This window comes from Obesumbacterium proteus (assembly GCF_001586165.1).
GTDB classification, from domain to species: domain Bacteria; phylum Pseudomonadota; class Gammaproteobacteria; order Enterobacterales; family Enterobacteriaceae; genus Hafnia; species Hafnia protea.
Genome location: NZ_CP014608.1, coordinates 4,421,332 through 4,479,002 on the forward strand (window position 1 = coordinate 4,421,332; position 57,671 = coordinate 4,479,002).

A 57,671-nucleotide genomic window follows, 5' to 3' on the forward strand; every position below is an offset into this window, starting at 1 on the left:
GGCAGAAATCGCACCGAGTAAAAACAGATCACGCCCAATACCCATCGACGCTGAGTTGTAATCACCCGCAAGAATGCTACCGCCATACAAAGACCAACTATTGGCAATCCCCCATGAGAATTCACCGGTGGCAAAAGTTGGGCCTTGTATATGATGTTCGTAGGTTGACGGACGCCCCATCGCGAACTTATAGCGCACCATTCCGGGGCGGGTCAGATAAGGGATCGTCGCGGTATCAACCTGAAAGGTTTGAACCGTCCCATCCTGCTCCTCAACCTTTACGTCAAGTTTGCCGGTCACCGCGCTACTCAAATCTTGAATACGAAATGGACCTGACGGCACCGTGGTTTCGTACAGCACACGTCCTTGCTGAGTCACCACAACCTTGGCGTTCGTTTTAGCAATCCCAGAAACTTCCGGCGCATAACCACGTAATGCAGGAGGCAGCATTCGATCATCGCTGCTCAAAGACATCCCGGTGTAGCGCCAAGAGTCAAAAATACTGGATGAGAGATAGTTCTCCCCCACCGATAGCGTTGAGCGCAGCGTCGGAAGCGCGCGATACATATAAACGCGGCTCCAATCCATATTGTGCTCGCTGCTCTGCGATGAGCCTGAAGCACGGCTATAGCTGCCCTGATAGTCACCACGTAAACGCCAAGCGCCTGCGTTTGCCCCGACGGTTCCGCTTATGCTGGCATTTTGGCTATTGCTGCCTTCATTAGGGCGACTCATCGACGCATTCAGGCTGTAGTCCAGCAGCAAGCCGGGGATCCCTTCATCCCAACGCGATGACGGAACCCAGTTCGGATCGCTGTACTCAATCCATGCCTGCGGAATAGAAAGCTGCAAACTTGAGTTCGATAAGTCACCGCGAACCGTTGTACCGTCAAGCTGGCTAAAATCCGCACACTCTCCCTGATGCCAGTAGGTCACCTTATTTAATGCGGCGGGTTTCAGTCCCAATTCACTGACTATTTGCGGTGAAACGCAGGCTTCACTGCTGTCTGGCTCGTTATCACGTGGGTAGTAATTAAAGGGATACTCACCCACGTTTTGGTCATTGACTCTCAGCCCTAACTGATACAGACCCGGCAAGATATAGTTGGCTTTTGAGAAACGAGAAAAGTCGATATTCGCCTTATCTGCGGTATCTAGCATATCCGTATTAAATTCCACGGCCTTGCTGGACATACTGGTGCTAGCCAATGCAAACGCCATGGCCAAACTGATTTTATTGATATGGAATGTAGACATTACCGTCTCTATTATTTTCTAGCCCAGATGTACCAAACAAAAACAGTTCTTACAGAAAACCATTCACCTAATGAGCGCATAACATGAAGATAGAAACCGGTTTGAAATTCGTTTTTATGCGCAAACTCCCCCTTACCCGATATGAGGTAATGATGAGGAGAGTAATTATTTTTCTATAAAATCTTTTTTTATAAATATTCCACTTTGAACTTCACAATAACGCTGTAACTCCCAGCGCGTAACTCGTGCTTATTTCGCTGAATCGCCAGCTTATAATTCAAATCCATCGACCCCACATTCAGTGGAATATCCGGTAAGGCTTTCCCCGGCACAATAGTATTACCTGCCCCATCCTTTAGGATCAGACCAATTCCGCTGGCCTCTCCATGAATACTGAGCAAATTAGCTGTATCATCTCTCACCCCATCAAACGTGAGGTGCACACTTTTAAAATCAGGGCGCAAATTATCCTGAGATGTCAGTTCACAGTTTTCCAATTTGATGACAAATGCTTTTTCTGGGCCTTGCCCAGTGCGTGCAAGCTCGCTAACGGGTAGAGAGCCTAAATCAATCACCTGTTCTAATGACCCAGAAGAAATACTGCATGCGGTTGCCACCAAAGTGCCGCCCATTTTGACGCGCCCTTGCTGAACACCCATAGCTCCCGCCGTTGTTACAACTAAAACCATAAGGGCACAGAGCGTACGGACCACCATGCTATCTCTCCTGCTAAGTCACACTTTGAAATAAGGGCGTTGCCATCAACGCCCTCATCCATGACCACAACATAATTTTTAAATAATCTTTCCTATAATCAACAACTAAGAAATCTCAGTGCGCTTACAGTTCCAATTATTCAAGAGCAATTAGTTGTAAGTAATCACGAAGTCAGTCTGGCTGGTGAAGTCACCTGCGGTGATAGAAGAACCTGAAGCACCTGTTGCCTGAACGTATGCTTTAAAGTCGAGTGAGTTTTCGCCTTGGATCAGGGTCTTAACTTCAGTTTCTTTACCCAGTTCGAAATCTTTACCGTTCGCATCAGAGATACCAACACCCACGCCTGACGCGGTGCTGCTGACAATACCCAGCAGGTTGCTTGAACCCGCAGCGCTAGCACCGTTGAAGGTAATAGACGCTTTAGGTGCAGCACCGCCGCTAACGTCGCAACCAGTCAGCTTGATATGGAAATCAGCTGGAGTTGATTTAGCGCCGCCTTTCAAGGCTTTAATTGCAATAGAACCCAGGTCGATAGTCTGATCGCTGTTATTAGGCGCAATTGAACATGCAGCATCAACAATAGAGCCGTTGAATTTAATAACACCGTTGCCACCTACTGTGCCTGCTGCATTAGCCGCCGCAGACGCAATACCCATAGTCATAACCAATGCCACAGCTAATTTATTCATTTTCATTTTTGTTTCCATAATTTAGATAATAAGAGTTCCTTCGCCAGTTAAGGCGAAAATATCCATAATGTATTTATTCCCTGTGAAATTTTATTTTTTGGTTTTCAGATAAATATATTTATCAATTTATCTTATGCAAACAGGAGATTAAGCCATAACACCAGTTTAAAAATTTCACTTCCCAGATAAAATTTGTGTAATCCGTACTCATATCTGGCTCCGGAAATAATAATTCCGACATTGTCATAAAAAAACAAAAATTTACACTAATAGGTTAATACGACAGTTTAACCTGAATAGGATAATTCCTATGATTTATGCGACCTACTTTGTCGCACATTGAAAAGTTGCGATACATAATCTTTTAAAGAAAGGCGATATGAAAAGTTAAATTTTATAAAGTGTAAAAATCCGGTGTTTAAAGCTGAAAGGGGCTGTTTTTGATCAAATGAAAAACAATTATTAAACATAATTGCAACAATGAGAGCTGAAATACATATGTGGCAATAGGATTAATACCAAATAATAAATTTTATTGTTTTTAATAAACGCTCAGAATTCTGTAAATAGTTTTTTCACTTCCCGAAAAATACATTGATTTTCCTGCCAATTAGGCCTATTCGCGCTAATAGCATGATTATTATTTCTTTGAAATATATCTCTTCGGATTTGAAACGTTATAACAAAAACAGCGGTGTAAAATGGAGTGAAATCGGTAAGAAATTGACGAGAGAAAAATGCGGGAGAGCCCCTGTACCCGCGGGATACAGGGGAAAGTGGACGTGGAGAAAAACGTTAAACGGGAAGTACGATATTGCTGTCAGCCAAGCTGCCAATCTCGTTGTAGGCCGCACATGCGGCGTCCACGATGTGCATAGCAACAGCGGCGCCGCTGCCTTCGCCCAAACGCATTTCTAGCTGAAGATAAGGTTCAAGTTTCAATTGCGCTAACGCAATACGTGCGCCTTTTTCTGCAGAAAAGTGAGAAGGGATCAGATAATCATGAACCTGCGGTGCAATCTGGCAAGCAACCAGCGCCGAGGCGTAGGAGAGGAAGCCATCTAGTACCACCGGAAGCCCCGCTGCCGCTGCACCTAACATTAGCCCTGTCATACCCGCTAAATCGAAGCCTCCAACTTTAGCCAAAACGTCAATTCCATCGTCTGCGTTCGGTTGATTACAATCAATGGCACGACGCACCACGCTGACTTTGTGCTGTAGCTGATCGCTAGGGAAATTAGCGCCAATGCCGACGACGCATTCTGGATCGCTATCCGTCATCACGCTGACAATCGCGGCGGCTGGAGTGGTATTCGCAATTCCTAGCTCGCCCACACCAAGCAAGCGCACGCCATTCTCTGCCTGTTGCATCGCCAGCGTTGCTGATTTAACGAGTAGCGTTTCTGCCTGCTCGCGACTCATTGCTGCGGTTTGGGCAATATTTCCACAGCCGCGTCCCATGCGCATATCAACCGCACCTGGGATTGGATCGCAGTCAATACCCGCATCAACAATCATCACATCAGCACCGGCATGTTTTGCTAATACACAAACGCCCGTCACGCCATGCACCATATTCTGCGCTTGAATCGCCGTCACCGCGCGCGGAGAAACCGCCACGCCCTCCTCAAAAACACCATGATCAGCGGCCATCACAATAATTTTCTTCTGCTCTACATTCACCGCGTCTTCGCCGAAAATACCGGCCAGCTGCACGGCTAACTGCTCTAGACGCCCCAAGCTGCCTGTTGGCTTTAACAAACCATCGAGTTTTATCTGGGCTTTACGCATCGCGTCTTGGTTCAGTGGTTTAATCTGAGCAATGATTTGTTCTAATGTTTGCATGGTTGTCTCTGTTGAAATGTAAACGGCCGGAATTTTCAGCCTTTTATTTTTACTTCAATCCCTGAAATGACGAGGTAGACCTGTTGCGCCTGAGCTGCCAGTCGCTGATTCACGCGCCCGGCAATATCTCTAAAACGTCGCGCAAGCAGGTTATCCGGCACAATGCCCATCCCAAGTTCGTTGGTAACGATATAAATGGGCACATCACTCTGGCTGCATGCCAAGATCAGCTCGTCGATTTGTTGCTGTATGCCTTGCTCTAGCGCGGTGAAATCCATCTCTTCCGCGATCACGTTGCCCGCCTGTTCAAACAGCAGATTGGTGATCATCGTCGTGATGCACTCAAGCATAATAGCGTGACAGCCTTCGCCTTTCTCTCTCACCACGGCGCCCAAATCACGGTAGCCTTCGTGCGTTATCCACTGAGACGGACGCGTTTGCCGATGGATCTCAACTCGCTGAGCCATCTCGTCATCGGTTATCACCGAAGTCGCGATATATAGCACTTTATCGCCACGTTGAGCGGCCAGTTTTTCCGCCAGCGAACTTTTCCCACTGCGCGCCCCGCCGGTTATCAAAATCATCATTGGTTCACCTGTTTAGCTACGTGTTCACGCATAAGGCGATACACTGCGTCGATATCAATATTCTGCCGCATCGCTGCGGCCAGCAGATCAAACTGTTGATCCCTAAAAGCCTGATATTGAAACGCTTCCCCCACGAGCGGCGCTAAGCCTTTGCGTTCCCGCAATGCATTTAGCAAACTGCGTGTGAAGTCATCTGAATCGAAAATACCGTGAATGTAAGTACCGGCCACCGAACCATCGGGGCTTATCGCACCTTCGCATTGGTTGATATCTTCGCCGTTACGTTGCTGCAATAGCGTCAATGGTGACGCCTGTTCACCAAGCTCGGTGTGCCCCATGTGAATTTCATAGCCCGCCAAGGCATGTTCTTGGCAAGCAGCAAAAATACCGCTTAACGCAGGCTGAACTTTGCCAATCACGCGGGTGGTCATTTTTTGGTGCGAAAATTTAGTTTCACAATCTAACAATCCCAGCCCTGCCATCTGATCAACGCCAGACTCCACGCCATCAACAATATGCCTTCCCAACATCTGAAAACCACCACAGATGCCCAGCACCGGCGTGCCTTGCTGATGTACGAGCAAGATTTGATGCGTCAGGCCACTGTCATGTAAATAGCTGAGATCGCTTAAGGTGTTTTTACTACCGGGTAAAATCAGTAAATCGGGGGTTCCCAATTCATCACGGTGCGTGACGTAACGCAACCGCACATCCGACTGTGCATTGAGCGCATTAAAATCGGTGAAGTTTGAAATATACGGCGTTTGGATCACCGCGATATCCAATACGTTCTCACTTTTCTGGCGATACTTGCCTTTTTGCAGCACCACTCCGTCTTCATCTTCTAACTGCACGTCGATCCACGGCATCACGCCGATCACCGGTACGTTGGTGAGTTCTTCAATCTGACGCAAACCCGAAGTGAGTAAGCTCACATCGCCGCGAAATTTATTAATAATGACGCCTTTTACCCGCGCCCGTTCATCAGGTTCCAGCAAGGCCAAGGTGCCATAGATGGAGGCGAACACCCCGCCACGGTCGATATCTGCCACCAGAATGACGGGAACATCCACTTTCTCGGCCATCCCCATATTCACAATATCGCGATCGCGCAGATTGATTTCCGCTGGGCTGCCCGCGCCTTCCAGAACCATGATATCCACTTCATCTGCAAGGCTGTGATAGACCTGAGCAATCTGTTCTAGCAGTTGCGGTTTGAATTCGTGATAGGTCACCGCGTCCATCTGATCGGCAACTTTCCCCATCAGCACCACCTGCGCACGACAGTCGCTGGTTGGCTTGAGCAAAACCGGATTCATACGCACATCGGGTTCGATACCCGCCGCTTCGGCTTGAAAAATCTGCGCTCTCCCCATCTCACCACCATCGGCAGTAATCCCTGAATTCAACGCCATATTTTGAGATTTAAACGGTGCCACGCGGTAACCGTCTTGACGGAAAATGCGGCACAGCCCGGCGACCAGAACACTTTTACCTACGTCCGATGCGGTGCCTTGCACCATGATGGATAAACCCATGATCTCTTCCTATTTAACCTGTTCTGGCATGAATTCCGACTTGAAAGCAAACAGCTCATGCTCGGTTTTAAACAACGGCAGCCCCAGTTGCTGATGCATCTTCACCAGCCAGGGTTGGACTAATCCCGCGCTATGTAACATATCGCGCTGCAGGAAAACCTCGCTCTCGCGCCCCTCACTCACCAATTTTCCCTGCGCGAGAACATACAGGTAATCGCAAACTTCATAAATCAAATCAATATCGTGGCTGGAGATCACCACGCGTTTACCCTGAGCCACAATCTTCTGAATAATATGAATCATCTGCTGACGGCCTGAAGGGTCAAGTCCGGCGGTCGGTTCATCCAACAGCAGATAATCCGCATTCATCACCAAAGCGCCTGCAATCGCTACCCGTTTTTTCTGCCCGTGGCTTAAATACTGCACCGGTTTATGGCGAAAGCCGAGCGCATCCACCAGCGTAAGTGCCTGCTGGGTGCGATGACGGATAGTCTCTTCATCAACGCCAAGATTACGCAGGCTGAAAGCAATATCGCTGTCGATATCGGTATAAAAAATTTGCTGGTCTGGCTCTTGGAAAACCATCGCCACCTGCTGACGCAGTGCGCGAAGGCTACGTTTGTCGTAGCTCAGCTTTTCCCCCTGCCACATCACGCAGCCCTGCTGTGGCTGCAATATTCCCAGCAGATTCATAAACAACGTAGATTTCCCACAGCCGTTGGCACCCACTAAACCGGTTACCTGACCGCGATTAAAATCCAGCGAGAGATCGTGCAGCACGGTTTCCCCGTCCTGATACTGAAAACTGAGCTGCTGAGTAACGAGTCCCGAAGTGCTCACAGATGAAAATCTCCGTTGTACAATTTAACTTCTAACGCAATGCTCATCTGCTTATGACGCTCCATCACCCGCGACAGCAACATACCGACCAGCATCGACAGCGAACGATAGCCACTACGCAAAGAGACATAACCAAAACGCAGCGACTGAGCGCGATGAATCGCGGCGGCTTCCTCAATAAAAATGAAGATAAAGCGGTAGGTCAGCAGCACTTGTTCAATCAATACCAGCGGAAGATGGCTGCGCTTGAGCAACCGCACCCACTGGCTAAAAGGCGTGGTCAGTACGAAGAGGTACGTCGCCGATAACGCCGCCAAGCTGCGGCACAGCGTATTCATCCCCGTGATTAATCCATTGCGCTCAACGCCTAAAGCCAAATGGCCGATGTGCACGCTATACAGCAGCGTATCTGCCTGCCATGAGAACGACAGCACCACACCCAGTAACCCAGTGAACAAAAACACCAACGGCACCGCTAGCCAGCGGAGATAGCGCCGTACACCTACACGCAATAGATAGCAAGTGAGTCCGGCACAAAACAGCAGCACGCTCAGTTGGATCCATGGCGAACCCAACAATGCGGTCAGCAATAAAACCAGATACAGCGCAAACTTATGCTCTGGTTTTTTCTGGCTCCAGCGGCTGCTATAAGAGAGCTTATCAATCTCCAGCATGAACGGCGCGACGCCCTCGGTAATAGCCCAAGATATAGAAAATCACCGCGGCACCAAAGGAGCCTTGCAGCGTAAACAACAGGCTTTCTATTTCACCGCTTGCGGGTTCATACAGCGGTTCAAACCACGGTTTATAGCTAGGTGCCATTTGAGCAATCACGCCTTCGGCCTGATCGTCTGAACCACCATACTCACCGCCGTGATTAATAAAGAAAGGCAAAACGGCCAAGGCAATCACCAGAAAAATCAAAATCAGCGTTTTTTTCATTTAAAGGCTCCTCGCACCAATCAGTTGGCGCTTGCATAGTTGGTCATAAATCAGCACGGTTAACAGCCCTTCAGCAATAGCGATAGGCACCTGCGTCAGACAGAAAATGGCCATAAATTTAGTGACCGATGCCATAACCCCGAGTTGAGGATCGGGGAACGCCAATCCCAACTGCACCGACGTTACGAAATAGGTCACCAAATCGGCTAACGCCGCGCACAGGAACACCGCAACATCGCGTCGCATTCCTGCTCGAGTCGCTAATTTCCATACCACGTAGCCCGCCATCGGCCCGATAACCGCCATCGACATGCCATTCGCGCCCAGCGTCGTTAAACCGCCATGCGCCAAGAACAACGCTTGGAACAGCAAAACGATAGCCCCGAGTACAGATACCACCCACGGACCAAACAAAATCACGGCTAAACCCACACCGGTTGGATGCGAACAGCTGCCTGTTACCGAAGGAATTTTTAGCGCCGACAGCACAAAAATGAAGGCCGCACATAACGCCAGCAGAACTTTTTTATCGCTGTCATCACGCACGATGGCTTTAAGACGCGTTGCCCCAATCACTAAACAAGGCAAGAACATCAGCCACCATGCCAAGGCCCAGAAAGGCGGTAAAAAGCCTTCCATGATATGCATAGCAAATGCTTCTTGTGGCGCGAGCGTCAGCAGAACCGCCAGCGCCATGCCGTAAAGCGGGAGTTGTTGGAGGTTTTTCATTTTTCATCCTTAGTTAAAGACCCCACCCCAACCCTCCCCTTCGCAGGGGAGGGAGCCGTACAGAGCTAATAGCAACCTCGGAGTGCTCCTCCCCCTGCGAAGGGGGAGGCTGGGAGGAGGTTAATCACCCATAAGGCAATCAGCTTGCCCGATTCACCAAAATCGTCGAAAAGTACGGCAGTTTGGTGTCTTCGTGGATCTCGTCGAGATGACGGAAACATTGCTCATTCGGCAGCGATGCTTCAGCCATCAAAATGGCATGGTCGAGCAATCCCAAACGACGCAGCATTTCGCGTATTTGAATGACTCGGCCATACACTTTCATCATCACCACGCATTCATGGTTCAGCAGCGCCTGCTCAAGCTCCTCTTCGGGAGCCGTACAGGCCACCACCGCCATAGACTGCTGTTCCATCGCCAAAGGAAACTGGGCGCGGGCGGCAATACAGGCAAACGAGGTAACGCCGGGGATAATCTCGATATCCACGTGTCCGCGCAGGCGTTCCAGCAAAAATACCCATGTGCTGAACAGCATGGCGTCACCCAGCGTAATAAAACCGACCTGAAGCCCTTGCTCTGCGTCCGTTTGCATCTCCTGCGCAACGGCGTCCCATGCGGCGTTTTTTTCTCCTTGATCGGCGCTCATCGGAAAATGGCGCTCTTTGATGTTGAGCGTAGGCGGTAAAAATTCACGCACGATAGACAGCGCAAGGCTATCGCCCCCTTTGCGACCCGCAGGGGCATACAGCACATCCAGTTCACCGAGCTGCCGTGCGGCACGAACGGTAATCAAATCGCTGCTGCCGGGGCCAGTGGCAATCGCCCACACTTTTCCCTTTTTCACGTCGCTCATTAGGCCGCCTCCTCTGCTGGCAGCAAAACATCGTGCAGGTGATCAACAAACATTTGCTGAATCAGCGGATTTTCCCCCAAACCTTGCAGCCACGGCGTAGCTTCAATTCCGGCCTGAGCAAGCTGGGTTTTCCACGAATCCTCGTCATCAGAAGCCATATCGTTAATGGCGTGATCGCCCGCCACCAGCATCAGCGGCATCAAATGCACACGGCGCACGTTTTGCTGCTGCAAACGCGTTACCACATGGTGAATTTCGGGATAGCTCTCTACGGCACCTACCATCGCAGGGATTTGGTGGATCATCAGCATGTGATCGAGGCAGGCATAAGCCGCAAAGGCATGGTGCGTCGCGCCATGGCCCATAAACACCACGCGTTCGTCTTCGGCTAGCGCAGGCATCTGCGATTTCATGGCCGCGATCAACTGTTCAAAATCGTCATGGCTACTCAGTAACGGCACGCCAATCCGCAGCCGTTTAAACATCCCTGCATGGGCGCGTACCTGAGTCACGACCTTTTCGTATTCATCGCCGTTGATGATGTGCAATGACTGAATGACAACGTCCTGATAACCCTGCTCAGCCAAACGTTGCAGTGCCTGATTTGGATTATCGATTTGCATTCCGTCTCGCTTCGCCAGCTTGCGAATAATCATCTCGGACGTGAAGGCGCGAAACGCATCACGGTCGGGACAGGATTCCGCTAATCGACGCTCACAGGCATCAATGGTTTTCGCTCGCGTCTCGTGATAGCTGGTACCAAAACTGATAATTAAAATGGCTTTTTTCATAGGTATTGGCTCTTTTTATTCTGTAACCAGTCGGCTAGATAGGGCTCAAGTTCAGCCAGAGAACTTACTCGAATCTGCCCTTCGGCCAGCGGCTCGGAAGGACGACAAATCACGATGCAGGGAATATTCAGCGCCAAACATGGCACGACTTTTTGCTGATATCCCCTTCTGCGCCAGACTCTTTGGTGATCACCACGTCAGCCCGACAATGCTGATACGTTGCCTGATTCATCTCGGCGCTAAACGGCCCTTTCAACGCCAGTACGTTATCTACGCCCAGTCCTAAATCCTGACACTGCAACAGGACGTCCGGCGTCGGCAATACACGCGCAAGAAGGGTTTTTCCCGCCAGCAAACGCACAAAATCAGCCAGCTGTTTACTGCCGGTGGTCAATAGAATCCGTTCGCCTAAACGATGTGCAACCACGCAGGCCTCTTCCACGCTCGCCACCTTGTGCAGCAAAGGGTGCTCTAAAGCATCAATTTCGCTAGGGCGTAAATAGCGCATCAGCGCAATATTCTGAGTCGCGCAGGCGTGAGCGATATTGGCGCTTAATACGCCAGCGTAAGGATGTGAGGCATCAATAACCTGCGTAATCCGGCGCGCTCGCAGCCATTCGATCATCTGCGCGGCATCCATGCGTCCAACGATAATTTCACCGTTGATATTTCCCGCCAGCTCGCGCCCCGCATCGGTTGCTACGGAAAGGCTGTAGCTCAGCCCCATCTCGTCAAGGCGCAGGCAAATATGGCGCGCATCTGACGTACCGCCAAAAACGTGCAGCGTAGGCGTAATGGCATCAGCCGCATTGCTGCTAGAAATGGAGTTATAAAACATAGCCGCGCGGCGTAATCATCAAGCCGTCCTGACAGTAGGTGGTTTTATTGCCGACAATCACCAGACTGGTCATATCGACATTTTCGAAGTCCATCTCACCGAAGGTGGTTAGCCATTTCTCCTGCTTTTTGCGCCCCGCCGCTTTGACCACGCCCACCGGCGTGCTGGCGGCGGTATAAGTACGCATCAGGTCGAAGGCGCGAGCCAAATGCTCAGCACGGCCACGGCTGCGCGGATTGTAGAAACAGATAACAAAATCGGCTTGCGCAGCTGCAATCACGCGTTGTTCAATGACCGGCCACGGGGTAAGCAGGTCGCTCAGGCTGATATGGCAGAAATCGTGCATCAGCGGCGCACCCAACAACGATGCCGCGGCGGTGCTGGCGGTGACGCCAGCGATCAGCTTGACTTCAACGCCTAGCTTTTGCTTGGTCACCAGTTCAAGGATCAGCCCCGCCATGCCATAAATGCCCGCATCACCGCTGCTGATCAACGCAACTTTTTGCCTTGCACGGCAAGATTTAACGCTTCCTGACAGCGCTCAATCTCTTTACACATGCCCGTTTTGATCACCTCTTTATCGGTGGTCAGGGCTTTTACCAAGTGGGTGTAAGTTTTGTAGCCCACGATAATATCTGCGTCACGAATAGCCTCGATGGCTTCCAGCGTCATCATGGACTGACTGCCCGGACCAATGCCGATTACATATAACATCAGAGAGTTTCCTGAAGGGTTAGAGCCAAAGTAAGGGTGACGCCCTGCTCGCGCAGCGTCTCCCCAATGATTTTTCCACCGCCGTACTCTTCGAGTAACAGACATGCAGCGGGCTGAGATACACAGCCCACGCCGACGGTTTGACGCACAAAATCCGAACACGGGAAACGATGCTCATGCACACGCAGCGCTTCGGGCGTAAACACATAGAAAGGAACACGATAGCAATGCGCCAGCTGTTGTAGCGCGGCTTCATCCTGCTTCAACGTAATGCTACCGATGGCGCGCAGCGCAAGTGGATCGATATGCAGCTCAGCAAATTTCTGCAACAGCAGCGGGTGTAGCGTGGCAAACGGCGTATCTCTCCGACAACCCACGCCCAATACCACGCGCTTAGGCACCAGTTGATAAACTGGGATCGCCGTTGGTGGCAGGTCCGAGTGATAGCTAATGCATACCAACGCAGAAAGATCGGGCAGTGAATGAAGATCGGCTACCGGAATAAACCCGCGTCGATCGTGCTCGGTGAGTTGTAGGTTAATGCGCGGATCAAGCCAAAGCCCCACGCGATCGCCGCTCACCAGCATTTGGTTCACGCTTTTCACCGCATGGCGAAAATTCGCGATCTCCGCATCCAGCTTCTGCGCTAATAGATCCAGCGCAGCAACGCCGTTTACGTCGGTTGAGGTAGTGATCACCGGATCGGCGTTAATCAACTCGGCGATCTGCTGAGTGAGCCAATTCGCACCGCCCATATGTCCTGAAAGTAAACTGATCGCATGCTCGCCGCGCTCATCAAGCACCACCACCGCAGGATCGGTTAGCTTGTCCTGTAACAGCGGCGCGATCACCCGCACCACGATCCCCGTTGCGCCGATCACCACCAGCGCATCAAAGCGTTTAAACGCCTGCGCCATCGTTTCGGCAAAAGATCCGCTAAACGGCGTGAAGCCAGGCTGGAGCAATTTTTCGCTGGTAAAGCATTCGCTGATGGTGGATAGCTGCGGCAGCAAAGGACGCAGGCGTTGTGCCAAGCGCACGCCGCCCGGCGTTAGGCAAAATAACGCCAGCGATTCCACCTTCATCGACTCAGGCCTGACGGTATTCATGGCTGAAGCCCGCGTCATACAGCTTGGAGTAGTGGTATTCATCACCAAGGAATGCGCCCACTAAAATCAGCGCCGTTTTTCGAATGCCCGCGTTACGCACTAGGGGCGCAATGGTTTCCAAGGTGCCGCGCACCGTTTGGTGATCTGGCCAAGTGGCTTTATAGACCACCGCCACCGGCGTGGTTGCCGGATAACCACCGCTCAGCAGGCGCTCAACAACGTCACCAATATCCTGAACCGAAAGGAAAATCGCCATTGAAGTTTGGTGTGCGGCAAAGGATTCTAATGACTCACGCTCAGGCGTTGGCGTGCGTCCAGACATGCGGGTGATCACCAGACTTTGGGAAACCTCTGGCACCGTGTATTCCACGCCCAGCTGTGAAGCGGCACCTAAGAATGAACTCACCCCCGGCACCGAGCTAAAACCAATGCCCAACTTGCCCAGCTCTTCGCCTTGCTCACGGATAGATCCGTATAACGACAGATCGCCGGTTTGGAGGCGCACGACCAGTTTTCCTGCACGAATGCCCTGTTCCATCAGATCAATAATCTGCTGGAGGTTGAGCCCTGCACTATCGTGGCATTCTGCCTGCGGTTTGCAGTAATTCAGCAGATCGTGATTAATCAGCGAACCAGCAAAAATCACTACATCCGCCTGCGATAAAATTCGATGGCCTTTCAGCGTAATAAGCTCAGGATCGCCCGGCCCTGCACCGATAAAATAGACCTGTGCGCGATCGATAGACTCAGCCATGCGTTTGCTCCTTACGGCAGGAAATCAGATAGGTAGGATTATTGGGTTTGAAATAGTGGCCGCTGCCTAGCGCGGTAAGGCGAGAGATCTGAATCAGGCTACTTTCCAATTCAACCACCGCACGGTTTTGCAGTTGATTGAATGCCTGCTGGTAGTTTTCCAGCAGAATGAAATTCATCACCAAACTGCCGCCTTCGTTAAGTAAAGCCAGCGCCCAATCAATGATGTCGGGGAGATTGCCACCGCTACCGCCGATAAATACCGCATCGGCGCGCACGTCTAACGCCAGCGGCGCATCCGCCGCCACAATATCAATATTCTGGCAGTCAAAATGACGGCAGTTTTCTTCAATGAGCGCCAGTGCCGCAGGATTGCGTTCGATGGCGGTGATAGAGAGTTCGGGATAGCGAAGAGCAGCTTCCAAAGAGACGCTTCCCGTGCCTGCGCCGACGTCGATCAGACGTTTGGCAGTTCGCAGATTGAGCCGCTCTAATGCCGCAAGACGCACCTCTTCTTTGGTCATCGGCACTTTATGGCCGCGTAGAAACAGATCATCTTTCATTGAGGATCGCCACCACGTTCATTGCGTAAGCCTGCTGTACCTGCTGAGGAGGCAAAATGTGAATGCGTTCATCGGGATAAGAGAGGTTTTCGCCAATCACCAAAGTTCGCTTTGCCCCACGACGCAGAATTTGCTGGGCGATTTGATATGGCCCCATGTGGTGGTCGGTCACCATCGCCACTTTTTCGTGCTGCAAAACAAAATCAAAATCAGGCTGCTTGCCGTGACAGCTGGTGATGTAGATATCGTTCATATCCACGGCGATGCGCGAGAACAGATACTGTATTGAGCTAATGCCCGACACGATATTGAGTTTTTCCGGCGCAAGATCCTGTATCAAGCGTTTGCCGATGCCGTACAGCATCGGTTCACCCGAAGCGAGAACCACAATGTTGCGGTCAGCGTTATTCTGTAGCCACAACGCCATCTGGGTCAGATCGCTGCCGATGGCCAGTTTTTCACCATGAAATTCGTGATAGGCACTTAAATGACGTGACCAGCCAACCAGAACGTCAGCCTGTGAAATCAATCTTTTTGCCAGCGGCGTGATGTAATCCTGATGCCCCGGCCCCATGCCAACGACGTGAATCATGAAGACTCCTTTTCGCAGAGAATTTCTTGGGAAATTTCGGTACGTAAATCGGCAACAATGTCGTTAACTGGGCGACTACTGCCAAGCACAATATTGTCGAATGAAAACAGCACCGCATCGCATTGCAGCGGCTGCACCGCAAAGCGCAACATTTGATTGATACGCGCACAGATTGCCTGCGCGATATCGTTATAGACGGCCTGCCAGCCTTGTTGCTCTATCAGCTCCATCGCCGCTTCTGTGGTGCTGCATTCGAACACCGCTTGCAGTAATTCACGCGGAGCACCCATCAGTGCGAGCCGCGTGACCAGCGTTTCCATGCGCCCATCGGCAATATGGCTATGGGTATGAAAAATACCGGCAGCCACTTTGATAAGCTTGCCTAGATGCCCCACCAGCACTACGCGGTGAAAGCCAAGCCGCTGAGCTTCTTGCAGCATATAGCCAACAAAATTACTCATGGTGACCACGCGGTCACCGTTTAACTGCATCTGTTCTTGTACAAAGCGTTCGCCGTGATTGCCCGGAACGAGGATCACGCTGGTCATCCCCTGAGCGCGCTTCATCTCAAGCTCTAAGGCCAGCGAACGTTTCCAGCTCTCTTCAGACATGGGGGTCACAATGCCGGTGGTGCCGATAATCGAGATCCCACCTAAAATGCCCAGTCGTCCGTTGTAGGTTTTTTGCGCCCGCTCTTCGCCCTCAGGTGCAAAAATCACAATCTCGGCGCCGCGTTCAGGCCCAATAACTTCACGCACCGCTTCTTCAATCGTGTGTAGCGGCGTGCGGTTGATGGCTGAGCTTCCCACCGGTAAACCAATGCCTTTACGCGTTACTGTGCCAACGCCTTCACCGCCAACAATGCTAATACTGCCGCTGTCGTTGAGCGTCAGCTGAGCAAAAATCAGCATGCCATGCGTGGCATCCACGTCGTCACCGCCATCTTTACGAATAGCAGCGCTGGCCTGTTGACCACAAATCAAAGGCTGTTCAACGTTCAGCCGCAGCGTAACGCCCGAGGGGGTAACAATTGAAACCTGATTGATTACCTGCTGGCGCAGCACCATCAACGCAGCGACTTTCGCCGCCGCGGTGGCACAAGAGCCAGTGGTGTAGCCCTTGCGATAGCTTTTGCCGTTATGCCATAACGTATCCAGCCCGGTATCACTCATTGCGCATCTCGCATGTGGTACAAAATGGCGTTAACAATAGCCGCGGCAATATTGCTGCCGCCCTTGCGTCCTAAGGCTGCAATACCGGGTAAATCGCTTTCTGCCAGCGCCTGTTTAGATTCCGCAGCGCCCACAAAACCAACCGGAACACCGATAACCGCGGCGGGCGTCATCACGCCTTGTTGATGCAGTTCTAATAAGCGAAATAGCGCGGTCGGCGCATTGCCAAACACAAACAGCTTTTCCCCCTGATCCTGTGCAGCAAGATCCACCGCCGCCATCGAACGGGTTATGCCCTGAGACTTGGCAATAGCAACCGCACGCGGATCCGAGATATAGCACTGCCATTGGCATCCTAGCTGTTCGAGCTGGGTTTTATTGATGCCGGAAAGCGCCATGGTGGTGTCGGTGTAAATCGTACAGCCACGGCGCAGAGCCTGTGTAATACGGGATAAAACATCTGGCGAGAAATGCAGGATATCCAGCCATTCAAAGTCAGCGCTGGTATGAATTGCGCGTTTAATGATTTTTTCTTGCAGCTCATCGGCAAAACGGTAGTCAGGGCGCTCGTCGGCGATGATCTGAGAAATGATCTCAAAACTGTGCTGCTCAATGTTCTGGGGATTCTTGTTGTAGTTCATTGTTCATCCTGTGTGGTTGATCCAGCGTGACTTTCGTACCTCTATCTTTAAATGCAATACCCCCTCCCAGCCTCCCCCTTCTCAGGGGGAGGGGCATAACGGCACCCTCATCGACTTCCCTGGGTCTCCTTTACAAAGGCAACTCCGGTCGGCTTGCCGTTATCTCCTTGGCAAAGGAGACTCCGAGCGGCTCCCACCCCTCCCAAGGGGAGGGGTGGGGTCAAATGGGTCAGGTCAAAACACCACGGCCCATCTGGCGAATGCAAAAAGTGCCAACGCCAGCGCGGAAGCCGTCATCATGAGTCGAATACTGAGGCGAATATCTTGAATGCTAATCTCGCGCTCTTGGTCGCCGATCCACGGTTTCTCCACCCATTCACCGAAGTATTTATTCGGCCCACCGAGGCGAACACCGAGCGCGCCAGCCACGGTGGCTTCAGACCACGCGCAGTTGGGGCTTTTATGCAGATAGCGATCGCGCCAGCCAATTTTGAGTGCCTGTTTGCTGTTCAGACACAGCATGCGAGCGGCAACGCTCAGCAGCAGCCAGCTCAAACGCGCTGGAATGAGATTGGCAAGATCGTCCATTCGCGCCGAAACGCAGCCGATAGCGCGGTATTTTTCCGTCCGATAGCCAACCATGGAATCGAGGGTATTTACCGCTTTGTAGGCCACCATCAGCGGCACGCCGCCGATGAAAAGAAAGAAAAGCGGCGCAATCACGCCATCCACGCTGTTTTCCGCCACGGTTTCAACCACCGCTCGGGTAATCTGCGGGCGATCGAGCTCAGACGTATCGCGCCCAACAATGTATGAAAGCTGACGGCGACACTCTTCAAGCGATCCATTTTGCAGAGCGACGTATACCCCCATCGCCGCATCACTCAGGCAGCGTCCCGCCAGCAGCGTGTAAATAATCCATACCTGCGCCAGCCAGTTGAGCCATGGGTTTAGCTGCGACAAAAGCTCAAGCAGTGCATAGGTCGCTCCCCAGCACACGCCGACCACAATCAGCCATAAAAACGCCCCGCCGACGTACAGTGCACCTTCGGTGCGGCAAAGCGTGCGGATACCTTTCTGAACCCAAGTGATAAAATTACCGATCCAGCGCACCGGATGCGGCCACGTTGGCGGATCGCCCAAACGCAGATCCAAGAGATAGGCCACCAGACAAGCAGAGAAACTGATCACAACGCTCGCCCTCTTTTTAACCAGTGGCTCAGCATTTCTGGGTGCTGGTAAAAATGAAGATGGAGATAGCTGGCGAGGGTATTTCCCATTTGATATCCACCCTGCCAACGCTGCTGCGTCACGCCGTCGCGCTGTTTTTCGAACTGGAAAACAGGCGGGAAATCGGTATGAAAATCTGAATAGTGGAACTCATGACCACGGAGGGTTTCCCCTTTTGCTGCCAGTAAGGTGTCCTGCATCGCCGTGGCTTGGCAGTAACCAAAACGCTTTAAACGCCCTTCCATGCGGCTTTCTCCGGGGAAAATACCGGTCATCGCGTGCGTGTTTCCAGACTGATCTTTTAACGTCGTGCCCAAATACATCAGGCCGCCGCACTCGGCATAAATAGCTACGCCGCGCTGATGCGCATCACGCAGCGATTGACGCATGCTGCTGTTTTTCGCCAGCGTTTCTCCGTGTAACTCGGGATAACCGCCGCCGATATAGACCATCTGACATGCAGGCAGCGCCGCATCGCGTAATGGGCTGAAGCGCACGATGTTGATACCGAGCTGTTCAAGCAGCTGTAAATTATCGGGATAGTAAAAGTGGAAAGCTTCGTCATCGGCGAGCGCAAGGGTTAGGCCTCGACCAGACTCTGGCGCTGGTAACGCTGGCGCACAGGCATTCGGCGCGGGTTTTACATCGCTCAACGCCAACAAACGATCGAGATCGATATGCTGTTCAAGGCTATCCGCCAAGGTGTCCCATAACGCATCCATACCCTGTTGTTCATGAGCGGTAATCAAACCGAGATGGCGTTCAGGCAAACTCACGCTGGGTAGAGTTGGCATTCGCCCGAGTACGGGAATTTTGGTGTAGGTTTCAATGGCTTGTTTCAGCAGTTGGTAGTGGGTTTCGCTATTGACGCGATTTACAATGACGCCCGCGATACGCACCGCCGGATCAAAATGACAAAATCCCATCACGGTGGCTGCCGCTGAAGTTGAAACGGCTTTACCGTCGATCACCAAAATAACCGGACAGCCAATCTGCTTGGCCATACCGGCGCTGCTGCAATAGTTGGGGTCAGTACCATAGCCGTCGTATAGCCCCATCACGCCTTCAATCACGGCCACATCGGCGGCTTGAGCATGTTGGTTATAGAGCCAATTTAAGGTGGGCTGGGGCAGCATGAAAGCATCGAGATTACGCGACGCAACGCCAGAAACGGCGCTGTGCCAGCCGGTATCGATATAGTCGGGGCCTACTTTGTAGGGTTGTACTCGTAAACCGCGTCGCGTTAACGCTCGGAGCAGCCCAAGTGTTAGCGTCGTTTTACCGCATCCGCTACCGGTTCCACCAATAAGAAATGCCTTCATTCATCCGCCTGCCAAACAAAAAAGCCCGTCCTTTTGGGCGAGCTTTACGTTGTCATAGCAGATCGATGCACGGCAACAAAAGCGCTGCATGCAGGGAAAGAATGACAACTCACTTCCCACCGAAGGAGCTGAAATAGATATTGATATCCCAATATTGGGTTTTTACAGGCTGGTCTTCTGGCTTAGCGTCATCCTTACCCACACCTTCCCGATATTCATCAGTGGCGTCTTGTGGGCTCGTCGGCATCACAGCAGCGGGGGCTGCGGAGGAATTGTATTTTCACAATACGCACCTCCTTCCTGACGCCCTTACGGCGCGTCAAAAACCTGTATTTATACTTTTCTATAAATGATCTGGGGACTAACTTAAAGCATTCGTCACAGATATACCCATTGTGAGATCAACAAAAGCCTAGAATGGAGTGTGAATGAGTTAACATATCTCAACTTTTTAGGGACCAGCGAGAATACCTATGGCCATCAGCAGTCAGCACGGCGGCAACGTGCTAGAAACCGCGCTTACTTTGGGCGTTTCTCCGCACGATATCATCGATTTCAGCGCTAACATCAATCCACTCGGCATGCCCGAGTCGCTCAAACACGCCATCATTGAGCAAATATCGGTGGCTGAAAAATACCCCGACGTGGAATATCGAAAACTGCACGCGGCGCTGGCTCAGCACCATGCTTGCCCAGAGCCATGGGTGATGGCAGGCAATGGCGAAACCGAGCTGATCTTTGCTTTAATTAATCAACTGAAACCCACTAAAGCGCTGCTATTAACGCCCGGTTTTGCCGAGTATCGCCGTGCGCTAACGCGGATAAACTGCGACATCGTTGATTATGCTTTGCATGAAGACGACGGATTTCAGCCTGATGCCCGTATTCTTGATGCGCTGACGCCCGATCTCGATTGCCTGTTTTTATGCACGCCCAATAATCCCACCGGATTGCTGCCGGATAAAAATCTGCTTTTAGCTATCGCTGACCGCTGCCGCGCGTTGAATATTGCCTTGATTCTCGATGAAGCCTTTTTGGATTTCGTTCCTACCGAAACCGGTTTTATTCCTTTATTAGCACAGTATCCTCAGCTGTATGTGCTGCGTTCATTAACCAAATTTTTCGCTATTCCGGGATTACGGTTGGGCTATTTGGTTAGCGCAAATGCAACGTTAGTGACGCAAATGAAGCAGCAACGAGAGCCCTGGACCATCAATGCGTTTGCCGCGCTGGCAGGCGAAATTATCTTGCAGGATACTCATTACATTGAAGCAACCCATCGCTGGCTGGCACAGGAGCAACCTCGCGTATTTTCCGCGTTAGCAGCATTGCCACAGTTAAAAGTATGGCGTCCTGTCGCTAACTACATCTTTATACGTTGTACCGACAGCCAGCTCGCATTGCAGCAGGCACTATTGAAACACCACATTTTGATCCGACACTGCGCCAACTATCCGGGGTTAAACGCCGATTATTATCGCGTGGCGATTAAAAGCCCGCAGGACAACGATCGTCTGATCGCCGCCCTAACACAGATTCTGCATCATGGCTGAAGCTCGCTGTCCCGCTTCGTGCGGTGAGTTAATTCAAGGCTGGATCCAAGGCGGCGAAAAGCTCGTCTCCTGCCCGGTCAATTGGTTCAGCACAGTGGAAGTGAGCGATGGAACGCCGTTGCCCAGCGAACGCGCGCGCATGCGCTTAGTATTGCGCGCGGTATTGCAGCACTTGTCGCTGCCCTCCTCGCTTGACGCTGGGTTACGCATTGAGTTTGAATCATCGATTCCCGTAGCCAAAGGGATGGCCAGCAGCACGGCAGACATCGCCGCCTGTGCGATAGCGACCGCTCGTCACTTTGGTATGTAGCTGACTGAAAAAGAATTAGCGTCGCTGTGCGTTGGCATTGAGCCGACCGACAGCACGATTTTTCAAGCACCGACGCTGTTCGATCATCAACAGGCACTGACGCAAACGCCGTTGCACGAGCGATGCCCAGAATGGGACATGCTGTTGTTGGAAAGCCCTGATTGTTTGCGTACCGAAGACTACCATCGTCGCCCGCGCCAAGCGCTGTTGCAGGAATATGCGCCGCAGCTGAAACAGGCGCATCAGTTACTGGCTGAAGGAATGCGGGAAAACAACCGCCAGAAAGTTGGCGCAGCCACCACGCTAAGCGCCCAAGCCAGCCAGGCTTTGCTGCCCAAACCGGCGTTTAATGACATTGTAGAAATTGTTGAGCAGCACGATTTATTCGGTTTGAACGTCGCGCACAGCGGCAGCGTGGTGGGTTTATTGCTCGATACGCACCTTCATGACCCAGAAAAAATAATTCACGCGATGCGCGTAAACAATATTCTTGTTTTTTATCCACACGTTAGGCTGCTACGTACTACCTTAGGGGGTGTGCGATGATCGGCATAGCTGCCAAAAGCGTACACATTCACGTACATGACCAGCAACAATTGTCATACATATAAAACTCTAATTTTGTGAGGATGATCTATACTGACTCGGTACTAAACAGTTACTAGACGGCAATTTGTGAATCTATCAAGACCTTTAGGAGATGATAAAGATGAGCACACCAAAACTGGAAAAAAGCAAAGTCGGTGACGCAAAAAAACGTCAGTTCACTCCTCTAGCCACCCCAAGTGATTTGGGCGCTGAGGCCACCAAAGACATTAGCGGTGCAATGAACGCCATCCTTGCTGATATCTATGCGCTTTATTTAAAAACTAAAAACTTCCACTGGCACATGAGCGGTCCGCACTTCCGTGACTATCATCTGCTGTTGGACGAACAAGGCGCAGAGCTATTCGCAATGACCGATGAAATTGCTGAACGTGTGCGTAAAGTCGGTGGCATGACCCTGCACTCTATCGGTCAAATCTCTAAAATGCAGCGCATTAAAGATAACAACGCCGAGTACGTTGAGCCGCTGGATATGCTGGCTGAACTGTGTGAAGACAACAAGCTGCTGGCCGCAGAACTGCGTGCAGCGCATGTGGTATGTAGCGAACATAATGATGTTTCAACCACCAGCCTGATTGAAAACTGGGTAGATCAAACCGAACGCCGCGTGTGGTTCCTGTTTGAAGCTTGCCGCCAATCACAAACTTCTGGTCACTAGTTTTTCCTTTTGATAAACGCGAAAGCAGACCTTTGGGTCTGCTTTTTTATTTTCAGCACCTCTAATTCCGCTATAGTTACTGCTTACCCCTACTCATTACCATCATCTGTAGACCAGAGACTTGTTATGCACGGCGTCCCAGCCCAATTTATTGATGATAGAGATCGCGCCCAGTTTAAACACTTCACCCACTTGCCCGGCGTTGAGGTGTATCGCGCACATATTGAACATCATGAATTTGAGCCGCATACGCATGAGGCCTATGGTATTGGCGCGATTGAATATGGTGCCGAGCGTTTTCGCTATCGCGGTGTAAATCACGTTGCGCCTGCGGACTCGTTGGTATTGATGAACCCAGACGAACTGCATACCGGCCAATCGGGTACCGAAGGTGGCTGGCGCTATCGCATGATTTATCTCACGCCCGAAATTTTGGCTGAGGTGAGCGGCGAATCTGGCTGGTGGTTTAACGACGCGGTAAATCATCATCCTCAGTTTGCCCGAACTACCACTTCGCTGATAAACGCCCTGTGGCAAAACGATGAACCCCTCGCGCAATCCAGCTTGCTGAGCGAACTGCTGGCATTAACGCGCCATTGGGCAAAAGCACCACAGACACTTAAACTTGATGCTCCACAGCGCTTTACGCTGGTCAAAGAGTATCTCCGCGCCCATTTAGATCAGCGCATGACGTTGCCCGAATTAGCGCAGTTGGTCGATCTCAGCCCCTATCATTTTTTGCGCCAGTTTAAAGCGCAGTACCATGTCACTCCGCAGCAAATGCTGATGGCTTATCGGCTGTATGAAGCTAAGAGTCTGTTGACCCGAGGCTTACCGCCCGCTCAGGTCGCCGCCGCCGTTGGTCTTACCGATCAAGCCCATCTTACCCGTGCTTTTAACCGCTTTTACGGCGTCACCCCCGCCCGCTATCAAAAGCAGGTACGTTAATTTTTCAGCTGTTTTTACCTAAACAGCAATCTGCTACAAGACGCTTTCCCCTTCACCTTCTAGACTTGCTGCATAATCCCTTTGAAGAGTTAAGAAAGATGTTAATAGGCGTGCTGTACGCGCTGACCGCAGGGTTGATGTGGGGGCTGATTTTCGTTGGGCCGCTCATCGTGCCGGAATACCCTGCCAGTTTGCAATCCGTCGGTCGCTATCTGGCCTTTGGCCTGATTGCGCTGCCGCTGGCGTGGCACGATCGCCACCGCCTACGTCAGCTGGTACGCAGCGATTGGATTGAAGCTCTGAAGCTCACCATCGTGGGAAATTTCATCTATTACCTATGCTTAGCCAGCGCGATCCAACGCACAGGCGCACCGGTCAGCACCATGATTATTGGCACCTTACCGGTGGTGATTTCCGTAAGCGCGAACCTGAAATATAGCCATCGGGATGGAAAATTATCGTGGCGCCATCTGGCCCCCTCGCTGCTGTTAATTGCTATAGGGTTGGGATGCGTCAACGTGGCGGAGCTACAGAGCGCGCATGCTCCCGCTGATATGTTCCGTTACGTCACCGGTTTGATCTTGGCCTTCATCGGCGTGGTGTGCTGGACGTGGTATCCGATGCGCAACGCAAGCTGGCTACGCACGCATCCCGATAAAAGCCCGACTACATGGGCCACCGCACAAGGATTAGTAACGCTACCGCTAGCGGTAGTGGGATATTTGCTGGTTTGGGGGCACTCCGCCATCACTGCCGATGCTTTTCCTATGCCGTTTGGCCCACGTCCGGCGGTATTTATTGGCCTCATGCTCACCATCGGTTTGCTGTGCTCATGGCTAGGAACGCTATGTTGGAATCAAGCCAGCCAACGCCTGCCAACCGCTAAAGTCGGGCCGTTGATCGTCTTTGAAACCCTTGCGGGCCTGAGCTATGCCTTTATCTGGCGACACGAATGGCCACCGCTGCTAACGCTGGCCGGTGTGGTGTGCTTGGTGATCGGCGTGATGAGCGCCATGAAAGTGAAACCCACGCCGGTGGTGATCGTTCCGTTGCAGACGTCAGGTGAGAGATAATTTCTAAAGAATCCTATATCTGAGTGATTATTTTGCGGCTGCGTTTTTTGCCATTATGATGTCACTCACTTTTCTTAATAGGGCTCTCCATGATTTGGTTAATGCTGGCAACGCTGGTGGTGGTATTTATTGTCGGCTTTCGGGTGTTGAACTCGGATGCGCGGCGTGCATCTCAGGCTCTGACGAAGCGGTTAAACATTGAGCCGGTGTATGTTGAATCGATGCTGAGTCAGATGGGGAAAACGGCGGGGGGAGAGTTTATCAGCTACCTGCTGCAAGATAATGAGTCACATATGGGCAATGCTGCCGGTGTGTTGCTTATTTATCAGACATTTATCGTTGATGAATCAGACGAAAGCTTAACGTTTTGGCGCTCGGTTCTGCGCAAAGCCCATCTACCCACTGAAATTACCCATAAACACGTGCGCTTGGCCCTAACATTTTTGCGTGAGCTTGAGCCAGACCCTAATGAAATGTCGGCTTATCGTCTGCGCTACAACGCAAGATTCACGGCAATATCCCCAGAAGGCAGCGCGGCTAACAGCAACGTCTACTATATGGATGGCTCTTCAGAGCAAGATTAGTTCGTTGCCGGCCACAGAACCTCTCACGCTAATCTCATCAAAAATGTGGATGTGTAGCCATTTCCGTTATGCATCCTAAACCACATATATACAATGCGCATAAATTAGCCTGCGAATAGTTATTTTTTATTTTAATTATCCGCGGGACTATCATGCATGTATACAGTCTGATAATGTGATCGTCTTAACGATTCATACGTTTGTACTGTCTCTAATCCAATCAAATAACGACTCAAAAATGCAAACTCATACTTCTGTTGAACAAGCCGCAGAGCCTGTTGCCACGCCATCGACATTTAAAGAAGGCGTCGTGGATAGCCTGCCTATCGTGATTGGTTACTTTCCCGTCGCCTTTGCTTTCGGTTTAACCGCGGTAAAACTCGGGTTCTCTCCACTCGAGAGCATTTTCTTTTCCAGCGTCATCTATGCAGGTGCCAGCCAATTTGTGATCACCGCATTGCTCAGCGCGGGGATGTCGTTATGGGTTTCAGCACTCACCGTTATGGCGATGGATATCCGCCATATTTTGTATGGCCCATCGCTACGCCACCGAATTATTACTCGAATGAGCCCAGGGAAAACCGCGCTGTGGGCATTTGGCCTAACGGATGAAGTGTTTGCGGCCGCCACCAGCAAGCTCATGCGCGATAATCGCCAGTGGAGTGAAAACTGGATGATCGGCATTGCGCTTTGCTCGTGGCTATCTTGGGTGATTGGTACCGCGGTGGGCGCTGTTTTCGGCAATGGCCCTCTGAAAGCCTATCCAGCCATTGAAGCGTCCCTCACCTTTATGCTACCCGCGCTGTTTTTAAGTTTCCTGTTGGCTTCCTTTAAACGTCAGCAGAGTTTTACGGTAGTTGCATCGATCGCCGCGTCTTTAGCCGCGCTGCTTATTTTCTCGATCCCTGCCTCCATTTTGGCCGGTATCGCCGCAGGCTGCATTGCCTCATTATTTAGCCCTAAACCACAGCCAATCCCAGAGGTTTGCGATGATAAGTAATTTCTCTTTCAGCAGCCTCGCCATGGACTCAACGGTGGTCACCATCAGCTTAGTGGTGGGTGGAGCAAACTTTCTTTTTCGTTATCTGCCACTCCGGCTAGGTCGCGCACGCAAAAGCGATACGGCTAAGCAGGGTATTGTCGCCCTTCTCTTAGACAATATAGGCATCGCTTCAATTTGTGCATTGCTGGTGGTTTCCAGCACGCCCGAAATCTTGGCACAGCATGAACGCCTGATCCCCACCCTGTGTGGTTTTCTTGCTCTTGCACTGTGCTTCTACCGCACGCAAAGCATCATCATGTCAACATTGTCCGGCGCAGTAACCTTTGGGCTGGTTTTTAAGATGATGATGATGTTCACCTGATTTCGACTGAGTGATATTAACCAGTCAAACTATTTTTATGGATAATGTTTCTAACAGCAATTAATAACAATCACTGCTAATTATTTATGTGTTAGATTATTTACATTATTAATCCCTGTAGTTACTATACCGCCCGAAACTAATGAGGTTACACCCATGTCAAGTTCTATAGCTCATATTGAGGAAATGCTGAAGCAACGCGCGCTCCGTCAGAAAGACTTCCCTTATCAAGAAATTTTACTGACGCGTTTGTGCATGCACATGCAAAGCAAATTGTTGGAAAATCGCAACAAAATGCTAAAAGAACAAGGGATTAACGAAACACTGTTCATGGCTCTGATCACGCTGGATGCGCAAGAGAGCAAAAGTATTCAGCCATCTGAACTGAGCGCGGCGTTAGGCTCATCACGTACCAATGCAACCCGCATTGCCGATGAGTTAGAAAAACGCGGCTGGATCGAACGTAAAGAAAGCGACAGCGACCGCCGTTGCCTGCATTTACACCTTACCGAAGCCGGTGAGGCGTTCCTCGGGGAAATTATTCCTCCGCAGCACAAATGCCTGCATTTCTTATGGTCTACTCTGAGTGCGGACGAGCAACAACAGCTCGAAACCTTAACGCGCAAGCTGCTGGGTCGCATCGAAGAAATGGAACAATCTGGCCTAACGCAGTAATCGCGCGCGCCATCTCAATCGTCAGGTATTAACCATGCAATTCCCTATTCGTAGGCAAATGACTGTGCTCGCTACGATGCTTCTGCTTGCGGGCTGCGCATCAACTAATAATATTGAACCGCAGTCTTCACTGCTGAACTCACAGCAATTGCAGTTATCTACGTCGACGAACACCGCCAAGGCGGTGAGTATTAACTGGTGGACGGCAGCCAACGACGCGCAGCTTAATGCGTTGATGACCGACGCCCTGAAAAATGCGCCGACGCTGAAACAGGCGGCGGCGCGCGTGCGTGAAGCCGAGAACGCGGTAGGCATGGCGAACTCGGCCAACGGCCCTAATTTGGATTTAACCGCCAACAGCCGCCGCGATCGTTTCTCCAAGAACACGATCCAGCCTCTGGCGCCTAACGTACCGAATCCACAGCCGCTGTATGAAACCACCAATAATTTGGGCTTGAGCTTTAGCTATGAGTTTGACTGGTGGGGGAAATATCGCAATCAGGTGAATGCCGCAAAAGCTCAGGTGAATGCCGCTCACGCTGAACAACAGCAAACGGCGTTATCTCTGACATCTGCCATTGCGTCTGCGTATTATCAGTTGCAAAGCGACTATGCGATGCAGGATTTGCTCAATAAGCAGATCCAATCCTATCAAGCATTGGCTGAAATCAATGAGCAGCAATACAACGCGGGCGTCATCGGTATTGAAGTGTGGCAACAGTCGCAGGCACAGGTTGATATCAACCGCCAGCTCGTGACACAAATCCAGACGCAGATTGATTTGCTGTCTCATCAAATTGCCGCATTAACGGGCAAAAGCGCCGCAGGAAAATCCAATCTCCAGCGCGTTACCTTACCGGATAGCAATCTGCTCACGCCACCCACTGAGTTGACCATCAACTTACTGGGTCAACGCCCAGATATCACGGCTCAGCGTGAGTTAGTCGAATCGTATGAACAAAGCGTTCAGGCGGCGCGTAAAGACTTCTACCCGAGCGTATCCATCAGTGGTTTTGCCGGTTTTACCACCGCCAACTTCAAAGGCACCAATCCCACTTTGCTTGAGGCCGCGAGTAAAGCATGGAATTTAGCGCCAGCAATTTCGCTGCCCATCTTCCACGCCGGTGCGCTACAGAGCAAATTAGGTGAAGAATCAGCGCTATACGATCAGGCGGTAGAATCTTATAACCAGACTATCCTTAGTGCAGTTCAGGATGCGGCTGATGCGATTACACAGCAACAAAGCGCGAACCAAATGTATCAGCAGGCACAGGGCGCTTCGCAGTCTACGGGGCAGGTTTACCGTGTTGCACAGGCTCAGTACCAAAGCGGGCTGACAGGACGTCTTCCTATGCTCAACAGCGAAACTCAACTGTTACAACAGCAACAGGCAGAATTGAATGCCAAAAATAATCTGTTGCAGGCAAAAATTGGACTTATTCGTTCACTTGGCGGCGGCTACCAAGCCCCGGCCGTGAATTCAAAAGCATAATATTTTAGTAAGGCGGAGATACACATGAGCGAAAGCGTGGCAGCTCAAACCACTCAGCAGCAACCTTCGAACAAAAAGAGACAGCGCAAAACGTGGCTCACGATTTTGACCGTCATTTTTGTTGTTATTGGCATTGCCTATTTGGCTTATTGGTTCCTCGTTCTACGTCATCATCAAGAAACTGACGATGCGTATGTCACTGGTAATCAGGTGCAGATTAACGCACAGGTTTCCGGCAGCGTAACCAAGGTTTATTTCGACGGAACCGATCTGGTGAAAGCAGGTGATATTTTGGTTACGCTCGATCGTACCGATGCCGAGCAGGCGTATGAAAAAGCCAAAACCGCGCTGGCAAACAGCGTGCGACAAACCCACCAGCTGATTATTAATAGCAAACAGTATCAAGCTAACATTCAGCTGCGTAAAACCGAGCTCAATAAAGCGACTGATGACTATAAACGTCGTCAGGTATTAGGCAGCGTTAACGCCATTGGCCGTGAAGAATTGCAGCACGCGCAAGACGCCGTTGAAAGTGCGAAAGCCGCATTAGACGTCGCCGTTCAGCAATACAACGCCAATCAGGCATTGATTCTAAATACGCCGTTAGAAAAACAACCAGCCATTCAACAGGCTGCAGCACAGGTTCGTGATGCATGGCTGGCACTGGAGCGTACTCAGATTCGTAGCCCTATCACCGGTTATGTATCACGCCGCAGTGTTCAAGTGGGCGCTCAAATCACGCCGAGCACCCCGCTGATGGCAGTTGTGCCGGATAACCAGCTGTGGATCGATGCCAACTTTAAAGAAACCCAGTTAGCCGGTATGCGTATTGGTCAATCGGCTACCGTCGTGAGCGATATGTACGGTGACGACGTGGTTTATAAAGGTAAAGTCGTCGGTTTAGATATGGGGACCGGCAGCGCGTTCTCACTCCTGCCAGCTCAGAACGCAACCGGCAACTGGATCAAAGTGGTTCAGCGTTTGCCTGTGCGTATTGAGCTTGATGCGAAACAGATTGCAGAGCATCCGCTACGTATCGGCTTGTCTACGCTGGTGACGGTGGATACCGCGAATGCCGACGGTTTAGTTCTGGCAAATACTGTACGCAAAACGCCTGCATACGAAAGTAATGTCCTGACGTTGAATCTGGATCCGGTAAATCAGGTCATTGCCGAGATCATTCAGGCTAACGCAAGCTAAAAACGGCAGAGGTTAACGTGCAACAAAAACCGCTTGAGGGCGCACGGCTTGCATGGATGACGGTGGCGCTAGCAATGGCCACCTTTATGCAGGTTCTGGACTCGACGATCGCCAACGTGGCGATCCCGACGATCTCCGGGAATCTGGGTGCATCTAACTCGCAGGGAACCTGGGTGATCACATCATTCGGGGTGGCAAACGCCATCTCGATCCCGATCACCGGCTGGCTAGCAAAACGCTTCGGGGAAGTTCGCTTATTCCTGTGGTCGACGATCCTGTTTGCCGCCGCGTCTTGGCTATGTGGGATTTCATCCAGTCTGGAAATGCTGATCTTCTTCCGCGTTTTGCAGGGGATTGTCGCAGGCCCGCTTATCCCGCTGTCACAAAGTCTCTTGCTCAGTAACTACCCGCCAGCGAAGCGAAGTATGGCGTTGGCGATGTGGTCAATGACCGTGATCGTCGCGCCGATTTGCGGACCGATTTTGGGTGGTTATATCAGTGATAACTATCACTGGGGCTGGATCTTCTTTATCAACGTCCCGCTAGGGATTGCCGTTGCGCTGGTCGCGATGTCTACGTTGAAAGGACGTGAAACCAAAACTGAGATCAAACCTATCGATACGGTGGGGCTAGTACTTCTGGCACTTGGTGTGGGCTGTCTACAGGTCATGCTGGATAAAGGTAAAGAGCTCGATTGGTTCAACTCCACCGAGATCATTGTGCTGACGGTTGTCGCCGTGGTAGCGCTGTGCTTCTTGCTGGTCTGGGAGCTTACCGATGACCATCCGGTCGTCGATCTGTCGCTCTTTAAGATGCGAAACTTTACCATCGGCGTGCTGTGTATCAGCTTGGCCTATATGCTCTACTTTGGCGCCATCGTTTTGCTGCCTCAGCTACTGCAAGAGGTCTATGGGTATACCGCAACGTGGGCCGGTTTGGCATCTGCACCCGTCGGTTTGATTCCGGTACTGCTTTCGCCAATCATTGGTAAGTTTGCGCCGAAACTGGATATGCGCCGCCTAGTGACGTTCAGCTTCATTATGTATGCAGTATGTTTCTACTGGCGTGCTTATACCTTCGAACCCGGCATGGACTTTGGCGCATCCGCGTGGCCGCAGTTTATTCAGGGCTTCGCCGTGGCGTGCTTCTTTATGCCACTGACCACCATCAGCCTTTCTGGTCTTCCACCAGAGCGTCTAGCGGCGGCTTCGAGCCTGAGTAACTTCTGCCGTACATTGGCGGGTTCTATCGGCACATCGATTACCACGACGCTATGGACGCGCCGCGAAGCGCTGCACCATTCACAGCTGACGGAATCGGTGAACCCTTACAATCCAATAGCGCAGCAGACATACAGTGAATTGGAAAAGCTGGGCATGAGCAGCAAGCAAGCATCAGCCTACTTGGCGAACGAGATTACCGCGCAAGGCCTGATTATTTCGGCTAACGAGATATTCTGGATTTCTGCGGGCGTATTCCTCGCCCTGCTGGTACTGATTTGGTTTGCTCGTCCACCGTTCTCAACCGCCGGTGGCGGTGGTGGCGCGCACTAAAACGCCAACGCTCGATTTCAGATATAAAAAAGCCGCCCTTAGGCGGCTTTTTCTTACATACTTTTTAACGATTACTGCATCAGCAAATACAGTGAGTTATCACCACGTTGGATGTTCAGTGCCAGAACCGGTGGTTTGGAATCCATAATCTTGCGCAGCTCGCCCAAGTTAGCGACTGGCTGCTGGTTCACGCCCAGAATGATGTCGCCTTTCTGCAAACCAACGCGTGCCGCCGTTGAACCTTTCTGTACGTTATCAACCTTAACGCCTTTAACGTTACCGGTGGTCACGTTGCTCAACTCAGCGCCTTCAATACCTGCAAAGACATTGCTTGATGCCACTTGGCTTTGTTGGCTCTGCTCTAAGGTCACGTCAACCGTGATTGGTTTACCGTCACGGATCAGGCCCAGTTTCAGCTTGCTGCCTACTGGCATAGTCCCGATTTCAGCACGGAACGAAGCGAAGCTAGAAATTGCTTTACCGTTCAGAGAAACCACCACGTCACCGGCTTTAATGCCCGCTTTCGCCGCAGAAGACTTCGGCAACACTTGGCTAATGAATGCGCCACGCTGTGCGTCTACCTTCATGGCCTTAGCCAATTCAGAGTTCAGCTCGGTGCCCATAATCCCCAGTTCGCCACGTTTCACCTGACCAAATTCGACCATCTGACCGGTGAGGTTTTTCACCATGTTGCTTGGAATCGCGAAACCGATACCGATGTTGCCGCCGTCCGGTGCCAGAATTGCGGTGTTAATCCCGATCAATTCGCCGTTCAGATTCACCAGCGCACCGCCAGAGTTACCACGGTTAATTGCCGCATCCGTCTGGATAAAGTTTTCGTAGTTTTCGACATTCAGGCCACTGCGTCCTAACGCAGAAACGATACCTGAAGTCACGGTTTCACCTAAACCATATGGGTTACCAATAGCCACGGTGTAATCACCCACGCGCAGTGCATCAGAGTCGGCCATTTTAATCGCCGTCAGATTTTTAGCGTCTTTCAACTGGATCAACGCAATATCGGTACGTGGATCGGTGCCGATCACTTTCGCGTCATATTTGCGTCCATCGCTCAATTGCACTTGGATGGAGTCTGCGTTTTCTACGACGTGGTTATTCGTCGCCACGTAGCCTTTGGCTGCATCAATAATGACGCCAGAACCCAAGGCTTTGAATTTTTCTTTCGATGGGCCGTTGGCACCGCCGCCCTGACACATCGGTGAACCGCTAAACGGTGAACCTTCCTGACAGAAAGGAGAATTATCACCAAAGAATTGCTGGAACTGCTGTGGCATACGCGCGTTGTTATTCACCGTCGCGCTACCTTCCACATTGATGCTCACCACGGATGGCATCACCTTCTCCAGCATGGGTGCCAGGCTAGGTAGCTGCTGGCTGGTCGCAGCCGACGCCGTTTCAGCCGCGCTGGCTGACATCGGGCTTAACGCCATTCCCAAACTCAATGCTACTGCACTCAATACTAAAGTGGATTTTTTCATAGAACTTTTTTCTCTTGTATTATCAACGATAAATAATCTGAGGAACACATAACGTCATTCATGATGCTCTTATCTATAACGTAGGTCTGATTCGAGCATTTTCAACGTATTCCAACTAATCTGTTCACTTAATCTAATCACTGGCAAATAAGCCGTGATATTTGTGCATATTAAGAGTCGAATAAAACAATGAAGTTCCCTTTGCATGAGTCAAGGAAGCGTAAAAAATTATGGCGCGTCTTTACAAAACTCGACTTTATTCATCATCTTTATTATTCCGCAGCCATTAAGCGACGGTATTCATCATAAGCATAAAGATCGGTCATACCGCTGATATAATCTTGGATTAAACGGGCCCGATAATAATACTCTCGAACCTCGCGTTGCTCATTAGACAGATGTTTAATCTGTTTAACGGCTTCACGATAAGCGGCAAGATGCTTTCCTGAAAGCTTATGAAATAGGCGAGTTTCAATAGGAAATTTTTTATGTTTATTATCTTCAACGAGTTTGGCAAAGTCGTCCATTGGCATATCAAGCAAATCACTATAGATATCTAATAACCCCGTGATAACGCGATATCCCTGCAGTTCAAGCTGTTCAACTTCATGATGATTAAACACATAGCTGCGCGCTACATTTTTAAACACGTCAAGCAGACGATTTTCTTGCCCTTCATCGTCAATAAGCGGCTCATTAAACGCACCTTCAACGATTGACTCAAGATGATGACAGAATCGGTCGGCGGCATGCGGTACCAGCACTTTAATGACATTCACTCTCAAATACATAAAGAACGCTTCTGAGCGACCCGCTGTTTGCATGCGGCTATACGCGTCACCGACAATCGTGGCGAAGAGTTCACCTTCCCCATCTTTGTTCCATTCGTCTTGGAGATAGTTATAAAGCTGTTCTACGGTAAAAATGTTCTTTTCTACCGCATCTTCTAAATCCGCAACACAATATGAGATATCATCCGCCGCTTCCATTATATAAGTCAGCGGAAAGCGGTGATATTCCTGAATGTTTACCTTTCGTTGTAAGGTATGGATAAAATTTTCTTCTGCCCAATAATAACCCGGCTTCTTCATCAAGTAGCTATATTGCTCTGGCTTCTCGCCAGTCCAATAGGCTGGACGGGTATATTTAAAAACACAGGCAATTTGCGCGTAGGTTAAATTTAGTCTAAGTAAGGTATGAATAAGCCGTATTGCCTGTGCATTACCTTCAAAATTGCATAAATCAATTCTAACTTTGCCACGCAAAATATTCAGATCAGCATCAGCCGTGTTACGGCGCAACACCACAACTTGGCACTGTGATTCATCATCTGAAAAATCCTGTCCTTCCGCAATTACACCGAGTCGTCGGCTAAACCAATCGTTAATCGCTGATTCCCCAAAATGGCCAAACGGTGGATTGCCGATGTCATGCATCAGGCACGCCATTTCAACGATGCTCTCAAAAGAATCAAGATACAGATCTAGGCCGAGGTCGCTTATGCGGCCTGTTTTTTTCAGATGATGAATGACTTCTTTGGCAATATGTCGCCCAACCTGCTGCACTTCCATCGAATGTGTCAGACGACTCCGCACGGCGGCGTTTCGTTCTAGAGGAAATACCTGTGTTTTCTGCTGTAGTCGGCGAATGGCGGCTGAATTGATAATACGCCCACGATCGCTTTCAAAGCGTCGTGCTATTTCATATCCGTCGTCGAGCTCTTGGCTATCCACGCTATAAAACCGCTGATAGCAAAATTTAGCACCTAGATTAATATCCATTCTGCATCCTTTTTTAAGCCTTCAAACAACAGACAAAAAAATAACCACTAAAAGAATACGCTAACAGTAATGTACTGAAAATTCATCCTTTGTAGGCCAAAGCCCTTACATTAGCAGCCGATTCATAGCCAAAAGCACTTTTTACCTCCTCATGATAGACTAGGGCAGGTCTTTGAATGGCTTAAGCTTGAATATTTAACGAGCATTAACTCACTATTTTGCAGGTATTATCATGAAAGTAGGCATCATTGGTGCAATGGAGCAAGAAGTTGCTGTGCTGCGCGATCGCATTGAAAATCGTCAAACTCTGCAGCGCGCAGGCTGTGAAATCTACACGGGCACCCTTGGCGGTGTTGAAATCGCGTTGCTCAAATCGGGGATTGGTAAAGTCTCTGCCGCGATGGGCACGACCTTGCTACTGGAGCATTGCCGTCCAGACGTGGTGATAAACACCGGTTCTGCCGGTGGTTTGGCTAGCACGCTGAAAGTGGGCGATATCGTCGTTTCTGATGAAGTTCGCTATCACGATGCCGACGTGACGGCTTTTGGCTATGAGCCGGGCCAAATGGCGGGCTGCCCTGCCGCATTTGTCGCAGACACCAACCTGATTGCGCTGGCAGAACGCTGCATCACAGCGCTAAATCTGAATGCAGTTCGCGGCTTAATTTGCAGCGGCGATGTTTTCATTAACGGCGCTGAGCCGCTGGCTCGCATTCGTGCAACTTTCCCAAACGTTGCTGCGGTTGAGATGGAAGCGGCTGCGGTTGCCCACGTTTGCCACGCATTTAACACACCGTTTGTGGTGGTGCGCGCTATCTCTGACGTGGCAGACAAAGAATCGCACCTGAGCTTTGATGAGTTCTTAGTGGTTGCCGCTCAACAGTCCTCACTGATGGTCGAAGCGATGTTGCAGGAATTCGCTAAACAGGCCTAAGAAAAGATGAGACCCAAAAAATGAAACTGAAACAGCCTGTCTCACGCCTATTGGGCGCTCTTTGGCTGCTGCTGTGTCTGCCGCTCTCTGCGGCAGACCGCGTCATTAGCCTATCACCACATACCACCGAAATGGCGTATGCCGCAGGACTGGGCGATAAGATGGTTGCCGCCAGCGCTTATTCTAATTACCCGCCTGCTGCGGAAAAACTCGAAAAAGTGGCCTCATGGCAAGGGATAAACCTCGAACGCATTCTCGCCCTGAAGCCCGATTTAATTCTGGCATGGCGTGGAGGAAACCCTCAGCGCGTGCTCGATCAGTTGGCCGGATTTAATATTCCCATCTTTTATTCCGATCCTAAAAGCATTGATGGGATTGCCGACGATCTCGATCGCTTAGCCTCTTATAGCCCAACACCTCAGGTTGCTCACGATGCAGCAAACCATTTTCGTGACGAGGTGAAAATGCTACGTGAGAAGTATCAACGCCCAACCACAACTCGCGTACTGATGCAGTTTGGCACCCAGCCGCTTTTCACGACGTCTAAAGCCACCATTCAGAGCGATTTACTGTCGCTGTGCGGCGCCACTAATATTTTTGCCGACAGCCCAGTGCCTTGGCCTCAGGTGAGCCGCGAGCAGGTAATCGTCCGTAAACCGCAGGTTATTGTGGTCAGTGGCTCACAAGAGCAAGTTGAAACGGTGAAACAGTTTTGGCAGCCACAGTTAAACGTTCCCGTTATCGCCATCAATGAAGATTGGCTAAACCGCAGTGGCCCGCGCATTATTCTGGCAGCTCAGTCCCTGTGCGAACAATTAGATCACCTCACGCCTAAAACAGCACAATAACTAAAAACACTTTTCTTTAGCCGTTGAAGAAAAGTGTTTAATTCTGTATCCCCCCATAGAAAGTGTTCAAAATTCAATGTATCTTATTGCATCGTAATAAATAAAATAATCAATTAAAACAATAAGTTAATTATATAATCACTCACTCGCTGATTTGACAGTTGTTATACACAGTTGTCATACATTGCAAAGAAACAGACAGGGGAACCAACCATGCTGGTGTATTGGCTGGATATTCTAGGCACCGCGGTATTTGCTATCTCAGGCGTTTTATTGGCAGGCAAACTGAGAATGGACCCGTTCGGCGTGCTGGTTTTAGGCGTTGTTACCGCCGTTGGCGGCGGTACCATTCGAGATATGGCACTCGACCACGGGCCTGTTTTTTGGGTCAAAGATCCTACCGATCTCGTTGTGGCGATGGTGACCTGTCTAGCAACCATCGTACTGGTACGCCAACCACGACGTTTACCCAGTTGGATCCTGCCGGTGTTAGATGCGGTTGGTTTAGCCGTATTTGTGGGTATCGGTGTTAACAAAGCATTTGCCGGTGGCGCTGGCCCGCTGATCGCCGTTTGTATGGGCGTGATTACTGGCGTGGGCGGTGGCATGATCCGCGATGTTCTCGCTCGCGAAATTCCAATGATCCTACGCACTGAAATTTATGCAACCGCCTGTATTATTGGCGGTATTGTTCACGTTACCGCTTATGCAACCTTCGGAATGGATCTGCAAAATGCCATGATGCTAGGCATGTTCGTGACATTAGCCATTCGCCTTGCTGCCATTCGTTGGCATTTGAAACTCCCGACGTTTACTCTAGACAGCTAAATAATTTTTCTCGGAGCGACGTCCTGTCGCTCCTATCCATTTATGTTCTTGAATCTATTTACCTTCAAGCGCTATGAAATAAAGTCCTCTCTTTGCGGTGTAAATACATCGACCAGCGTTCCCGCCTCAATGCATACACAGCCATGCATAACATTGGGCTTTTTATAGAGCGTATCGCCCGCGCAGACCCGATGGGTTTCATCTCCAATCGTAAAATCAAAAACGCCGGATTTCACATAGGTGCTTTGCTCATGGGGATGATTGTGTAATGGGCCAATCGCTCCAGTTTGGAAGCAGACCTCCACCATCATCATCGTGCCACCGTGAGCAAGAACCTTGCGGGTAACGCCCTCACCTGCTGGCTCAACTGCAATATTTTGGTAAAAGAAGAACATAGTTTATTCCTTTAGATATAGGCTTTTCATGAATATATTCGCCGTAGTTCAAGCAACGTTTTCTTAGTGCACCAGACCAAACGTATATTTAATGAAAGCGGATAAAATCGTGAAATCAGGGTCGGCGAAAGTCACACCTGTAGCACCTAAGTAGCTGAATAACGGTAAAACCAGCGCGGGAAGGAAACACAGTAATAAGCCGTTAACGAAGCTAGCAATGATTGCGCCTCTTAAACCACCGGTGGCATTACCAAATATGGCGGCGGTACCTCCGCAGGTAAAACTGGCTAGAATTCCCGGCACAATAATCGGCAATCCAAGCGATGGGAAAATAGCGATACAGCAAAGTTCAGCAAAGAAGCTCACTAAAAACCCAATCAATACCGCATTAGGCGACTTATCAAAAAGAACCATGGGATCAACTGCCGGAATTGAACCGGGAGCAATTGTTTGGGAAATACCTTTAAACGCAGGAACAATTTCTTCGGCAAATAGCACCACGCCCTTTTTAGCGATAAATAATCCGCCAGCAAAGACCGCTGATTTTTCCAGTAGCCAAACCAGATAAGGTTTCTTCTCCATAATGCTGACTAAATACTCATTACTGGAAAATAGAGAAGAGACACCAAGAAGGCAGAACATAGTGAGAAACGTTGCTACGTCTGAGTTTTTCAAAAAGCTAAATTTGTCGCTGACATTAACGTGCTCAACGTTAACCGAAGTGTTGCCAAACCATTTACCTAAGAAAGAAGCAATAAGGTAAGAGCTCGAGGCCGCGTGAGCGATACAATAATCATTATGACCGATGATTTTCCGGCTAAACCGGGACAAAATCGTTGGGAATACGGCCATGTAAACGCCAATCACAACGGAGCCAAAGACTATGGAAAATAACTCGCTATAGCCTAATCCCACCAGCGCAGCCGTCACTGAAAAAGCCATAAAAACAATAAGATGCAATGACAGATAGATAGATTTAAAACGCGTATATCGCGCAAGCAGAATATTAATTATCATAGCGAAAAATAGAATAATTGCCGCGGGACGACCTAGTCGGTCGATAGTCAGCGCCATGATCGCTTCGTTACTAGGAACTACGCCTCTCAGACCAAATGCGTGGGTAAACAGGTCGCTGAACATGGTTAATACGCCCCCCAGTATTCCGCCCCCTGTTTTAATCAGCACAAAGCCTAAAAAAGCGAGTACAGTCCCTTTTATAATCGTGGTCAGCTTTGCCTTTTGCAGGCAAAGCCCACAGAAAGCAATAAAAGCTATGATGATCGATGGTGTTCCAAAAACTTTTAATAAATAGTCCATAATAAACCTTATTTTTATATTAAGTTTGAAAGTCACGGCCAGCAAAAAACAGCAACACTCATCCCCTCATTAAATAGTTAATTTAACGAGTCGCATTCTTTTGTATAAATAAAATGGGTTATTACACGTATTAATTGAATCTGTAAAAAGAACGCTTAATACTTTCTACGTTAATTTATTTAATTAAATAGCTCCTAACCATTTTCACATGGCATAAAATTTATAAATTTGGCTAATATATCTAATACCAAACGTAAACAGACAACTGAGCAAGTAGGTTTATCGACTCATGCTGCTTCCCATTAACCCTATAAAAATGAACCGGCGTTTCAAGTAGGAAGGCATTTTATCAAAAAGGAACAATGATTTTGTGACGCCGATAACTAAACCTGCGTTTCAAAAATCATAAAACCAATTTAAAAAGCTTTTTACAATGACCATTGGCAACATAGTGCGGCGGCAGTACGCCCCATCTTCGACTAAACTTTCTGTTGCGGATTACTTTCAGCATATAATTTTTCTTACAGCGGATCTTATCGCTCAGGTACGAAACGTTAAGGTCATGAGCACTCGGTAATCCAATACGCTACCGAGGAATATATCTATGCAATTAAGTACTTATCTGTTTTTCGATGGAAACGCGGAAGAAGCAATTGCGTTCTATGCTCAAGCACTAGACGCAGAGGTTTTATTCAAAATTCGTTTTGGTGAAGCGCCGGTCGATGACGCCCAATGCTCAACCACGCCACCGTTCCCTGCCGATAAAATTATGCATGCTTCGCTTAAAATCGGAGACGGTTTGCTCATGCTGAGCGATGGCAACATGTGTGAGGAAGAGAAAAAGCACGGCGGCTATGCCGTTAGCTTGCACTCGAATGATTTAACGCAGGGGAAAATTTGGTTTGAACGGCTATCGGAGGGGGCAACGGTGACGATGCCTTTTCAGGAAACCTTTTGGGCTTTAGGATTTGGGATGCTAACCGATAAATTCGGTATTCCCTGGATGGTGAACGTAGAAAAAGCGATGGGATAGAGGGTTCTTAAAAACAAAAAAGCCCGCGATCAACACGGGCTTTTTTACTGGCTAGGTTAACGCTTAAACACTGAAAGAAGAGCCGCAGCCGCAGGTCGATTTCGCATTTGGGTTGGTTACGATGAAACGAGAACCTTCCAGACCTTCGGTATAATCGACTGAACCGCCAACCAGATATTGCAGGCTCATCGGATCGACTACCAGCATCACGCCTTGCTTCTCAATGGTCATATCACCGTCGTTTACCTTATCGTCAAAGGTAAAGCCATACTGGAAGCCACTACAACCTCCGCCGGTGATATAGACGCGCAGCTTCAGATCCGGGTTTTCTTCGTCTGCGATCAGTACTTTAACTTTATTAGCTGCAGCTTCGGTAAACTGCAACGGCAGAGCCATATCTTCACTCATTTCTCACTCCCAAACTCTGCTTTTCACAGAATGTTTCTACACAACATGGAGACACGTACATGCAGGTATCGTCAGAAAGCCATGTTGATTTATGCGGTCATTATCTAATACCTGACTAATTCGTTCAAGTATTGCTCGTCGGTAACGATGCCTTTTCCGCTTCTTGCTGGGCTGCTTGCTCCTGAGCCTGCTTTTGAGCCAGCTCCTGACGCTTGAGCGTTCTTTCTAAGATGCAAGAGTACAGCGGTTTTCCACCTAAAAACTGGGCTAATAGTGTAGCGCCAAGACAGGTAATGATCATCGGCAAAATGAGCTGATAGTTATCGGTCATTTCTAAAACCAGCACAATACCCGTTAGCGGAGCCCTGACGGTTGCAGCAAATAACGCGCCCATGCCAGCAATGGCGAACGTGCCTGTCTCAATGCCATATTGTGGAAACAGATGTGCGCTTGCCATCCCAAATGCCGTTCCCAGCAACGTTCCCAAAGCCAGCATCGGTGCAAAAATACCACCAGGCGCACCGGAGCCAAAGCACAGCAGCGTGGTGACTACGCGAGCAATAAAGATAAACAGCAACATGCCCATCGTGTAATTTCCAGCAGCAGCGATTGGGATGAGATTAAAACCACCGCCCGCTGCTTCTTGCTGAATCAGTCCGAGTACACCGCACAGCCCGCCTAAAACGCCGCCGATTAGCACCAGTTTGCGCCAATCACCGCCGTGTAAACGCTGGAACATATCCTGAACACGGAACACACCACGGTTAAACATCACCCCAACAACGCCAAAAACCATACCGAGCAACAGATACAGCCACAGGGTATTGATGCCAACGTTGCCCAGCTTACCCACTTCAATCACAGTGCGTTCACCGTTGAAAAAACGGAATACCACGCAGGACATAATAACGCCAATAAAGACCGCTTTGATTGAAATCAGGCTATAGCGGAACTGCGGGCGCATCTCCTCAATGACAAATAAGATGCCCGCTAGCGGTGCATTAAACGCTGCGGTTAAGCCCGCAGCCGCACCGGTTGCCAGAAGGCTATGGCGTGCCTCCGTGCTACGAGCACGAAACAGGTCAAACACCATTTGGCCAAGGTTTCCCCCCATCTGCACGGTGGGGCCTTCACGCCCTAGCACCATGCCTGCACCAAGCGTTCCCAAACCACCGAAAAACTTCACGGGGATCACTCGCCACCAGCGCACGGGGCGTAAATTTTCTAACGCCCCTTCAATTTCAGGAATACCGGAGCCGCCAGCCTCTGGAGCGAAACGACGCACCAAATAATAGCCAAACATCGCTAACAGCGCGGAGCCAATAAACGCCATCGGCCAAACAATAATCCAGTAATCAGCGACATGGGCCAATCCACCCAATCGCTGCTGCTGCACCCAATCAACGCTTTTTTCAAACGCGACGCCAATAAGACCCGCAAGAGTCCCGACCACCGCTGCCATCAATAAGATGGCCACTGGAGTTTTATCGCGGCGTAAAATTTGCAGCATCACGTCGCTACGACGCAAACGCGTGGCAGACGGCAGAGAAGTTTGTTGTTCTTGCTGTGTCATAATCAGTCAACTAAAGGTGTGGTTGATAAGTAATACAAATGAAAGAGGCGTTATTCTACATGGCAAATGCCGCTAAGTCCCCTTTGCGAGTGAGAGATTGCTACTCCATAAGGATAGCGTTTATATCCACGTTGATACGATTGAATTATGTTCAACACCTAACCTGACGTTTTTCTTCATTTCATCTCAGTGGCGACTTCTTTAGAATAGAAGCGACTTTTTACATTCAGCACAGGTCAGGAGCCGATTTATGAGTAAGTCTGAAAGTCTGTACGCTCAGGCAAAAGAGCTAATTCCGGGTGGCGTTAACTCCCCGGTTCGCGCCTTCACCGGCGTTGGTGGTGTGCCTTTATTCATTGAGCGCGCAGATGGCGCTTACCTGTACGATGCCGATGGCAAAGCCTACATTGATTACGTTGGCTCATGGGGGCCAATGGTTCTCGGCCACAACCATCCAGCGATTCGCGAAGCCGTGCTAGAGGCAGTTAGCCGTGGCTTAAGCTTTGGCGCACCAACCGAAATGGAAGTCAAAATGGCCGAACTGGTCACCACGCTGGTGCCAAGCATGGACATGGTGCGTATGGTGAACTCAGGTACAGAAGCCACCATGAGCGCCATCCGTCTGGCTCGTGGCTTTACCGGCCGCGATAAGATCATCAAGTTCGAAGGTTGCTACCACGGCCACGCCGATCACCTGCTGGTGAAAGCGGGCTCGGGTGCCCTCACCTTAGGCCAGCCAAACTCTCCGGGCGTTCCGGCTGACTTTGCTAAACATACGCTGACCTGCACCTATAACGATATCGAATCCGTTTTACAGGCGTTCAAGCAATACCCTGACGACATCGCCTGCATCATCGTTGAGCCGGTAGCAGGAAACATGAACTGTATTCCTCCACAGCCTGAATTCCTGCCAGGTTTACGTGAGCTATGCGACCAATACGGCGCGTTGCTAATTATTGATGAAGTGATGACAGGCTTCCGCGTTGCGTTGGCTGGTGCTCAGGATTATTACGGCGTGACGCCGGACCTAACCTGCTTAGGCAAAATCATCGGCGGCGGTATGCCCGTTGGCGCATTCGGCGGTCGCCGTGATGTGATGGAAGCACTGGCACCCACCGGCCCTGTTTATCAAGCCGGTACGCTATCAGGTAACCCTGTCGCGATGGCCGCGGGCTTCGCCTGTCTCAACGAGATCTCTCAGCCGGGCATCTATCCACAGTTGACCGAACTCACCGACAATCTCGCTTCCGGCCTGTTAGATGCTGCGCAAAAAGAAGACATTCCACTTGTAGTGAATCACGTGGGCGGCATGTTTGGGATTTTCTTCACCGATCAGGAAACCGTTACCTGCTATCAGGACGTGACGCGTTGCGACGTCGAACGATTCAAGCAGTTCTTCCATTTGATGCTGGAAGAAGGCGTGTACTTCGCTCCTTCTGCGTTTGAAGCCGGCTTTATGTCGCTGGCGCATTCACAGGAAGATATTCAGAAAACCATCGATGCCGCGCGTCGTTGTTTTGTGAAGATGAAGAAATAGGTTTTATCTCAAGTACGCCGCGCCGCGGCGTACTGTTTTCACTAAACTCGTGTACCACACTCGGTTTACTACACTCGGCCCATTTTAATTACGCGTTTGGATCCAGAATGCATGGATAAGTCCTGGAATATAGCCCAACAGCGTTAAGATAATATTTAGCAGAAAAGCGCCGCCAATCCCTTTGTCTAACAATACCCCTAGCGGCGGCAATATAATGGTGAAAACAATTCGCCAAAATCCCATCTCACTCTCCTTAAATTGTGTTAATGAATCCCCATCATCTTGATGAGACACAACATTAAGCATAGACCGTCAGCCACAACGTGATAAAAAAATCAGATAATTAGCCATAAATTCCACCGTATGCAGGCGTTTTTTTATCGGCAGGAAGGCTTTCCCACGTAATAACACACCATCGGGTAACATATAAACCTAATCCACAATCGCCATTGACAGTGCCTTAAGAGAATGGTTGTATTATACAACTTAATTTTAAAGGCCAGTATAATGAGCAATCCAACATCCATCATTGAAGAAATACGCGTAGCTTCACGACAAATGGTACGGGAGCTCGGTTTTATGCGTAGCACACTGGCCGCAACTGAATACTCCCCATCAGTAGTTCATACCTTACTTGAAATAGAACATCGTGGGTCGATGACAGCTGCGGAGTTAGTACAGATCTTAGGGCTTGAGAAGTCTAGCGTCAGCCGTATGTTAGCTAAACTTCTCAGTGCAGGTGAACTGGAAGAATGCCCTTCAGCCAAAGATGCCAGAATCAAACAGCTCAGCCTTAGTGCACAGGGCCGGAAAACGGTAGAAAGAATTAATCATTACGCTAACGAGCTCGTCATCGCTGCATTAAAAAAAATGAATCCACATCAGCAAAATGCAGCCTCACAGGGGCTTATGATCTATGCCAATGCGCTACAAGCCTGCCGCGAAAATAACGAAATGAGCACTCAAAACAATCTACAAATTGTTTCCGGCTACCATCCCGGAATGATTGGCCGCATCGCTGAAATGCACGGCGGTTACTATGCTAGGGAGCACAATTTCGGTAGCTTTTTTGAGGCAAGAGTTGCAACAGAATTAGCTGAATTCTCCGGGCGTTTAGACAATGAGTGTAATCAAATTTGGCTGGCTATGTTGAACGGGCGTGTTGTCGGCTCGGTCGCAATCGACGGTGAAGATCTTGGCAACGGCGAGGCTCATTTGCGGTGGTTCATTCTTGACGATAGCTGTCGAGGCAACAGAACTGGCAGAAAGTTAATAGCAGAAGCGATGAAGTTTTGCGATAAAAGAGGATTTTCTGCGGTTCAACTATGGACCTTTAATAAATTGACCGCAGCAAGGAGTTTATACGAATCATTTGGTTTTAAACTAACGAAAGAGTGGGAAGGAACTCAATGGGGAAGCAGCATCACAGAACAGCAGTTTACACGCAAAATTTAATCATCACCCCGTAACCCTTCAAATAAAACAGGGTTATTGCGTGACTGACTCATGCAGCAAGCCTACCGCTTGAAGGGCAACGATTTATGCAACAACGCCTTTTTGATAAGGATCTAATTGCCAGCGTCCTATGCTACATTTGATTCAAATTGTAAAATAATGGAATAGGTGTAGCATGAGTTTCTTCGATAAATTCAGCGCGGACAAGTTGAAAGATGCGGCTGCAACTGCTAAGCGGACTGCGTCAAACATTGCGGACCAGGCGGGCAAAGCTACAACGAAGGCTATCGATGCAGTCATGGAACATGACTATGCGGGCACCCGTGACTATCTTACAGATCAGGCCGTCAAGGCGAGCGATGGCGTTGTGAACATGAAAGACAGTGCCGTCGATGCCGTACAGAATTTCGACCTGAACGAAACAACAGAAGCCGCTATAAAATTTTCCAAGCAATCAGCAAGCAAGCTCAACCGCATGTTCCGCGATACACTAGAACTGGATAAGACCACGTTCGACATGGTCAACGACGTTAAAAAGCGTCTACCTACCCCAGCGAGCTCCGTGGACGACATCTACGAGCAATGCCGCAAAGAATCAATTCGACGCGCGATCGCTGCTTTTATGCTAGGAGGCATCCTAGATGAAAAAAGTGTAGCTAAATATGGCAAGCTGACTGACGACTACGATACCTATCGACACGAAAAACAGGGCACGTTTGGTGACTACTCCCATGCAAAGCCCTCGCATAAAACGCCGAACGGCACGGTTTTCCGGAATGACTACAACCCGGATGAACCTTTGGTCTATGAACGAAATAAGGCTACTATTGTCTCGGTCGATCACATCACCTCAAGAAAAGAAATCTTCTCTTCTCTGCTGTTGAAAATGGGCCTGACCGATGAACAGTTGGGTAAGGTCGTGAACGACCCCGGCAATCTGAAGTACATGCACCGAAGCATCAACAGCCAAAAGGGTGAGGCTGACCTGTATGACTGGCTGTCCGCGAATTCTAAGTCACATCCTACCGATGACAGTAAGTTGATCGTGACGATCAAGGGATCAGGTAAAGAGCATGTCATCGACAAAAAGGCGGTCGATAAAATTTATGCAGAGAGCAAGCAGGTTATCCGCTCTGCAAAAATCCAGGCCGTTAAAGAGATCGGTACCACTGTTGCCTTCACTGGCGCGACCATGGCCGCACAACAGGTCGTGGGCCTGATTGTGGTGGAGACCATTGACGTGTTCATGGATGAACTGAAACGCATGAAGTTTGTCTCCGAAGAAGGAATTGTTGAGGAGATGAAGCTCAGCAAGAATCGCCTGAGCGCTGAACTCGCCAAGCGTTTTGAAGAACGTCAAATTTGGTCGAGTGCAAAATCACTGGGCATCGAGGCTGGCGTAGCAGGCGCCTTGAGCGTGATACCTCAGATTCTCATTTCTTTGGTATTGAAGATGCCTTCATTTGTCTTTGCGCTGATTCGTGAGAGCACCCTCAGCGTTGTGCGTGCAATCCGTATCGTTACCAGCAATGAGCCAGATAAATTGGCGGCCTTGCAAGTCGTGATTATGGGCGCGGCATCGGCTGTTGCCGGCATTTACGCCCAACGGGTTATTAGCCAAGGCATTGCCGCAGTGCCATTACTGAATAAATACAACTCGCAAGTCTCCTCGGTCCTGTCAGGGGTGATTGTCACCGCTGTCCCATTGGCCGCGATTTACACGTTCGAGCAAAACAAATCAAAGTTGGTGCTAAAGCTGGTCGGCCCCAAGTAGCAGAAAGCCACTATGCAAAACAAAAAGGCCCGCCAAAACAACTGGCGGGCCTTTTTGTAAACTGAGAGCACACGATGCTGCCATCATGATGAGTTTGAATATGCCAGCCTCAAGCTGCGCAGGTTCGGATGGCTCATTCGCAGACATTCGTCTGCGGATGGCCTGTCTCCGATAGAGTTCGAGAGACGTAATCCTGTGCCGTCTAGGAAAGGCTCGTCGATTCATTTCCTAGATGATTTCTGACTTCACGCGGTTGCTTCATCACTTTCACTAAAAGACTGCTCGTCGGCAAAGAGCGAGCATTCATGTTGCAGAGGCGATGGGCAGCAAACGTTGCAGAACAGTCTGTGCCTTCCACTTACTGAACAGCAGGACACAGCGCAAATTGTCCCCAATTTGCAGGCTTCTGACAAATACCATGCCAGTCACTGGATGTGCTCTTGGCATCAGCGTTACCCAACTTGTGACACCTGACTCGATGCCATAAAAAATGCCATTGATAACGCAAAAAAACATCATCAATGGCACATTAAATATTATTTAAATAAGATGCTTAGAAAAAAACCTCACTCCCACTCAATGGTAGCCGGTGGCTTGCCGGAGATGTCATACACCACGCGGGAAATACCGTTAACTTCATTGATGATGCGGTTGGAGACGCGGCCAAGGAAATCGTATGGCAGATGTGCCCAATGCGCGGTCATGAAGTCGATAGTTTCTACCGCACGCAGAGAGACAACCCAATCGTATTTACGACCATCGCCCATCACGCCAACGGAACGAACCGGCAGGAACACAGTGAATGCCTGACTCACTTTGTTATACAGATCCGCTTTGTGCAGTTCTTCGATGAAGATAGCATCCGCACGACGCAGCAGATCGCAGTACTCTTTCTTCACTTCGCCCAGCACACGAACGCCTAAACCAGGACCAGGGAACGGATGGCGATACAGCATATCGTATGGCAGACCAAGTTCCAGACCGATCTTACGCACTTCATCTTTAAAGAGCTCTTTCAGCGGTTCAACCAGACCCAGCTTCATCTCTTTTGGCAGGCCGCCCACGTTATGGTGAGACTTAATCACGTGCGCTTTGCCTGTTGCGGATGCCGCAGACTCGATCACGTCTGGGTAGATAGTACCCTGTGCCAACCACTTAACGCCCGGCTGTTTGCACGCTTCTTCATCAAAGACTTCAACGAATACGCGGCCGATAGTTTTACGTTTAGCTTCTGGATCGTTAATGCCAGACAGCGCGCTCAGGAAGCGTTCTTCGGCCTTAACGTGGATGATATTCAGACCGAATTTATCGCCGAACATCTCCATCACCTGCTCGCCTTCGTTCAAGCGCAGCAGACCATTATCAACGAATACGCAGGTCAGACGTTTGCCGATAGCACGGTGCAGCAGCAGCGCAGTCACAGAAGAGTCAACGCCGCCAGACAGGCCCAGAATGACTTCATCTTCGCCCACTTGTTCACGCAGACGCGCTACCGCATCTTCGATGATCGTAGCTGGCGTCCACAGAGCTTCACAGCCGCAGATATCCAGAATGAAACGCTCCAGCATGCGCTGGCCCTGATGGGTATGAGTCACTTCAGGATGGAACTGAACGCCGTAGAAACGTTTTTCGTCGTTCGCCATAATGGCGTAAGGGCAGGTTTCAGTGCTGGCAACGGTGACAAAATCAGAAGGGATCGCGGTAACTTTATCGCCATGGCTCATCCAAACGTCCAGCACTGGGGTGCCGTCTTTAGTCAGAGAGTCTTTGATATCATCAAACATTTTGCTGTGCGCAGTTACTTCAACCTGTGCATAGCCAAATTCACGTTCGTTTGAGCTTTCAACATGACCACCCAGTTGCATCGCCATGGTCTGCATGCCGTAGCACACGCCAAACACAGGCACACCGGCAGTAAATACGTATTCTGGCGCACGTGGGCTGTTGTTCTCAGTCGTGCTTTCAGGGCCGCCAGACAGAATAATACCGCTTGGGTTGAATTCACGGATCTGCTCTTCGGTGACATCCCATGCCCACAGCTCGCAGTATACGCCGATCTCACGCACGCGGCGTGCAAGAAGCTGAGTGTATTGGGAGCCGAAATCCAGAATCAGAATGCGATGCTTATGAATATTTTGAGTCATGTAAGGCCTTGTTTAGAAAAATAAATAGCCAAAAAAACGAAAACAGGTCACTGAATATTCAGCGGTGAGAACAGCTTGGTGCCCTCACCGCCTATAAAGATATTACGAACCCATGCGGTAGTTCGGTGACTCTTTAGTGATGGTCACATCGTGAACGTGGCTTTCTTGAATCCCCGCGCCGCTGATACGAACAAACTCAGCTTTGGTACGCAGTTCATCAATGGTTGCACAGCCGGTCAAACCCATGCATGAGCGCAGGCCGCCCATTTGCTGATGGATAATCGCTTTCAGGTGGCCTTTGTAAGCTACGCGGCCTTCGATACCTTCAGGAACCAGTTTGTCCGCAGCGTTATCGCTCTGGAAGTAACGGTCAGAAGAACCTTTGGACATCGCGCCCAGTGAACCCATACCGCGATATGATTTGAAAGAGCGGCCTTGATACAGTTCGATCTCACCTGGAGATTCTTCGGTACCTGCCAGCATACCACCGACCATGACGCAGCTTGCGCCAGCGGCCAGTGCTTTCGCGATATCACCGGAGAAACGGATACCGCCATCGGCGATAACAGGAATACCGGTGCCTTCCAGCGCTTCAACAGCGTCTGAAACGGCAGTGATCTGTGGAACACCAACGCCGGTAACAATACGCGTCGTACAAATAGAGCCAGGGCCGATACCGACTTTAACCGCGTTCACACCGGCTTCTGCCAATGCTCTTGCGCCCGCGGCCGTGGCAACGTTGCCGCCGATAATTTGCAGATCAGGGAATTTAGCGCGAGTTTCGCGAATACGTTGTAACACGCCTTCAGAATGGCCGTGGGAAGAGTCGATCAGCAGTACGTCAACACCGGCTTCAACCAGCGCTGCAATGCGCTCTTCGTTGCCTGCACCCGCACCTACCGCAGCACCTACGCGCAGACGGCCATGCTCATCTTTACACGCGTTAGGTTTGCGCTCTGCTTTCTGGAAGTCTTTAACGGTGATCATGCCGCACAGGTGGAAGTTATCGTCAACAACCAGCGCTTTTTCAACACGTTTTTCGTGCATGCGCTGTAGAACGACTTCGCGAGCCTCACCTTCTTTCACGGTAACCAAACGCTCTTTCGGCGTCATTACCGCGGTAACAGGCTGCTCTAGATCGGTAACAAAGCGCACGTCACGACCGGTGATGATACCAACCAGTTCCAGGTCGTCAGTAACGACAGGATAACCAGCAAAGCCATTGCGCTCGGTCAGCTCTTTCACTTCACGCAGAGTCGTGGTTGGGGTCACCGTTTGAGGATCTTTTACCACGCCGCTTTCATGTTTTTTGACGCGACGAACTTCTTCAGCCTGACGCTCAATAGACATGTTTTTGTGGATGAAACCAATACCGCCTTCCTGTGCCAACGCAATCGCGAGGCGCGCTTCGGTAACGGTGTCCATTGCCGCAGACAGCATTGGGATATTCATACGAATGGATGAAGTCAGCTGAGTGCTAAGATCGGCAGTGTTTGGCAGAACGGTAGAATGGGCTGGAACTAAGAGAACGTCATCAAACGTTAGGGCTTCTTTTACGATACGTAGCATGGGCAATATCTCACCAGGGTGGTAAATCAAATAGATTTAATATTGCCGCGGCATTATACAGGCCGAAAACGGTTGCCTCCAGTACTTTTTACAAAAAAGTCTTGCGAAGGTCATTCAAGCATGTAGTATCGACTGATTAACACCTTGATTTAGAGTTTGATCTACGTCACATGTCACTGCCATCTTCCCCCCCAATTTTTACCGTTAGCCGGTTAAATCAGACCGTCCGTCAGCTGTTAGAAATGGAAATGGGGCAGATCTGGTTATCAGGCGAAATCTCCAACTTATCTCAGCCTTCATCGGGCCATTGGTACTTCACGCTTAAAGACGATCGTGCTCAGGTGCGCTGCGCGATGTTCCGCAATAGCAACCGCCGTGTCACTTTCCGCCCGCAAAACGGCCAGCAGATTTTGATGCGTGCCACCATCACGCTGTACGAACCGCGTGGGGATTACCAACTGATTGCTGAAAGTATGCAGCCCGCCGGTGACGGTTTGCTGCAACAGCAGTTTGAGCAGTTGAAGCAACGCTTACAGGAAGAGGGTCTGTTCGATCCTGCCCACAAAAAACCATTACCGTCGCCAGCCCACTGCGTTGGCGTTGTGACGTCATCAAGCGGTGCCGCACTGCACGATATCCTTAACGTATTAAAACGACGCGATCCGTCCCTGCCAGTGGTCATCTACCCGACCGCGGTACAAGGTGCCGATGCACCGATGCAAATTGTGCGCGCCATTGAATTAGCTAACCTGCGTAAAGAGTGTGATGTGCTGATTGTCGGTCGTGGCGGTGGCTCGCTTGAGGATTTATGGAGCTTTAACGATGAGCGCGTGGCGCAGGCTATTTTTGCCAGCCTCATCCCTATCGTCAGCGCCGTTGGTCATGAAACCGATGTCACTATCGCTGATTTCGTTGGCGATCTGCGTGCGCCAACGCCGTCCGCGGCCGCAGAATTAGTTAGCCGCAACCAAACCGAGCTCATGCGCCAAATGCTTTCACAGCAGCAGCGCATGGAAATGGCGATGGATTATTATCTTGCTCGCCATCAGCAGCGTTTTACTCGTCTGAATCATCGTCTACAGCAGCAGCATCCACAGCTACGTCTGGCTCGTCAGCACACGTTGCTGATTAAGCTACGCCGCCGTTTGGACGAAGCGGTGCAAACACGCCTGCGTTTGGCGGAACGCCAGCAAGAGCGCACCAGCCAACGCCTTAATCAACAGCAGCCCTCTGCGCGTATTCAGCGCCACCAACAGCGCATCGAGCAGCTTCACAACCGGCTGGAATTACTCGTCCAACGCCAGCTTAGCGGCAATCGTGAACGCTTTGGCGCACTGTGCTCGCAGTTAGAGGGCGTTAGCCCACTAGCCACACTGGCACGTGGGTTTAGCGTGACACAACCACCAAGCGGCGGTGTGCTGAAAAGCATTAAGCAGGTCGCTAATGGCGATCTGTTAAAAACCCGAGTGCAAGACGGATGGGTAGAAAGCACGGTGACTTCAATCGCAGCGCTGCCTAAAAAACGTAGTGCAAAACATGACTCATAGGCCTTAATAGTGAGTTCTGTGATATAGGTCACTTCGCATAATAAAAGCGGTGGCCTGAATCCTGTTTATACCCACTTTCGTTATTCTGTCATCCCTTCCTTGCTTTATAGATAAAAACAACGCATTTAAATTTCACTTTGCTTTTGATTGGTTATGAACCGAAAGCAAAATGGCGTGAAATCGACGCAAAATAAAACTGTGATCCTCAGTGCATTCTATAAACACCCGCTTTGTTTTAATTCCTCACAGCCCATTAAGGCTATTAGGGGATCATCATATTTATTAAACATCTCCTAGTTCACAGATAAAACATTATCACCATTCGTTTCTAACAATGGCGGTTTATTATCATTACCTGTTTATTGGGAGTGCCCACATGTCGGACACAAAATCTTTTAAGTCAAGGTTATGGGAATTTTTTCAAAGTCTAGGAAAGACTTTTATGTTTCCCGTTTCTTTATTAGCTTTTATGGGTTTGTTATTAGGCGTTGGAAGTTCAATTACTAGCCCATCCACCATAAAAAGCTTTCCATTTTTAGGCAATGAATTAGTTCAGCTAACGTTTGGATTCGTTGCTACCGTGGGCGGGTTCGCTTTCACTTACTTACCGATTATGTTTGCAATGGCAATTCCATTAGGTCTTGCTAAGCGTAATAAAGCGATTGGTGCATTCTCAGGCTTTGTGGGCTATATGATAATGAACCTTTCGATTAATTATTATCTTATGAGTAGCCATCAACTTGCCGATGCAGCGCATATGAAACAGGCTGGGCAAGCCATGGTATTAGGCATTCAATCGCTTGAGATGGGGGTTCTCGGTGGGATTGTCGTTGGGGTTATTACCTATTTCCTACATGAACGCTTTCAAGATACGCAGCTCCATGATGCCTTTGCATTTTTTAGCGGCATTCGCTTTGTCCCTATCATTACGGCACTTACGCTCTCTATCGTTGGGCTGATTATTCCGTTTTTGTGGGAATATGTTGCTATCGGCATCACAGCCATTGGGAGATTAATTCAGAGTACTAACGTCTTTGGCCCATTCTTATATGGAGTTGGTGTTCTATTATTAAAACCTTTTGGTTTGCACCATATATTATTGGCAATGGTAAGATTCACACCGGCAGGTGGTACTGAATTTGTCAGTGGGCAAGAAATATCAGGTGCTCTTAATATTTTCTATGCTGAACTAAAGGCAGGTTTACCGTTTAGTCCACATGTAACAGCGTTCCTTTCCCAAGGCTTTATGCCAACCTTTATCTTTGGCCTACCCGCCGTTGCTTATGCAATTTACCGTACCGCGAAACCAGAAAACCGACCAATTATAAAAGGGCTTTTACTTTCTGGTGTTTTAGTTTCTGTGGTCACAGGAATATCAGAACCCATTGAGTTCTTATTCTTATTTATTGCACCTTTCTTATATGTCTTCCACGTTATCATGTCAGGTCTAGCACTGATGGTTATGGCACTTTTAGGTGTAACAATCGCGAATACAGACGGTGGAATATTAGACCTATTAATCTTTGGTATCATGCAAGGCACAGCAACCAAGTGGTATCTCATATTCCCAGTCGGAATTATTTGGTTCGCAGTTTATTTCTTTGTATTCCGATGGTATATCCTCAAACACGATATTAAAACACCCGGCAGAGAAGATGATGATATTAGCGTAGCTGAGAAAGTAGATCAAAAAGCCAAAAATAATAAAGGTTCGAAGTACGATCCCGAATTAATTCTCTCAGCGTTAGGTGGCAAGGACAATATCGACTCTTTAGACAACTGCATCACTCGCTTGCGCTTGGTGGTAAAAGATATGGCGCTTATCAATAAAGATATATTAAAGAAAGCAGGTGCACTTGCCGTCGTGGTACTCGATAACCACAGCCTACAGGTTATTATCGGGCCTCAGGTACAAAGCGTAAAAACTGGCATTGAAGCATTAATCTAGCCCAAGGGAACCGTATGTATAATTTTGATGAGATTATCGATCGTAGCGTTGATAAATGTCGTAAGTGGGATTATGACTACGTCTGCTCACGCTTTGGAGCTGTGCCAAAAGATTTTATTCCCATGTGGATTGCTGACATGGACTTTAAATCGCCTCCCGAGGTCATCGCAGGACTGCGCCAAATCATGGAGCACGGTACTTTCGGCTATACCTATTGCTTTGACGAGTTCTATCAGGCCGTCATCGATTTTCAAGCTAAGCAACATAATGCAGATATTGCACGGGAATGGATCACGCTTACCTATGGCACCGTCTCAACGCTGCATTACACCATTCAGGCATTTTGCAACGCGGGCGATGCCATTCTCATGAACACGCCAGTGTACGATCCTTTCGCATTGGCCGCAGAGCGTCAAAAAGTACGCGTCATAGCTAATCCTTTGGTTGCCGTAAATCAGCGCTATCAACTCGATTTTGAAAAATTAGAGCAGCAGATAAAAGAACATCAGCCAAAACTTTACCTATTTTGCTCGCCGCACAACCCATCGGGAAGAATTTGGACGGCGGCGGAGATCCGTCGAGTCTCTGAGCTTTGCCAAAAGTATCAGGTAATTTTAGTTATTGATGAAGTCCACGCTGAGCATATTCTGCACGGTACGTTTATCAATGCATTAAATGAAGGTTGTGCGCATGCAGACAATCTTATTCTGCTCACCTCGCCCAATAAGGCCTTTAATCTCGGCGGGCTTAAGACTTCCTATAGCATTATTCCCGACGAAAAATTACGTGCACGTTTTCGTCAGCAGTTAGAGAAAAACTCGATTACGTCGCCGAATATGTTCGGCGTATGGGGATTAATTTATGCCTATACACAAGGATTAGACTGGCTGAAAGCGTTGAATAGCTACTTAGCTGAAAACGAACGCTATCTCTATGAATTTATTAGTGAGCGCCTACCAACGTTAAAAATGATGCGGACCGAATCATCGTATCTCGCCTGGATTGACGTTAGCGCAACAGGGATGAATGCCTATGATTTCACTCATCAACTGGCTCATGAAACCGGCGTAGTTGTTGAAGATGGCACGCACTATGTACAAAACGGTGAGCACTATATCCGCATTAATTTTGGCACGCCGAAAGCGCTTATTGAACAAGCGATGGCTCGTCTGGAAGAGTTTGTCCAAAGGCATAGCGCGTAAGTAGACATATTGAACGGCCATCAAACTAGGCGCACGGATACGCCTAGTTTGAGATTTACTCTTTAACCACGTAGCTAAACACCACGCGCTTTTTAGAAATCATTCCATGGCCGTTCGGGCAAAAATAATCAATGGCCCCACAGGCCTTTAATTCCTGGAGTGGCTTGCCACAATCAGGGCAATCGGCATGTTGCTGATAGGCTTGCTGACAATGCTGGCAAAAGTAATCACCCTGCTGCCACACCATTTCGTGCTGACACTTCGGACAAAACACATCCATTTTAACCTCCTAAATAACACCCCAGCCGCGTAGAAAATAAAGCCCCAGCGCCGTGGTGAAAAAAGATCCAACGGTAGTAATCGCAATAATATTAGCCGCTAGAGTGGCGTTTCCACCCATCGCTCGCGTCATAACGTAACTCGCAGCGGCGGTTGGCGTGGAGGTGAACAAGAAAATAACCCCTAACGTCACGCCGCGAAATCCGAATAACCAGCCACCCAGCGTCATAAGCACCGGAACAGCAATTAACTTGGCCGCACTAGAATAACCCGCCACGTTAGAAGAGCTAAACATAGCATGCCAATCGATACTTGCTCCGGTGCATAGCAACGCCAACGGTAGCGCCATCGCTGAAATAAATTTCCCGGTCGAGGATAAGACTTCTGGAACCGGTAGTTTGGTCAGCGAATAGCATAGGCCAAGAACAATGCCGATGATCAGCGGGTTAGTGATCACCCCGCGTAATATCTTGCCCCAGCTGATTTTCTGCTGACCGTCCGAACTCAATGTTCGGGTCAACGTCACCACGGAAAGCACGTTAAACAAGATCACCGTTACAGCCATATACATCGACCCAACGGCAACGCCTTCGCTGCCGTAAGCGCTAGCGCAATAGGCCAGCCCCACGATGGCAGTATTCGCGCGAAAGCCCCCCTGAACGAAAATACCTCGCTCACGCGGCTCTTTTACCAATTTGAGCGCAACCAATTCCAGCAGCAAGAAGCTCACCACCGTTGCCACGCCCCCATAAACAACAAAAGCTAAATTATTGCCGAGCGTCGAATGGTTGGTCGCAATGCTGAAAAACAGCAGACAAGGAAGTGAGAGATTAAAAACCAGACGGGTAGCACCATCGCAGAAAGCATCATCCAATAGGCGAAACCGGCGCAGCACAACGCCCAGCAGCAACATCAGCAAATTGGGTACCGTAACACCAAAGGCAAAACTCCACGTCTCCCACGACATACTCAAATCCTTGTTGGCGTTGAAAAAATAGTTTGCAGACGAAGAGAATACACTGAAAATTCACGGCGCTACCATAAAAAAATGGGGCGCATATTCTGCGCCCCATCATAACTTTGCGTATTAGCTATACGTTATTTGCTCTTTTTAATATGAGCAAGCAGACGTTTACGTTTACGCAGCTGAGTTGGATTCAGCATATTACGTTTACCCGCATACGGGTTGTCGCCTTCTTTAAACTGAATGCGAATAGGTGTTCCCATTACTTTAAGTGAACGACGGAAGTAGTTCATCAGGTAACGCTTGTAAGAATCTGCAAGGTCTTTCACCTGATTACCGTGGATCACCACAATCGGCGGGTTATAACCACCGGCATGGGCATATTTCAGTTTTACACGACGACCACGAACTAACGGCGGCTGATGGTCTTCCTGCGCCATATTCATGATACGTGTCAGTAAGGATGTACTTACACGGCGAGTCGCACAGTCATAGGCTTCTTGAATGGATTCAAACAGATTGCCCACACCGCTGCCGTGTAATGCAGAGATAAAGTGAATGCGCGCGAAGTCCACAAAGCCTAAACGCAGATCCAGCATCTCTTTGACCTGAGTTTTAACGTCTTCAGACAGGCCATCCCACTTATTGACCACAATCACCAGTGAGCGCCCACTATTCAGGATAAAGCCTAATAGCGACAAGTCTTGGTCTGAAATACCTTCACGGGCGTCAATCACCAGCAACGCAACGTTAGAGTCTTCAATCGCCTGCAACGTTTTGATGACGGAGAATTTCTCAACCGTATCGGTCACTTTCCCACGCTTACGCACCCCAGCGGTGTCAATCAGCACGTATTCGCGCTCATCACGTACCATTGGGATATAAATGCTGTCACGCG

The 57,671-nt window shown here is 49.7% G+C and carries 53 protein-coding genes, 3 pseudogenes and 1 riboswitch (2 of these 57 only partly in view); of the genes and pseudogenes, 22 read left to right on the forward strand and 34 right to left on the reverse strand.

All coding sequences use genetic code 11. The features are described from left to right. The 22 genes and pseudogenes from DSM2777_RS20720 to DSM2777_RS20825 all read right to left on the reverse strand — a co-directional run. Positions 1-1,257: the start of a fimbria/pilus outer membrane usher protein gene (locus DSM2777_RS20720; protein ID WP_061555051.1), read on the reverse strand. It extends 1,299 nt beyond the left edge of the window; 1,257 of the gene's 2,556 nt are visible here — the first part of the coding sequence; the start codon lies at positions 1,255-1,257; its stop codon lies beyond the left edge, outside the window. Positions 1,258-1,445: 188 nt separating this feature from the next. After that, on the reverse strand, positions 1,446-1,973 hold the full coding sequence (locus DSM2777_RS20725) for a fimbrial protein (RefSeq protein ID WP_061555052.1): 528 nt from the start codon (positions 1,971-1,973) through the stop codon (positions 1,446-1,448). Between the two features lie 150 nt (positions 1,974-2,123). Then, positions 2,124-2,669, reverse strand: coding sequence for a fimbrial protein (locus DSM2777_RS20730; RefSeq protein WP_064645386.1), 546 nt, complete (start codon positions 2,667-2,669; stop codon positions 2,124-2,126). A 789-nt stretch (positions 2,670-3,458) separates the two neighbouring features. Beyond that, entirely contained in the window at positions 3,459-4,508 is a 1,050-nt protein-coding gene (gene cobT, locus DSM2777_RS20735; RefSeq protein WP_061555054.1) for a nicotinate-nucleotide--dimethylbenzimidazole phosphoribosyltransferase, read from the reverse strand. Positions 4,509-4,543: 35 nt separating this feature from the next. Beyond that, positions 4,544-5,092, reverse strand: coding sequence for a bifunctional adenosylcobinamide kinase/adenosylcobinamide-phosphate guanylyltransferase (cobU, locus tag DSM2777_RS20740; RefSeq protein ID WP_061555450.1), 549 nt, complete (start codon positions 5,090-5,092; stop codon positions 4,544-4,546). After that, positions 5,092-6,633 carry a cobyric acid synthase gene (locus DSM2777_RS20745; protein WP_061555055.1) on the reverse strand — a complete coding sequence of 514 codons (1,542 nt, stop codon included), beginning with the start codon at positions 6,631-6,633 and terminating at the stop codon, positions 5,092-5,094. Before DSM2777_RS20745 ends, cobU begins: the two co-directional genes overlap by 1 nt. Before the next feature lie 9 nt (positions 6,634-6,642). Continuing rightward, the gene (locus DSM2777_RS20750) at positions 6,643-7,473 is read right to left on the reverse strand and encodes an ATP-binding cassette domain-containing protein (protein ID WP_046458646.1); all 831 of its coding nucleotides are present in this window, start codon (positions 7,471-7,473) and stop codon (positions 6,643-6,645) included. Further along, a complete protein-coding gene (locus DSM2777_RS20755) occupies positions 7,470-8,147 on the reverse strand; it encodes an energy-coupling factor ABC transporter transmembrane protein (protein ID WP_061555056.1) in 678 nt (225 codons plus the stop codon). The genes DSM2777_RS20750 and DSM2777_RS20755 overlap by 4 nt, the downstream gene beginning before the upstream one ends. Further along, positions 8,134-8,415, reverse strand: a complete 282-nt coding sequence (locus DSM2777_RS20760; protein WP_046458648.1) for an energy-coupling factor ABC transporter substrate-binding protein — start codon at positions 8,413-8,415, stop codon at positions 8,134-8,136. Before DSM2777_RS20760 ends, DSM2777_RS20755 begins: the two co-directional genes overlap by 14 nt. After that, complete coding sequence (locus tag DSM2777_RS20765; protein ID WP_046458649.1) at positions 8,416-9,144, reverse strand: energy-coupling factor ABC transporter permease; 729 nt, start codon at positions 9,142-9,144, stop codon at positions 8,416-8,418. A gap of 139 nt (positions 9,145-9,283) precedes the next feature. Then, complete coding sequence (locus DSM2777_RS20770) at positions 9,284-9,997, reverse strand: cobalt-factor II C(20)-methyltransferase (protein WP_061555057.1); 714 nt, start codon at positions 9,995-9,997, stop codon at positions 9,284-9,286. Then, on the reverse strand, positions 9,997-10,788 hold the full coding sequence (cbiK, locus tag DSM2777_RS20775) for a sirohydrochlorin cobaltochelatase (protein ID WP_061555058.1): 792 nt from the start codon (positions 10,786-10,788) through the stop codon (positions 9,997-9,999). The genes DSM2777_RS20770 and cbiK overlap by 1 nt, the downstream gene beginning before the upstream one ends. Further along, positions 10,785-11,626 (reverse strand): annotated as a pseudogene (locus DSM2777_RS20780) (cobalt-precorrin-6A reductase). Before DSM2777_RS20780 ends, cbiK begins: the two are co-directional and overlap by 4 nt. After that, positions 11,616-12,340 (reverse strand): annotated as a pseudogene (locus tag DSM2777_RS20785) (precorrin-3B C(17)-methyltransferase). Before DSM2777_RS20785 ends, DSM2777_RS20780 begins: the two co-directional pseudogenes overlap by 11 nt. Beyond that, positions 12,340-13,449, reverse strand: a complete 1,110-nt coding sequence (locus DSM2777_RS20790; protein WP_061555059.1) for a cobalt-precorrin 5A hydrolase — start codon at positions 13,447-13,449, stop codon at positions 12,340-12,342. Before DSM2777_RS20790 ends, DSM2777_RS20785 begins: the two are co-directional and overlap by 1 nt. After that, complete coding sequence (locus DSM2777_RS20795; protein WP_043491362.1) at positions 13,430-14,203, reverse strand: cobalt-precorrin-4 methyltransferase; 774 nt, start codon at positions 14,201-14,203, stop codon at positions 13,430-13,432. The genes DSM2777_RS20790 and DSM2777_RS20795 overlap by 20 nt, the downstream gene beginning before the upstream one ends. Next, positions 14,196-14,765, reverse strand: coding sequence for a decarboxylating cobalt-precorrin-6B (C(15))-methyltransferase (locus DSM2777_RS20800; RefSeq protein WP_061555060.1), 570 nt, complete (start codon positions 14,763-14,765; stop codon positions 14,196-14,198). The genes DSM2777_RS20795 and DSM2777_RS20800 overlap by 8 nt, the downstream gene beginning before the upstream one ends. Then, on the reverse strand, positions 14,755-15,357 hold the full coding sequence (locus DSM2777_RS20805; RefSeq protein WP_046458656.1) for a cobalt-precorrin-7 (C(5))-methyltransferase: 603 nt from the start codon (positions 15,355-15,357) through the stop codon (positions 14,755-14,757). The genes DSM2777_RS20800 and DSM2777_RS20805 overlap by 11 nt, the downstream gene beginning before the upstream one ends. Continuing rightward, positions 15,354-16,529, reverse strand: a complete 1,176-nt coding sequence (gene cbiD, locus DSM2777_RS20810; RefSeq protein WP_046458657.1) for a cobalt-precorrin-5B (C(1))-methyltransferase CbiD — start codon at positions 16,527-16,529, stop codon at positions 15,354-15,356. The genes DSM2777_RS20805 and cbiD overlap by 4 nt, the downstream gene beginning before the upstream one ends. Then, positions 16,526-17,170, reverse strand: coding sequence for a cobalt-precorrin-8 methylmutase (locus tag DSM2777_RS20815; protein WP_046458658.1), 645 nt, complete (start codon positions 17,168-17,170; stop codon positions 16,526-16,528). Before DSM2777_RS20815 ends, cbiD begins: the two co-directional genes overlap by 4 nt. 234 nt (positions 17,171-17,404) lie before the next feature. Continuing rightward, on the reverse strand, positions 17,405-18,358 hold the full coding sequence (gene cbiB / locus DSM2777_RS20820) for an adenosylcobinamide-phosphate synthase CbiB (protein ID WP_061555451.1): 954 nt from the start codon (positions 18,356-18,358) through the stop codon (positions 17,405-17,407). Beyond that, complete coding sequence (locus DSM2777_RS20825; protein ID WP_061555061.1) at positions 18,358-19,722, reverse strand: cobyrinate a,c-diamide synthase; 1,365 nt, start codon at positions 19,720-19,722, stop codon at positions 18,358-18,360. The genes cbiB and DSM2777_RS20825 overlap by 1 nt, the downstream gene beginning before the upstream one ends. Before the next feature lie 150 nt (positions 19,723-19,872). After that, positions 19,873-20,068: riboswitch (cobalamin riboswitch) on the reverse strand. 127 nt (positions 20,069-20,195) lie between these two features. Here DSM2777_RS20825 and cobD point away from each other — a divergent pair. From cobD to emrB, 12 genes and pseudogenes are all read left to right on the forward strand, one after another. Then, entirely contained in the window at positions 20,196-21,275 is a 1,080-nt protein-coding gene (gene cobD / locus DSM2777_RS20830) for a threonine-phosphate decarboxylase CobD (RefSeq protein WP_061555062.1), read from the forward strand. Further along, a pseudogene (locus DSM2777_RS25205) lies at positions 21,268-22,131 on the forward strand (GHMP family kinase ATP-binding protein). Before cobD ends, DSM2777_RS25205 begins: the two are co-directional and overlap by 8 nt. A gap of 163 nt (positions 22,132-22,294) precedes the next feature. Further along, a complete protein-coding gene (locus DSM2777_RS20840; RefSeq protein WP_025800474.1) occupies positions 22,295-22,849 on the forward strand; it encodes a Dps family protein in 555 nt (184 codons plus the stop codon). A gap of 126 nt (positions 22,850-22,975) precedes the next feature. After that, complete coding sequence (locus DSM2777_RS20845) at positions 22,976-23,797, forward strand: AraC family transcriptional regulator (RefSeq protein WP_061555063.1); 822 nt, start codon at positions 22,976-22,978, stop codon at positions 23,795-23,797. Positions 23,798-23,895: 98 nt separating this feature from the next. Continuing rightward, the gene (locus DSM2777_RS20850; protein WP_061555064.1) at positions 23,896-24,870 is read left to right on the forward strand and encodes a DMT family transporter; all 975 of its coding nucleotides are present in this window, start codon (positions 23,896-23,898) and stop codon (positions 24,868-24,870) included. Between the two features lie 89 nt (positions 24,871-24,959). Then, positions 24,960-25,454: a DUF1198 family protein gene (locus DSM2777_RS20855; RefSeq protein WP_061555065.1), complete on the forward strand. Its 495-nt coding sequence runs from the start codon at positions 24,960-24,962 to the stop codon at positions 25,452-25,454. Between the two features lie 238 nt (positions 25,455-25,692). After that, positions 25,693-26,454, forward strand: coding sequence for an AzlC family ABC transporter permease (locus DSM2777_RS20860; RefSeq protein WP_046458671.1), 762 nt, complete (start codon positions 25,693-25,695; stop codon positions 26,452-26,454). A 22-nt stretch (positions 26,455-26,476) separates the two neighbouring features. Next, on the forward strand, positions 26,477-26,818 hold the full coding sequence (gene ygaH, locus DSM2777_RS20865) for an L-valine transporter subunit YgaH (protein ID WP_046458714.1): 342 nt from the start codon (positions 26,477-26,479) through the stop codon (positions 26,816-26,818). A gap of 156 nt (positions 26,819-26,974) precedes the next feature. Further along, the gene (gene mprA, locus DSM2777_RS20870; protein ID WP_046458672.1) at positions 26,975-27,493 is read left to right on the forward strand and encodes a transcriptional repressor MprA; all 519 of its coding nucleotides are present in this window, start codon (positions 26,975-26,977) and stop codon (positions 27,491-27,493) included. Between the two features lie 34 nt (positions 27,494-27,527). Further along, entirely contained in the window at positions 27,528-28,985 is a 1,458-nt protein-coding gene (locus DSM2777_RS20875; RefSeq protein WP_061555066.1) for an efflux transporter outer membrane subunit, read from the forward strand. A gap of 24 nt (positions 28,986-29,009) precedes the next feature. Next, on the forward strand, positions 29,010-30,185 hold the full coding sequence (gene emrA, locus DSM2777_RS20880) for a multidrug efflux MFS transporter periplasmic adaptor subunit EmrA (protein ID WP_046458674.1): 1,176 nt from the start codon (positions 29,010-29,012) through the stop codon (positions 30,183-30,185). 56 nt (positions 30,186-30,241) lie between these two features. Beyond that, the gene (gene emrB, locus DSM2777_RS20885) at positions 30,242-31,738 is read left to right on the forward strand and encodes a multidrug efflux MFS transporter permease subunit EmrB (protein ID WP_226929921.1); all 1,497 of its coding nucleotides are present in this window, start codon (positions 30,242-30,244) and stop codon (positions 31,736-31,738) included. A gap of 71 nt (positions 31,739-31,809) precedes the next feature. Here the strand turns inward: emrB and degP are convergent, their stop codons facing one another. Both degP and dgt read right to left on the reverse strand, forming a co-directional pair. Then, on the reverse strand, positions 31,810-33,237 hold the full coding sequence (gene degP / locus DSM2777_RS20890) for a serine endoprotease DegP (RefSeq protein WP_025800454.1): 1,428 nt from the start codon (positions 33,235-33,237) through the stop codon (positions 31,810-31,812). 272 nt (positions 33,238-33,509) lie between these two features. Further along, on the reverse strand, positions 33,510-35,018 hold the full coding sequence (gene dgt / locus DSM2777_RS20895) for a dGTPase (RefSeq protein ID WP_061555067.1): 1,509 nt from the start codon (positions 35,016-35,018) through the stop codon (positions 33,510-33,512). Positions 35,019-35,250: 232 nt separating this feature from the next. On the opposite strand from dgt, the gene mtnN reads away from it, so the two are divergent. The 3 genes from mtnN to DSM2777_RS20910 all read left to right on the forward strand — a co-directional run bounded on the left by mtnN (position 35,251) and on the right by DSM2777_RS20910 (position 37,628). Continuing rightward, positions 35,251-35,952, forward strand: coding sequence for a 5'-methylthioadenosine/S-adenosylhomocysteine nucleosidase (gene mtnN, locus DSM2777_RS20900; RefSeq protein ID WP_061555068.1), 702 nt, complete (start codon positions 35,251-35,253; stop codon positions 35,950-35,952). 20 nt (positions 35,953-35,972) lie between these two features. Beyond that, the gene (btuF, locus tag DSM2777_RS20905; protein ID WP_046458678.1) at positions 35,973-36,800 is read left to right on the forward strand and encodes a vitamin B12 ABC transporter substrate-binding protein BtuF; all 828 of its coding nucleotides are present in this window, start codon (positions 35,973-35,975) and stop codon (positions 36,798-36,800) included. Between the two features lie 213 nt (positions 36,801-37,013). Further along, positions 37,014-37,628 (forward strand): TRIC cation channel family protein, encoded by a 615-nt coding sequence (locus DSM2777_RS20910; RefSeq protein WP_025800450.1) that lies wholly within the window; start codon positions 37,014-37,016, stop codon positions 37,626-37,628. Between the two features lie 71 nt (positions 37,629-37,699). Here the strand turns inward: DSM2777_RS20910 and DSM2777_RS20915 are convergent, their stop codons facing one another. Beyond that, positions 37,700-38,023: a cupin domain-containing protein gene (locus tag DSM2777_RS20915; RefSeq protein WP_061555069.1), complete on the reverse strand. Its 324-nt coding sequence runs from the start codon at positions 38,021-38,023 to the stop codon at positions 37,700-37,702. 63 nt (positions 38,024-38,086) lie between these two features. Beyond that, positions 38,087-39,340, reverse strand: a complete 1,254-nt coding sequence (locus DSM2777_RS20920) for a PTS ascorbate transporter subunit IIC (protein ID WP_046458680.1) — start codon at positions 39,338-39,340, stop codon at positions 38,087-38,089. Between the two features lie 604 nt (positions 39,341-39,944). On the opposite strand from DSM2777_RS20920, the gene yjdN reads away from it, so the two are divergent. Continuing rightward, positions 39,945-40,373: a VOC family metalloprotein YjdN gene (gene yjdN, locus DSM2777_RS20925; protein ID WP_061555070.1), complete on the forward strand. Its 429-nt coding sequence runs from the start codon at positions 39,945-39,947 to the stop codon at positions 40,371-40,373. A gap of 63 nt (positions 40,374-40,436) precedes the next feature. Here yjdN and erpA read toward each other — a convergent pair whose 3' ends face one another. Continuing rightward, positions 40,437-40,781 carry an iron-sulfur cluster insertion protein ErpA gene (gene erpA / locus DSM2777_RS20930; RefSeq protein WP_025800446.1) on the reverse strand — a complete coding sequence of 115 codons (345 nt, stop codon included), beginning with the start codon at positions 40,779-40,781 and terminating at the stop codon, positions 40,437-40,439. Between the two features lie 124 nt (positions 40,782-40,905). Beyond that, complete coding sequence (gene clcA, locus DSM2777_RS20935; RefSeq protein WP_061555071.1) at positions 40,906-42,354, reverse strand: H(+)/Cl(-) exchange transporter ClcA; 1,449 nt, start codon at positions 42,352-42,354, stop codon at positions 40,906-40,908. A gap of 250 nt (positions 42,355-42,604) precedes the next feature. Between clcA and hemL the strand changes: the two genes are divergently transcribed. Further along, positions 42,605-43,891, forward strand: coding sequence for a glutamate-1-semialdehyde 2,1-aminomutase (gene hemL, locus DSM2777_RS20940; RefSeq protein ID WP_061555072.1), 1,287 nt, complete (start codon positions 42,605-42,607; stop codon positions 43,889-43,891). A gap of 84 nt (positions 43,892-43,975) precedes the next feature. On the opposite strand, the gene DSM2777_RS23960 is transcribed toward hemL, so the two are convergent. Next, complete coding sequence (locus DSM2777_RS23960; RefSeq protein ID WP_038502005.1) at positions 43,976-44,134, reverse strand: YqaE/Pmp3 family membrane protein; 159 nt, start codon at positions 44,132-44,134, stop codon at positions 43,976-43,978. A 264-nt stretch (positions 44,135-44,398) separates the two neighbouring features. On the opposite strand from DSM2777_RS23960, the gene DSM2777_RS20945 reads away from it, so the two are divergent. Beyond that, the gene (locus DSM2777_RS20945; RefSeq protein ID WP_061555452.1) at positions 44,399-45,346 is read left to right on the forward strand and encodes a bifunctional helix-turn-helix transcriptional regulator/GNAT family N-acetyltransferase; all 948 of its coding nucleotides are present in this window, start codon (positions 44,399-44,401) and stop codon (positions 45,344-45,346) included. Positions 45,347-45,521: 175 nt separating this feature from the next. Then, positions 45,522-47,120: a hypothetical protein gene (locus tag DSM2777_RS20950; protein WP_061555073.1), complete on the forward strand. Its 1,599-nt coding sequence runs from the start codon at positions 45,522-45,524 to the stop codon at positions 47,118-47,120. Between the two features lie 566 nt (positions 47,121-47,686). On the opposite strand, the gene guaA is transcribed toward DSM2777_RS20950, so the two are convergent. Together guaA and guaB are read right to left on the reverse strand one after the other, a co-directional pair. Then, complete coding sequence (guaA, locus tag DSM2777_RS20960; RefSeq protein WP_046458683.1) at positions 47,687-49,264, reverse strand: glutamine-hydrolyzing GMP synthase; 1,578 nt, start codon at positions 49,262-49,264, stop codon at positions 47,687-47,689. Between the two features lie 102 nt (positions 49,265-49,366). After that, positions 49,367-50,833, reverse strand: a complete 1,467-nt coding sequence (guaB, locus tag DSM2777_RS20965) for an IMP dehydrogenase (RefSeq protein ID WP_046458684.1) — start codon at positions 50,831-50,833, stop codon at positions 49,367-49,369. Positions 50,834-51,003: 170 nt separating this feature from the next. Here guaB and xseA point away from each other — a divergent pair, with 170 nt between their 5' ends. From xseA to DSM2777_RS20980, 3 genes are all read left to right on the forward strand, one after another. Further along, positions 51,004-52,380, forward strand: coding sequence for an exodeoxyribonuclease VII large subunit (xseA, locus tag DSM2777_RS20970; RefSeq protein ID WP_061555075.1), 1,377 nt, complete (start codon positions 51,004-51,006; stop codon positions 52,378-52,380). 376 nt (positions 52,381-52,756) lie between these two features. Beyond that, positions 52,757-54,328, forward strand: coding sequence for a maltose/glucose-specific PTS transporter subunit IIBC (gene malX / locus DSM2777_RS20975; protein ID WP_061555076.1), 1,572 nt, complete (start codon positions 52,757-52,759; stop codon positions 54,326-54,328). Between the two features lie 14 nt (positions 54,329-54,342). Further along, the gene (locus DSM2777_RS20980; protein ID WP_061555077.1) at positions 54,343-55,530 is read left to right on the forward strand and encodes a MalY/PatB family protein; all 1,188 of its coding nucleotides are present in this window, start codon (positions 54,343-54,345) and stop codon (positions 55,528-55,530) included. Positions 55,531-55,585: 55 nt separating this feature from the next. On the opposite strand, the gene DSM2777_RS20985 is transcribed toward DSM2777_RS20980, so the two are convergent. The 3 genes from DSM2777_RS20985 to der form a co-directional block, all read right to left on the reverse strand. Continuing rightward, positions 55,586-55,810 (reverse strand): zinc ribbon domain-containing protein, encoded by a 225-nt coding sequence (locus tag DSM2777_RS20985; RefSeq protein ID WP_061555078.1) that lies wholly within the window; start codon positions 55,808-55,810, stop codon positions 55,586-55,588. A 9-nt stretch (positions 55,811-55,819) separates the two neighbouring features. Then, entirely contained in the window at positions 55,820-56,776 is a 957-nt protein-coding gene (locus DSM2777_RS20990; RefSeq protein WP_025800436.1) for an AEC family transporter, read from the reverse strand. 131 nt (positions 56,777-56,907) lie between these two features. Continuing rightward, on the reverse strand, positions 56,908-57,671 hold the 3' portion of the coding sequence (gene der / locus DSM2777_RS20995; RefSeq protein WP_025800435.1) for a ribosome biogenesis GTPase Der. 724 nt of this gene lie beyond the right edge of the window; the window shows 764 of its 1,488 coding nt (coding positions 725-1,488); its start codon lies off the right edge, out of view; it ends in the stop codon at positions 56,908-56,910.

Bases quoted from the DNA above. Each gene is read 5' to 3' on its own strand.
- DSM2777_RS20920 (WP_046458680.1), bottom strand. From the start codon at position 39,340: ATGGACTATTTATTAAAAGTTTTTGGAACACCATCGATCATCATAGCT.
- DSM2777_RS20770 (WP_061555057.1), bottom strand. From the start codon at position 9,997: ATGAGCGACGTGAAAAAGGGAAAAGTGTGGGCGATTGCCACTGGCCCC.
- DSM2777_RS20845 (WP_061555063.1), top strand. From the start codon at position 22,976: ATGCACGGCGTCCCAGCCCAATTTATTGATGATAGAGATCGCGCCCAG.
- emrA (WP_046458674.1), top strand. From the start codon at position 29,010: ATGAGCGAAAGCGTGGCAGCTCAAACCACTCAGCAGCAACCTTCGAAC.
- DSM2777_RS20765 (WP_046458649.1), bottom strand. From the start codon at position 9,144: ATGAAAAACCTCCAACAACTCCCGCTTTACGGCATGGCGCTGGCGGTT.
- cobT (WP_061555054.1), bottom strand. From the start codon at position 4,508: ATGCAAACATTAGAACAAATCATTGCTCAGATTAAACCACTGAACCAA.
- DSM2777_RS20755 (WP_061555056.1), bottom strand. From the start codon at position 8,147: ATGCTGGAGATTGATAAGCTCTCTTATAGCAGCCGCTGGAGCCAGAAA.
- cbiD (WP_046458657.1), bottom strand. From the start codon at position 16,529: ATGAGTGATACCGGGCTGGATACGTTATGGCATAACGGCAAAAGCTAT.
- DSM2777_RS20725 (WP_061555052.1), bottom strand. From the start codon at position 1,973: ATGGTGGTCCGTACGCTCTGTGCCCTTATGGTTTTAGTTGTAACAACG.
- DSM2777_RS20730 (WP_064645386.1), bottom strand. From the start codon at position 2,669: ATGAAAATGAATAAATTAGCTGTGGCATTGGTTATGACTATGGGTATT.
- DSM2777_RS20875 (WP_061555066.1), top strand. From the start codon at position 27,528: ATGCAATTCCCTATTCGTAGGCAAATGACTGTGCTCGCTACGATGCTT.
- DSM2777_RS20800 (WP_061555060.1), bottom strand. From the start codon at position 14,765: ATGAAAGATGATCTGTTTCTACGCGGCCATAAAGTGCCGATGACCAAA.
- DSM2777_RS23960 (WP_038502005.1), bottom strand. From the start codon at position 44,134: ATGGGATTTTGGCGAATTGTTTTCACCATTATATTGCCGCCGCTAGGG.
- DSM2777_RS20790 (WP_061555059.1), bottom strand. From the start codon at position 13,449: ATGAATACCGTCAGGCCTGAGTCGATGAAGGTGGAATCGCTGGCGTTA.
- DSM2777_RS20805 (WP_046458656.1), bottom strand. From the start codon at position 15,357: ATGATTCACGTCGTTGGCATGGGGCCGGGGCATCAGGATTACATCACG.
- DSM2777_RS20950 (WP_061555073.1), top strand. From the start codon at position 45,522: ATGAGTTTCTTCGATAAATTCAGCGCGGACAAGTTGAAAGATGCGGCT.
- mprA (WP_046458672.1), top strand. From the start codon at position 26,975: ATGTCAAGTTCTATAGCTCATATTGAGGAAATGCTGAAGCAACGCGCG.
- DSM2777_RS20815 (WP_046458658.1), bottom strand. From the start codon at position 17,170: ATGAACTACAACAAGAATCCCCAGAACATTGAGCAGCACAGTTTTGAG.
- hemL (WP_061555072.1), top strand. From the start codon at position 42,605: ATGAGTAAGTCTGAAAGTCTGTACGCTCAGGCAAAAGAGCTAATTCCG.
- degP (WP_025800454.1), bottom strand. From the start codon at position 33,237: ATGAAAAAATCCACTTTAGTATTGAGTGCAGTAGCATTGAGTTTGGGA.
- DSM2777_RS20915 (WP_061555069.1), bottom strand. From the start codon at position 38,023: ATGTTCTTCTTTTACCAAAATATTGCAGTTGAGCCAGCAGGTGAGGGC.
- mtnN (WP_061555068.1), top strand. From the start codon at position 35,251: ATGAAAGTAGGCATCATTGGTGCAATGGAGCAAGAAGTTGCTGTGCTG.
- DSM2777_RS20860 (WP_046458671.1), top strand. From the start codon at position 25,693: ATGCAAACTCATACTTCTGTTGAACAAGCCGCAGAGCCTGTTGCCACG.
- erpA (WP_025800446.1), bottom strand. From the start codon at position 40,781: ATGAGTGAAGATATGGCTCTGCCGTTGCAGTTTACCGAAGCTGCAGCT.
- DSM2777_RS20795 (WP_043491362.1), bottom strand. From the start codon at position 14,203: ATGGCTGAGTCTATCGATCGCGCACAGGTCTATTTTATCGGTGCAGGG.
- DSM2777_RS20945 (WP_061555452.1), top strand. From the start codon at position 44,399: ATGAGCAATCCAACATCCATCATTGAAGAAATACGCGTAGCTTCACGA.
- malX (WP_061555076.1), top strand. From the start codon at position 52,757: ATGTCGGACACAAAATCTTTTAAGTCAAGGTTATGGGAATTTTTTCAA.
- emrB (WP_226929921.1), top strand. From the start codon at position 30,242: ATGACGGTGGCGCTAGCAATGGCCACCTTTATGCAGGTTCTGGACTCG.
- guaA (WP_046458683.1), bottom strand. From the start codon at position 49,264: ATGACTCAAAATATTCATAAGCATCGCATTCTGATTCTGGATTTCGGC.
- cbiK (WP_061555058.1), bottom strand. From the start codon at position 10,788: ATGAAAAAAGCCATTTTAATTATCAGTTTTGGTACCAGCTATCACGAG.
- DSM2777_RS20855 (WP_061555065.1), top strand. From the start codon at position 24,960: ATGATTTGGTTAATGCTGGCAACGCTGGTGGTGGTATTTATTGTCGGC.
- xseA (WP_061555075.1), top strand. From the start codon at position 51,004: ATGTCACTGCCATCTTCCCCCCCAATTTTTACCGTTAGCCGGTTAAAT.
- DSM2777_RS20760 (WP_046458648.1), bottom strand. From the start codon at position 8,415: ATGAAAAAAACGCTGATTTTGATTTTTCTGGTGATTGCCTTGGCCGTT.
- DSM2777_RS20980 (WP_061555077.1), top strand. From the start codon at position 54,343: ATGTATAATTTTGATGAGATTATCGATCGTAGCGTTGATAAATGTCGT.
- dgt (WP_061555067.1), bottom strand. From the start codon at position 35,018: ATGGATATTAATCTAGGTGCTAAATTTTGCTATCAGCGGTTTTATAGC.
- cobU (WP_061555450.1), bottom strand. From the start codon at position 5,092: ATGATTTTGATAACCGGCGGGGCGCGCAGTGGGAAAAGTTCGCTGGCG.
- DSM2777_RS20850 (WP_061555064.1), top strand. From the start codon at position 23,896: ATGTTAATAGGCGTGCTGTACGCGCTGACCGCAGGGTTGATGTGGGGG.
- yjdN (WP_061555070.1), top strand. From the start codon at position 39,945: ATGCAATTAAGTACTTATCTGTTTTTCGATGGAAACGCGGAAGAAGCA.
- DSM2777_RS20745 (WP_061555055.1), bottom strand. From the start codon at position 6,633: ATGGGTTTATCCATCATGGTGCAAGGCACCGCATCGGACGTAGGTAAA.
- ygaH (WP_046458714.1), top strand. From the start codon at position 26,477: ATGGACTCAACGGTGGTCACCATCAGCTTAGTGGTGGGTGGAGCAAAC.
- DSM2777_RS20910 (WP_025800450.1), top strand. From the start codon at position 37,014: ATGCTGGTGTATTGGCTGGATATTCTAGGCACCGCGGTATTTGCTATC.
- guaB (WP_046458684.1), bottom strand. From the start codon at position 50,833: ATGCTACGTATCGTAAAAGAAGCCCTAACGTTTGATGACGTTCTCTTA.
- DSM2777_RS20990 (WP_025800436.1), bottom strand. From the start codon at position 56,776: ATGTCGTGGGAGACGTGGAGTTTTGCCTTTGGTGTTACGGTACCCAAT.
- cobD (WP_061555062.1), top strand. From the start codon at position 20,196: ATGGCCATCAGCAGTCAGCACGGCGGCAACGTGCTAGAAACCGCGCTT.
- DSM2777_RS20825 (WP_061555061.1), bottom strand. From the start codon at position 19,722: ATGAAGGCATTTCTTATTGGTGGAACCGGTAGCGGATGCGGTAAAACG.
- DSM2777_RS20985 (WP_061555078.1), bottom strand. From the start codon at position 55,810: ATGGATGTGTTTTGTCCGAAGTGTCAGCACGAAATGGTGTGGCAGCAG.
- btuF (WP_046458678.1), top strand. From the start codon at position 35,973: ATGAAACTGAAACAGCCTGTCTCACGCCTATTGGGCGCTCTTTGGCTG.
- DSM2777_RS20840 (WP_025800474.1), top strand. From the start codon at position 22,295: ATGAGCACACCAAAACTGGAAAAAAGCAAAGTCGGTGACGCAAAAAAA.
- clcA (WP_061555071.1), bottom strand. From the start codon at position 42,354: ATGACACAGCAAGAACAACAAACTTCTCTGCCGTCTGCCACGCGTTTG.